At 55.9% G+C, this 57,245-nt stretch carries 55 protein-coding genes, 2 tRNA genes and 1 pseudogene (1 of these 58 only partly in view); 27 read left to right on the forward strand and 31 right to left on the reverse strand.

What is annotated here, in order from left to right:
• A pseudogene (locus IM290_RS21590) lies at window positions 1-87 on the reverse strand (esterase); the annotation flags it as partial.
• Between the two features lie 137 nt (window positions 88-224).
• Between IM290_RS21590 and bsmA the strand changes: the two are divergent.
• The 3 genes from bsmA to IM290_RS07100 all read left to right on the forward strand — a co-directional run bounded on the left by bsmA (window position 225) and on the right by IM290_RS07100 (window position 3,080).
• Window positions 225-554: a biofilm peroxide resistance protein BsmA gene (gene bsmA, locus IM290_RS07090; RefSeq protein WP_193042253.1), complete on the forward strand. Its 330-nt coding sequence runs from the start codon at window positions 225-227 to the stop codon at window positions 552-554.
• 148 nt (window positions 555-702) lie between these two features.
• A complete protein-coding gene (gene yjfN / locus IM290_RS07095; protein WP_003856009.1) occupies window positions 703-978 on the forward strand; it encodes a DUF1471 family protease activator YjfN in 276 nt (91 codons plus the stop codon).
• A 170-nt stretch (window positions 979-1,148) separates the two neighbouring features.
• The gene (locus IM290_RS07100) at window positions 1,149-3,080 is read left to right on the forward strand and encodes a methyl-accepting chemotaxis protein (protein WP_193042252.1); all 1,932 of its coding nucleotides are present in this window, start codon (window positions 1,149-1,151) and stop codon (window positions 3,078-3,080) included.
• On the opposite strand, the gene IM290_RS07105 is transcribed toward IM290_RS07100, so the two are convergent.
• Complete coding sequence (locus IM290_RS07105) at window positions 3,077-4,699, reverse strand: isovaleryl-CoA dehydrogenase (protein WP_040117115.1); 1,623 nt, start codon at window positions 4,697-4,699, stop codon at window positions 3,077-3,079. The genes IM290_RS07100 and IM290_RS07105 overlap by 4 nt on opposite strands.
• A gap of 195 nt (window positions 4,700-4,894) precedes the next feature.
• Here IM290_RS07105 and IM290_RS07110 point away from each other — a divergent pair, with 195 nt between their 5' ends.
• Window positions 4,895-6,169: an MFS transporter gene (locus IM290_RS07110; protein WP_015572471.1), complete on the forward strand. Its 1,275-nt coding sequence runs from the start codon at window positions 4,895-4,897 to the stop codon at window positions 6,167-6,169.
• A 91-nt stretch (window positions 6,170-6,260) separates the two neighbouring features.
• Here IM290_RS07110 and rlmB read toward each other — a convergent pair whose 3' ends face one another.
• From rlmB to nnr, 14 genes are all read right to left on the reverse strand, one after another.
• Window positions 6,261-6,992: a 23S rRNA (guanosine(2251)-2'-O)-methyltransferase RlmB gene (gene rlmB, locus IM290_RS07115; RefSeq protein WP_015572470.1), complete on the reverse strand. Its 732-nt coding sequence runs from the start codon at window positions 6,990-6,992 to the stop codon at window positions 6,261-6,263.
• A 63-nt stretch (window positions 6,993-7,055) separates the two neighbouring features.
• Entirely contained in the window at window positions 7,056-9,497 is a 2,442-nt protein-coding gene (rnr, locus tag IM290_RS07120) for a ribonuclease R (RefSeq protein WP_193042251.1), read from the reverse strand.
• Between the two features lie 38 nt (window positions 9,498-9,535).
• Window positions 9,536-9,961, reverse strand: a complete 426-nt coding sequence (gene nsrR / locus IM290_RS07125; protein ID WP_003855998.1) for a nitric oxide-sensing transcriptional repressor NsrR — start codon at window positions 9,959-9,961, stop codon at window positions 9,536-9,538.
• Window positions 9,962-10,153: 192 nt separating this feature from the next.
• On the reverse strand, window positions 10,154-11,452 hold the full coding sequence (locus tag IM290_RS07130) for an adenylosuccinate synthase (RefSeq protein ID WP_003855997.1): 1,299 nt from the start codon (window positions 11,450-11,452) through the stop codon (window positions 10,154-10,156).
• Window positions 11,453-11,555: 103 nt separating this feature from the next.
• Complete coding sequence (locus tag IM290_RS07135; protein WP_003855996.1) at window positions 11,556-11,753, reverse strand: DUF2065 domain-containing protein; 198 nt, start codon at window positions 11,751-11,753, stop codon at window positions 11,556-11,558.
• Window positions 11,754-11,824: 71 nt separating this feature from the next.
• Entirely contained in the window at window positions 11,825-12,829 is a 1,005-nt protein-coding gene (gene hflC, locus IM290_RS07140; protein ID WP_003855994.1) for a protease modulator HflC, read from the reverse strand.
• A gap of 2 nt (window positions 12,830-12,831) precedes the next feature.
• Entirely contained in the window at window positions 12,832-14,091 is a 1,260-nt protein-coding gene (gene hflK / locus IM290_RS07145) for an FtsH protease activity modulator HflK (protein WP_003855992.1), read from the reverse strand.
• Window positions 14,092-14,147: 56 nt separating this feature from the next.
• Window positions 14,148-15,428 carry a ribosome rescue GTPase HflX gene (gene hflX / locus IM290_RS07150; RefSeq protein ID WP_003855991.1) on the reverse strand — a complete coding sequence of 427 codons (1,281 nt, stop codon included), beginning with the start codon at window positions 15,426-15,428 and terminating at the stop codon, window positions 14,148-14,150.
• 74 nt (window positions 15,429-15,502) lie between these two features.
• Window positions 15,503-15,814, reverse strand: coding sequence for an RNA chaperone Hfq (hfq, locus tag IM290_RS07155; protein WP_003855990.1), 312 nt, complete (start codon window positions 15,812-15,814; stop codon window positions 15,503-15,505).
• An 85-nt stretch (window positions 15,815-15,899) separates the two neighbouring features.
• On the reverse strand, window positions 15,900-16,850 hold the full coding sequence (gene miaA / locus IM290_RS07160; RefSeq protein ID WP_017383956.1) for a tRNA (adenosine(37)-N6)-dimethylallyltransferase MiaA: 951 nt from the start codon (window positions 16,848-16,850) through the stop codon (window positions 15,900-15,902).
• Window positions 16,843-18,687 (reverse strand): DNA mismatch repair endonuclease MutL, encoded by a 1,845-nt coding sequence (gene mutL, locus IM290_RS07165; protein WP_193042250.1) that lies wholly within the window; start codon window positions 18,685-18,687, stop codon window positions 16,843-16,845. Before mutL ends, miaA begins: the two co-directional genes overlap by 8 nt.
• Before the next feature lie 9 nt (window positions 18,688-18,696).
• Window positions 18,697-20,037, reverse strand: coding sequence for an N-acetylmuramoyl-L-alanine amidase AmiB (gene amiB, locus IM290_RS07170; protein ID WP_023295800.1), 1,341 nt, complete (start codon window positions 20,035-20,037; stop codon window positions 18,697-18,699).
• 16 nt (window positions 20,038-20,053) lie between these two features.
• The gene (gene tsaE / locus IM290_RS07175) at window positions 20,054-20,515 is read right to left on the reverse strand and encodes a tRNA (adenosine(37)-N6)-threonylcarbamoyltransferase complex ATPase subunit type 1 TsaE (protein WP_003855970.1); all 462 of its coding nucleotides are present in this window, start codon (window positions 20,513-20,515) and stop codon (window positions 20,054-20,056) included.
• Window positions 20,508-22,031, reverse strand: a complete 1,524-nt coding sequence (gene nnr, locus IM290_RS07180; protein ID WP_059295262.1) for a bifunctional ADP-dependent NAD(P)H-hydrate dehydratase/NAD(P)H-hydrate epimerase — start codon at window positions 22,029-22,031, stop codon at window positions 20,508-20,510. Before nnr ends, tsaE begins: the two co-directional genes overlap by 8 nt.
• On the opposite strand from nnr, the gene queG reads away from it, so the two are divergent.
• A complete protein-coding gene (gene queG, locus IM290_RS07185) occupies window positions 22,030-23,169 on the forward strand; it encodes a tRNA epoxyqueuosine(34) reductase QueG (RefSeq protein WP_015572463.1) in 1,140 nt (379 codons plus the stop codon). The two genes, nnr and queG, sit on opposite strands and share 2 nt — an antisense overlap.
• A gap of 270 nt (window positions 23,170-23,439) precedes the next feature.
• Here queG and IM290_RS07190 read toward each other — a convergent pair.
• A tRNA-Gly gene (locus IM290_RS07190) sits at window positions 23,440-23,515 on the reverse strand.
• 196 nt (window positions 23,516-23,711) lie between these two features.
• The gene (gene orn / locus IM290_RS07195; protein ID WP_003855965.1) at window positions 23,712-24,257 is read right to left on the reverse strand and encodes an oligoribonuclease; all 546 of its coding nucleotides are present in this window, start codon (window positions 24,255-24,257) and stop codon (window positions 23,712-23,714) included.
• A gap of 107 nt (window positions 24,258-24,364) precedes the next feature.
• Here orn and rsgA point away from each other — a divergent pair, with 107 nt between their 5' ends.
• The 3 genes from rsgA (at window position 24,365) to mscM (ending at window position 29,826) form a co-directional block, all read left to right on the forward strand.
• Entirely contained in the window at window positions 24,365-25,417 is a 1,053-nt protein-coding gene (gene rsgA, locus IM290_RS07200) for a small ribosomal subunit biogenesis GTPase RsgA (protein ID WP_003855964.1), read from the forward strand.
• Window positions 25,418-25,514: 97 nt separating this feature from the next.
• Complete coding sequence (asd, locus tag IM290_RS07205; protein WP_026080660.1) at window positions 25,515-26,483, forward strand: archaetidylserine decarboxylase; 969 nt, start codon at window positions 25,515-25,517, stop codon at window positions 26,481-26,483.
• A 19-nt stretch (window positions 26,484-26,502) separates the two neighbouring features.
• On the forward strand, window positions 26,503-29,826 hold the full coding sequence (gene mscM / locus IM290_RS07210; RefSeq protein ID WP_017694680.1) for a miniconductance mechanosensitive channel MscM: 3,324 nt from the start codon (window positions 26,503-26,505) through the stop codon (window positions 29,824-29,826).
• 36 nt (window positions 29,827-29,862) lie between these two features.
• Here the strand turns inward: mscM and yjeM are convergent, their stop codons facing one another.
• Both yjeM and epmA read right to left on the reverse strand, forming a co-directional pair.
• Window positions 29,863-31,362, reverse strand: coding sequence for a glutamate/gamma-aminobutyrate family transporter YjeM (gene yjeM, locus IM290_RS07215; RefSeq protein WP_032646974.1), 1,500 nt, complete (start codon window positions 31,360-31,362; stop codon window positions 29,863-29,865).
• A 177-nt stretch (window positions 31,363-31,539) separates the two neighbouring features.
• The gene (gene epmA, locus IM290_RS07220) at window positions 31,540-32,517 is read right to left on the reverse strand and encodes an elongation factor P--(R)-beta-lysine ligase (RefSeq protein ID WP_015572459.1); all 978 of its coding nucleotides are present in this window, start codon (window positions 32,515-32,517) and stop codon (window positions 31,540-31,542) included.
• Window positions 32,518-32,827: 310 nt separating this feature from the next.
• Here epmA and frdA point away from each other — a divergent pair, with 310 nt between their 5' ends.
• The 4 genes from frdA to frdD are packed head-to-tail and all read left to right on the forward strand — an operon-like array spanning window position 32,828 to window position 36,121.
• Entirely contained in the window at window positions 32,828-34,618 is a 1,791-nt protein-coding gene (gene frdA / locus IM290_RS07225) for a fumarate reductase (quinol) flavoprotein subunit (protein ID WP_193042249.1), read from the forward strand.
• A complete protein-coding gene (gene frdB, locus IM290_RS07230) occupies window positions 34,611-35,345 on the forward strand; it encodes a fumarate reductase iron-sulfur protein (RefSeq protein ID WP_006810403.1) in 735 nt (244 codons plus the stop codon). The genes frdA and frdB overlap by 8 nt, the downstream gene beginning before the upstream one ends.
• A gap of 10 nt (window positions 35,346-35,355) precedes the next feature.
• Window positions 35,356-35,751 carry a fumarate reductase subunit FrdC gene (gene frdC / locus IM290_RS07235; protein ID WP_017383964.1) on the forward strand — a complete coding sequence of 132 codons (396 nt, stop codon included), beginning with the start codon at window positions 35,356-35,358 and terminating at the stop codon, window positions 35,749-35,751.
• 10 nt (window positions 35,752-35,761) lie between these two features.
• Window positions 35,762-36,121 carry a fumarate reductase subunit FrdD gene (gene frdD, locus IM290_RS07240; RefSeq protein WP_000609653.1) on the forward strand — a complete coding sequence of 120 codons (360 nt, stop codon included), beginning with the start codon at window positions 35,762-35,764 and terminating at the stop codon, window positions 36,119-36,121.
• 29 nt (window positions 36,122-36,150) lie between these two features.
• Here frdD and ampR read toward each other — a convergent pair whose 3' ends face one another.
• Window positions 36,151-37,026 (reverse strand): LysR family transcriptional regulator AmpR, encoded by an 876-nt coding sequence (gene ampR, locus IM290_RS07245; RefSeq protein ID WP_193042248.1) that lies wholly within the window; start codon window positions 37,024-37,026, stop codon window positions 36,151-36,153.
• Between the two features lie 132 nt (window positions 37,027-37,158).
• Between ampR and IM290_RS07250 the strand changes: the two genes are divergently transcribed.
• Together IM290_RS07250 and IM290_RS07255 are read left to right on the forward strand one after the other, a co-directional pair.
• Complete coding sequence (locus IM290_RS07250) at window positions 37,159-38,304, forward strand: cephalosporin-hydrolyzing class C beta-lactamase ACT-17 (RefSeq protein ID WP_017694683.1); 1,146 nt, start codon at window positions 37,159-37,161, stop codon at window positions 38,302-38,304.
• A gap of 158 nt (window positions 38,305-38,462) precedes the next feature.
• Entirely contained in the window at window positions 38,463-38,993 is a 531-nt protein-coding gene (locus IM290_RS07255) for a lipocalin family protein (RefSeq protein ID WP_023295791.1), read from the forward strand.
• Here the strand turns inward: IM290_RS07255 and sugE are convergent.
• A complete protein-coding gene (sugE, locus tag IM290_RS07260; protein WP_015572453.1) occupies window positions 38,990-39,307 on the reverse strand; it encodes a quaternary ammonium compound efflux SMR transporter SugE in 318 nt (105 codons plus the stop codon). The genes IM290_RS07255 and sugE overlap by 4 nt on opposite strands.
• 262 nt (window positions 39,308-39,569) lie before the next feature.
• On the opposite strand from sugE, the gene IM290_RS07265 reads away from it, so the two are divergent.
• Complete coding sequence (locus IM290_RS07265) at window positions 39,570-40,169, forward strand: LuxR C-terminal-related transcriptional regulator (protein WP_015572452.1); 600 nt, start codon at window positions 39,570-39,572, stop codon at window positions 40,167-40,169.
• A gap of 37 nt (window positions 40,170-40,206) precedes the next feature.
• Here IM290_RS07265 and ecnB read toward each other — a convergent pair whose 3' ends face one another.
• From ecnB to efp, 3 genes are all read right to left on the reverse strand, one after another.
• A complete protein-coding gene (gene ecnB / locus IM290_RS07270; RefSeq protein WP_003855942.1) occupies window positions 40,207-40,353 on the reverse strand; it encodes a lipoprotein toxin entericidin B in 147 nt (48 codons plus the stop codon).
• A 108-nt stretch (window positions 40,354-40,461) separates the two neighbouring features.
• Window positions 40,462-40,593, reverse strand: a complete 132-nt coding sequence (locus tag IM290_RS07275; protein ID WP_015572451.1) for an entericidin A/B family lipoprotein — start codon at window positions 40,591-40,593, stop codon at window positions 40,462-40,464.
• Between the two features lie 57 nt (window positions 40,594-40,650).
• Entirely contained in the window at window positions 40,651-41,217 is a 567-nt protein-coding gene (gene efp, locus IM290_RS07280; RefSeq protein WP_003855940.1) for an elongation factor P, read from the reverse strand.
• Window positions 41,218-41,257: 40 nt separating this feature from the next.
• Between efp and epmB the strand changes: the two genes are divergently transcribed.
• Window positions 41,258-42,286: an EF-P beta-lysylation protein EpmB gene (gene epmB / locus IM290_RS07285; protein ID WP_032652269.1), complete on the forward strand. Its 1,029-nt coding sequence runs from the start codon at window positions 41,258-41,260 to the stop codon at window positions 42,284-42,286.
• Between the two features lie 65 nt (window positions 42,287-42,351).
• On the opposite strand, the gene IM290_RS07290 is transcribed toward epmB, so the two are convergent.
• On the reverse strand, window positions 42,352-42,705 hold the full coding sequence (locus IM290_RS07290) for a DUF4156 domain-containing protein (protein WP_003855938.1): 354 nt from the start codon (window positions 42,703-42,705) through the stop codon (window positions 42,352-42,354).
• A gap of 233 nt (window positions 42,706-42,938) precedes the next feature.
• Here IM290_RS07290 and IM290_RS07295 point away from each other — a divergent pair, with 233 nt between their 5' ends.
• Genes IM290_RS07295 through iadA form a run of 3 tightly spaced genes read left to right on the forward strand, consistent with a single transcriptional unit; the run spans window position 42,939 to window position 45,218 of the window.
• Window positions 42,939-43,586, forward strand: coding sequence for a nucleoside recognition domain-containing protein (locus tag IM290_RS07295; protein WP_193042247.1), 648 nt, complete (start codon window positions 42,939-42,941; stop codon window positions 43,584-43,586).
• Window positions 43,583-44,044 (forward strand): YjiG family protein, encoded by a 462-nt coding sequence (locus tag IM290_RS07300; RefSeq protein WP_015572448.1) that lies wholly within the window; start codon window positions 43,583-43,585, stop codon window positions 44,042-44,044. Before IM290_RS07295 ends, IM290_RS07300 begins: the two co-directional genes overlap by 4 nt.
• Before the next feature lie 10 nt (window positions 44,045-44,054).
• A complete protein-coding gene (gene iadA, locus IM290_RS07305; protein ID WP_032652267.1) occupies window positions 44,055-45,218 on the forward strand; it encodes a beta-aspartyl-peptidase in 1,164 nt (387 codons plus the stop codon).
• Window positions 45,219-45,283: 65 nt separating this feature from the next.
• Here iadA and groL read toward each other — a convergent pair whose 3' ends face one another.
• The gene (groL, locus tag IM290_RS07310) at window positions 45,284-46,930 is read right to left on the reverse strand and encodes a chaperonin GroEL (RefSeq protein WP_015572446.1); all 1,647 of its coding nucleotides are present in this window, start codon (window positions 46,928-46,930) and stop codon (window positions 45,284-45,286) included.
• 39 nt (window positions 46,931-46,969) lie between these two features.
• Entirely contained in the window at window positions 46,970-47,263 is a 294-nt protein-coding gene (locus IM290_RS07315; protein WP_003855929.1) for a co-chaperone GroES, read from the reverse strand.
• A gap of 178 nt (window positions 47,264-47,441) precedes the next feature.
• Here IM290_RS07315 and yjeH point away from each other — a divergent pair, with 178 nt between their 5' ends.
• The gene (gene yjeH / locus IM290_RS07320) at window positions 47,442-48,689 is read left to right on the forward strand and encodes an L-methionine/branched-chain amino acid transporter (protein ID WP_193042246.1); all 1,248 of its coding nucleotides are present in this window, start codon (window positions 47,442-47,444) and stop codon (window positions 48,687-48,689) included.
• A gap of 23 nt (window positions 48,690-48,712) precedes the next feature.
• On the opposite strand, the gene IM290_RS07325 is transcribed toward yjeH, so the two are convergent.
• Window positions 48,713-49,177: an FxsA family protein gene (locus IM290_RS07325; protein WP_003855925.1), complete on the reverse strand. Its 465-nt coding sequence runs from the start codon at window positions 49,175-49,177 to the stop codon at window positions 48,713-48,715.
• A gap of 335 nt (window positions 49,178-49,512) precedes the next feature.
• Between IM290_RS07325 and aspA the strand changes: the two genes are divergently transcribed.
• The 5 genes from aspA to IM290_RS07350 all read left to right on the forward strand — a co-directional run bounded on the left by aspA (window position 49,513) and on the right by IM290_RS07350 (window position 55,108).
• Window positions 49,513-50,949: an aspartate ammonia-lyase gene (aspA, locus tag IM290_RS07330; RefSeq protein ID WP_003855923.1), complete on the forward strand. Its 1,437-nt coding sequence runs from the start codon at window positions 49,513-49,515 to the stop codon at window positions 50,947-50,949.
• 116 nt (window positions 50,950-51,065) lie between these two features.
• Window positions 51,066-52,367: an anaerobic C4-dicarboxylate transporter gene (locus IM290_RS07335; protein ID WP_193042245.1), complete on the forward strand. Its 1,302-nt coding sequence runs from the start codon at window positions 51,066-51,068 to the stop codon at window positions 52,365-52,367.
• A gap of 113 nt (window positions 52,368-52,480) precedes the next feature.
• Complete coding sequence (cutA, locus tag IM290_RS07340; protein WP_193042244.1) at window positions 52,481-52,804, forward strand: divalent cation tolerance protein CutA; 324 nt, start codon at window positions 52,481-52,483, stop codon at window positions 52,802-52,804.
• The gene (locus tag IM290_RS07345; RefSeq protein WP_193042243.1) at window positions 52,780-54,483 is read left to right on the forward strand and encodes a protein-disulfide reductase DsbD; all 1,704 of its coding nucleotides are present in this window, start codon (window positions 52,780-52,782) and stop codon (window positions 54,481-54,483) included. The genes cutA and IM290_RS07345 overlap by 25 nt, the downstream gene beginning before the upstream one ends.
• Before the next feature lie 49 nt (window positions 54,484-54,532).
• Window positions 54,533-55,108, forward strand: a complete 576-nt coding sequence (locus tag IM290_RS07350) for a transcriptional regulator (protein ID WP_017383972.1) — start codon at window positions 54,533-54,535, stop codon at window positions 55,106-55,108.
• Here the strand turns inward: IM290_RS07350 and IM290_RS07355 are convergent.
• Both IM290_RS07355 and IM290_RS07360 read right to left on the reverse strand, forming a co-directional pair.
• Entirely contained in the window at window positions 55,105-55,695 is a 591-nt protein-coding gene (locus IM290_RS07355) for a LysE family translocator (RefSeq protein ID WP_193042242.1), read from the reverse strand. The genes IM290_RS07350 and IM290_RS07355 overlap by 4 nt on opposite strands.
• A gap of 37 nt (window positions 55,696-55,732) precedes the next feature.
• On the reverse strand, window positions 55,733-56,578 hold the full coding sequence (locus tag IM290_RS07360) for an AraC family transcriptional regulator (protein ID WP_023302948.1): 846 nt from the start codon (window positions 56,576-56,578) through the stop codon (window positions 55,733-55,735).
• 169 nt (window positions 56,579-56,747) lie between these two features.
• Between IM290_RS07360 and IM290_RS07365 the strand changes: the two genes are divergently transcribed.
• Window positions 56,748-56,823: transfer RNA gene (locus IM290_RS07365), tRNA-Phe, on the forward strand.
• 113 nt (window positions 56,824-56,936) lie between these two features.
• A protein-coding gene (locus IM290_RS07370) for a DUF2238 domain-containing protein (RefSeq protein WP_032652257.1) crosses the window boundary here: on the forward strand, window positions 56,937-57,245 show its 5' end (the start). Its footprint extends 309 nt past the window's final position; the window shows 309 of its 618 coding nt (coding positions 1-309); it begins with the start codon at window positions 56,937-56,939; the stop codon falls past the right edge of the window.

Genomic DNA, 57,245 nt, shown 5'->3' on the forward strand with positions numbered 1-57,245 from the left:
CGTCGGCAGCGGCTGTTCACCTTTACCAGCCGGAAAAGCATGGATGATTTCATGCTCACTCAGCTGGCGAGTTTCAATTTCAATCATTGTCGATCCTGTGCTGATGAATGATTCATAATGTTGAGAGCTGGATTACGGTTTCACGATATTTTCATTCGAAATCTACGTCCCAGATAACACTTCGGGAACATTCCCCCAAAACTAAATTCGCAGACAACTACACTATGGCTATCAGGAAAAGAGACAGGTTTATGCGCAGGCTTACGGCTTTATTGCTGGTCTCACTGCTCAGCGGATGTTCCATATTGCAGGGTACGCCAGAACCGGCGCCGCCGGTTACCAATCATCCTCAGGAAATTCGTCGTAATCAGACGGAAGGATTACAACGCCTGGGTACCGTATCCGCGATGGTTCGTGGTTCCCCGGATGATGCAGAAGACGCAATTGAAGCACAGGCCGTTGCCGCAAAAGCAGATTATTACGTCATCACGATGATTGATGAAACCATTATTACGGGACAGTGGTACGCGCAGGGAATTTTGTACCGTAAGTAAGCATCATCATTTGAACGACCTTTACACTGCTTTGCGTCCGTAGACATTTTCCTGTCCACAATAAACTCCATGCCAGCAACAATGGAAATGAGTTTATTCGCGAAGGATTGCCCGGCGGATACCGGAGACACGTGAAAAGGAGCTGACGATGAAACGAACCCTTGCTTTAACGACGCTATTGCTTTCAGCGGGCCTGCTGAGCACCACGGCGCAGTCGGCCGAATTTGCCAGCGCGGATTGCGTCACGGGCCTGAATGAGATTGGTCAGATCTCCGTCAATAATATCACGGGGAGTCCGCAAGACGTTGAACGTGTCGTCGCCCTGAAGGCCGATGAACAGGGCGCATCCTGGTATCGCATCGTCCAGATGCAGGAAGATCACCATGTTAATCACTGGCGCGTGCAGGCCATTCTTTATGCCTAATCCCTTCCGATAAAAGCCACTTAATTTTAGTGGCTTTTCACTTTTGCAAATTTTTTATCTCTCGCTAAACCCAATAAAAACAAATATGTAACATTCAGTTACATTAAACAGATAAACGTTCTCTCCGCTCTGCCGTTGAACAGCCATCACTTTTCAATAATGAGCAATTTATGATCACCTTTTTCCGCCGGGCAGGACTGGGCACGAAGCTATCGCTGCTTACAGGTGCAAGTGTCGCCACGCTTTTTTTGCTGTTCACTTTCCTGTTGAGCCACAACGCCAGCCAGCAGCTTGAAGATCTTGCGGTTGAAGACCTGCATAACCAGTCCACCGGCATGGTGGATATGGTAGAGATGTTCAACACCAGCCTGAGCGAAGAGGTTGAAAGCTATACCCGTCTGTTCACCACCTTTTTACCACAGCCGCTGAACAGCGACAGCAGCCAGAGCCGGACCATAAACGGGCTTACCGTTCCTCTGCTGAAAGGCGGCGAAACGGAGTTGCATGAAAACAATACGCTTTCTGATGACTTCCTGAGCCGAACGGGCGCCATCTCGACGCTGTTTGTCCGCAGCGGTAACGATTTTATCCGCGTGGCCACGTCGCTGCGCAAAGAGAATGGCGACCGCGCCATCGGAACCGTTCTTGATACCACCAGCCCGGCATTTGCGGCTGTCACCAAAGGGGAGGTCTATCGTGGCCTCGCGCTGCTGTTCGGCAAGCGCTATATCACGCAGTACCAGCCTGTTAAAAATGCGGAAGGCCAGGTTATCGGGATTATCTTTGTCGGCGTGGACATCACCCATTCGTGGAACGTCATGCGCGAGAAAATCCTTAACCGTCGTCTGGGCGAGAGCGGCCACTTCTTTGTACTGGATCGCAGCAGCGGCAAAACGCGCGGACAGTATCTGTTCCATGCCAGCGAAGAGGGCAAACTGCCCAACTGGGACACGGCGACACAGCAGCAGCTTCTGAGTGATAAAGCCGGCACGCTGGAGCGCGTGAGCGCAGATGGCCGTACGCTCAAAGTTGCCTACACGCCGCTGCCGGGCTGGAACTGGACCATCGTGGGTGAAGTGGATAAAGCCGTACTGCTTTCAAGCGTCACCACGCTGCGCGATCGCTTCCTGATGGCGGGCGTGGTGCTATCCGCGCTCTTCGCGGGCCTGTTCGTTATCCTCATTCGCCGGATGCTAACCCGCCCACTGCGCGCAGTGATCGCGCTTGCCCGGCAGTATGCCGCAGGCGATCTGCGCGCCAGCCTGCCGGTAACCCGCCAGGATGAGGTCGGCCAGCTGATTGATGCCATCAACGGGATCGGGGGCGGCCTGCAAAAAATTGTGTTGCAGGTCCGCGAGGCCGCAAGCGAAATCCATCTGGGGACTAACGCGCTGGCTTCAGACACCGGCGAGATCTCTGAACAGATCAACAAACAGGCCAGCAGCGTTGAGGAGACCTCCGCCAGCATGGAGCAATTAGCCGCCACCGTGCAGCAAAATGCCGCCAACATGGAGCAAACTCAGCAGCTGGTGGGGGAAACCTCACGCGCAGTGCATCAGGGTGGAGAGACGGTGACCCACGCAGTCTCCACCATGGATGATATTCGTGATGCATCGAAACGCATTGAAGACATCACCCGCGTGATTGAGTCCATCGCTTTCCAGACCAATATTCTGGCGCTCAATGCGGCGGTTGAAGCGGCGCGGGCGGGCGAGCACGGGAAAGGTTTCGCAGTGGTGGCGCAAGAGGTGCGCGCCCTGGCCGCACGCAGCGCCAACGCGGTAAAAGAGATTGAACAGCTAATTGGCGACACGCTGAACAAGGTGAGCGAAGGCCATGCGCTATCTGAGCAGACGCGTCTGGCGATGGATGCCATCATTATTCATATCGATAACATCAGCCAGCTTGTCACCGAGATCAACCACGCCTCCCGCGAGCAGTCTGCGGGGATTGGTCAGGTGAATCTGGCGATGACGCACATCGGTGAGGCATCGCACATCAATGCCGATCGCATCTCGCGCAGCGAGCAGACGGCACAGACGCTGCGCGAGAAGGGTTCACACCTCACCCGGCTGGTGAGCCTGTTCCAGCTGAAGGCTTAACCGACCCGGCCGGTGGCGCGCAGCAGCAGGTCGGTTTGCACCTGTTCGCTCATCAGCGTGCCGCCCCGGGTATCCAGCATCATGCGGCACCACGCCTGCGCCACGGGCGGCGATGCGTGCCGCAGCATCTGGCTTCCGGCCCCGAGTAAAAAGAGCTGCCGCGCGATCTCCCTGCCCTGCGCTTCCTGCGGTTTACGCAGCTTCTGCTGTAGCTGCCGCCAGCTGCGATCGAAGTGCCTGTCCTGACCTTTGACCTGCGCGAAATCATCGGCGAGCAGGTCGAGAATGCCCGACTGCTTCGCCAGCACGCGCAGTACATCCAGGCACATAATATTGCCAGAGCCTTCCCAGATGCTGTTGACGGGCATTTCACGGTACAACCGCGGAAGTTCACTCTCTTCGCAATAGCCTGCACCGCCCAGCACCTCCATTGCCTCTGCCACAAACGGTATGCCCGCTTTGCAGACGCTGTATTTTGCCGCCGGAGTGAAAAGCCGCGCCCATGCGGCCTCCTGCGGGTCGGTGCGGTTGTCCCACGCCCGGGCGAGTCGGAACAGCAGTGCCGTGTGTCCCTCCAGCACCAGCGCCATACGGCTTAGCACGTCGCGCATTAACGGCTGGTCGATCAGATTTTTGCCGAAGGTCTGCCGCTGATGGGCATGATAAAGCGCCACCGAGAGCGCACGGCGCATCAGTCCGTGGCTGCCAAGCGCGCAGTCAAAGCGCGTCAGCCCGCCCATCTTCAGAATTTGCCGGACACCTTCACCCTCTTCGCCCAGCAGCCAGCCGTAAGCATCCAGGAACTCAGCCTCACTGCTGGCATTTGAACGGTTACCGAGCTTGTCCTTCAGACGCTCAAGGCGCACAGCATTACGTTGCCCGTCGGGTAAAAAACGCGGAACAAAAAAGCAGGAAAGCCCGCCCTTCGCCTGCGCCAGCACCAGATGCGCATCGCTCTGCGGCACGGAGAAAAACCATTTGTGCCCCACCAGCCGGTAACTGCCATCACTGCATTTCTCTGCTTTGGTGGTATTACTGAGTACGTCCGAACCGCCCTGCTTTTCCGTCATCCCCATGCCGATCAGCAGGCCGCGCTTTTGCGCCCCCGGTGCGAGATGGGGATCGTAGCGATCGCTCATCAGCGGCGTTAACCAGTTGTCAAACGGTTTGGGTAGCGACTGTAGCAACAGCGGCGTGGCCGCAAAGGTCATGGTCACCGGGCATAGCGTTCCCGCCTCCACCTGAGCATGCAGCACAAAACGCGCGGCTCTGGCGACGAACGATCCTTTCCGCGCCTCCTCCTCCCACGCCAGGTTGTGCACCCGGTTGGCGCAAAGCCCCTGCATCAGAAGATGCCATGCCGGATGAAAGCGGACGTCATCCAGCCTCGCTCCCGTGGCGTCATAACGCAGCAGCTCCGGCGGATTAACGTTCGCCAGCCTGCCCAGCTCCAGCGACTCCGCCGTACCCAACTGCTGTCCGATGCTGGCAAGAAGATCCACATCCCACTCAGCCCCTTCGCGCGCTACCGCATCGCGCAGGGCGCAATCAGAGAGAAAAAGGTTGCTGTTCGATAGCGGTGCAGGTTGATTAAAAACGGTATGTGTCTGCCAGTGCATGCTGTCTCCCTCCTTTCATTGGCAATAAAGGTAAGTATGGACAGAGGGCATGCACGCTGCATGGGAGGGGGGTCACACGATGACGATCGTGTTGATATCATTCGTGAAATAGCTCACAGAACATAAGAATAAACTATTTCATTACTTCACTAATGCTGAATAATTTATTCTTACCCCGTTTTTGTGAGGATCGTTATGCAACAGGATGCGCACAAGCGTGCATTAATTGCAGGCTCCATCGGTAATTTCATCGAGTGGTATGAATTTGCGGTCTACGGTTTTCTGGCAACGGTGATTGCCAGAAACTTCTTCCAGCTTGAGGGGGAAGCGGAGCTCACCAGCCTGATCCTCACCTGGGCCTCGTTCGCCATCGCTTTCTTCTTCCGTCCGCTGGGTGCGGTGGTCTTTGGCCGCATTGGCGACAGGATTGGCCGCAAACCGACGCTGATTATAGTGCTGGTATTGATGACGCTCGCTACCGCTGCCATCGGTATTGTGCCGGTCTACGCCAGTATCGGGATTGCCGCGCCGCTGATCGTTACGCTCCTGCGTATTCTGCAAGGACTGTTCGCGGGCGGTGAGTATGGCGGTGCGGTCTCATTGATGACGGAGTTCGCCCCGCGCGGCAAGCGCGGTCTTTACGGGGCATGGCAGTCCTTTACCGTGGCGCTCGGGCTGTTAGCGGGCGCAGGCATTGTCGCGTTGCTCTCTGCCCTTCTCTCCCCTGAAGCCTTGCACGACTGGGGCTGGCGCATTCCGTTCTTCCTGGCGTTGCCGATGGGTGCGGTCGCGCTATGGCTGCGGGTGAGCATGGAAGAGACGCCGAGCTTTGTACAGCAACGGGAAAAACCGGTTGTTACTCAGGCCAGCACCGCCGCCACGTTCAAAACCATCCTGATGGGCATTGGCCGCGTGATGGTCTGGTCTGCGGCGGGTTATACCTATCTGGTGATTATGCCGACCTATCTGCAATCTGCGCTGCACACCGGTTTTAACCAGGCGTTACTGATTGCGGTGATTTCTAACATTGGGTTTGCGCTCACGATCATTCCGTCGGGCATGCTGAGCGACAGGATCGGGCGGCGCACGGTGATGATTATCGCCACCGTGCTCCTGCTGATCCTCGCCCTGCCGCTGCTGAAAATTTTGCAGGCGGAATCCAGTACGCTGGCAGTCAAAGCGATTGTGGTGCTGATTGCGGGGGGTCTGGTTGGGATGCTGGCAGGGCCGGGGCCGGCAATGCTGTCTGAGATGTTCCCGACGCGCGTGCGTTATACCGGGCTGGGGCTGGCCTATTCTCTGTCGAATGCGATCTTCTCGGGCTGTGCGGGGCTGATCATTACCGGGCTGATTAAAGAGACGGGCAATCTGGATATTCCGGCGTACTACGTGATGGCAACGGCGGTGGTGAGTATTTTCGCGCTGATGACGCTGAGAAAGGATGACCATTTACGGTCGTTAGAGGAGTGAGATTGTTGCCCGGTGGCGCTACGCTTACCGGGCCTACGGTACCATGCTTTTGTAGGCCGGGTAAGGCGAAGCCGCCACCCGGCACAACAGGCTACCCGCGCTGACGCACCGCTTCAAACAGGCAGATACCCGTCGCAACAGAAACGTTCAGGGACGATACGCTGCCCGCCATCGGGATGCTGATCAGCTCATCGCAGTGCTCGCGCGTCAGACGACGCATACCTTCGCCTTCCGCTCCCATCACCAGCGCCATACGGCCGGTCATTTTGCTCTGGTACAGGGTGTGATCCGCTTCACCGGCTGTTCCTACGATCCAGATATTTTCTTCCTGCAACAGACGCATGGTGCGCGCCAGGTTAGTCACGCGGATTAACGGGACGTTTTCCGCCGCGCCGCAGGCGACTTTTTTAGCGGTAGCGTTAAGCTGCGCGGAGCGATCTTTTGGCACAATCACCGCATGCACGCCTGCTGCATCGGCGCTACGCAGGCACGCGCCCAGGTTATGTGGGTCGGTTACGCCATCGAGGATCAGGAAGAACGGGTTCTCCAGCCCGGCGATCAGATCCGGCAGATCGTTCTCCTGATACTGACGGCCTGGCTTCACGCGCGCGATAATGCCCTGGTGTACAGCACCTTCGCTTTTTTCATCCAGATACTGGCGGTTCGCCAGCTGGATCACTACGCCCTGCGCTTCCAGCGCGTGGATCAGCGGCATCAGACGTTTGTCTTCACGCCCTTTCAGAATAAAAACTTCCTGAAAACGCTCCGGCGCGCGCTCCAGCAGGGCCTGCACCGCGTGGATGCCGTAAATCATTTCACTCATTGATGGTTCTCGTAATAAATATTTTCCCTCTCCCGTTGGGGAGAGGGTCAGGGTGAGGGGAAATTACTCCGCCTGCTGTTTCTTCGCCGCGCGCTTCGCTTTGGTCGCGGCCGCTATTTTTTGGGTCTTGGTCGACGGTTTTTTCGCTTTACGAGCGTCTTTTTTCGCCGCCTTGGGCTTCTGTTTCTTCTCGCCACGAAAAGCGCTGTCTGGCTCAAAGTTTACTCTTTTACCTGCCTGACGTCGCTTACCGCCCGCTTTACCGTTGCCGCCTTTTTTCGCTTTCTCACGCTCGGTTTTCCCGACGTTACGCGGAGCACGCTCGCTGGAGATGAGGCTAAAGTCGATTTTACGGTCGTCCATATTCACGGCTTCAACCTTCACTTCCACCCGATCGCCCAGACGGTAGGTCTGACCGCCGGATTCGCCGATCAGACGTTGTCCGACCTGGTCGAAGCGGTAGTAATCGTTATCGAGGCTGGAAACGTGCACCAGACCGTCGATAAACAGCTCATCCAGACGCACGAAGAAGCCAAAGCCAGTGACGCTGGCAATCACGCCTTTAAAGACATTACCCACCTGATCCAGCATAAAGTCACACTTCAGCCAGTCCGCCACGTCGCGCGTCGCTTCATCCGCACGACGCTCGGTCATGGAACAGTGCTGGCCCAGTTGCAGCATCTCTTCCATGGAGTAGTGATACCCTCCGGTTTCGGTCGTGTTGCCTTTATGACCCTGCTCGTGCGCCAGCAGATACTTGATCGCACGGTGCAGGGACAGATCCGGATAACGGCGGATCGGCGAGGTAAAGTGCGCGTACGACTGTAACGCCAGACCAAAGTGGCCCCGGTTTTCCGGATCGTAAATCGCCTGCTTCATGGAGCGCAGCAGCATGGTTTGCAGCATTTCCGCGTCAGGACGATCGCTGATGGATTCCAGCAGCTCGGCGTAATCGCGTGGCTCAGGCTTATTACCGCCAGGCAGCTCCAGGCCGAGTTCAGCCAGCACGGAGCGGAACGAGGTTACGGCTTCCGTGGTTGGCTTGTCGTGAATACGGAACAGCGCAGGCTCTTTGGCTTTCTCAACGAAACGTGCCGCCGAGATGTTCGCCAGGATCATACACTCTTCAATCAGCTTGTGCGCATCGTTACGCTGAGTCTGTTCGATACGCTCGATACGACGCTCAGCGTTAAAGATAAACTTCGCCTCTTCACTCTCAAACGAGATCCCACCGCGCTCTTCGCGCGCCTGATCCAGCGTTTTGTAGAGGTTGTGCAGCTCTTCGATGTGTTTGACCAGCGGCGCGTACTGTTCGCGAAGATCCTGATCGCCCTGCAACATATGCCAGACCTTGGTATAGGTCAGGCGCGCATGAGAACTCATCACCGCTTCGTAGAACTTATAGCCCGTCAGACGTCCCTTGCTGGAGATGGTCATTTCGCAGACCATACACAGGCGGTCCACCTGCGGGTTGAGGGAACACAGGCCGTTGGAGAGCACTTCTGGCAGCATCGGTACAACCTGCGACGGGAAGTAGACCGACGTACCGCGGCTGCGCGCTTCGTTATCCAGCGGCGTGTGCGGACGCACGTAATAGCTCACATCCGCGATAGCCACCCACAGACGCCAGCCGCCACCGCGTTTTTTCTCGCAATATACGGCATCATCGAAGTCACGGGCGTCTTCACCATCAATGGTGACCAGCGGCAGATCGCGCAGATCCACGCGGCCTGCTTTGGACTCTTCCGGCACTTCTTCACGCAGGTTTTCAATCTGATCTTCAACCGCTTTCGGCCAGACAGACGGAATTTCATGGGTACGCAGCGCCATATCGACGGCCATGCCGGTGCCCATGTTATCGCCCAGCACTTCGACGATTTTACCCACCGCTTTGGTGCGACGGGTTGGGCGCTGGGTGAGTTCCACCACCACCACAAAGCCCATGCGTGCGCCCATCACCTCTTCAGGCGGGATGAGAATGTCGAAGCTCAGACGGCTGTCATCCGGCACCACAAAGCCTACGCCCGCATCGGTAAAGTAACGGCCTACAATCTGGCTGGTTTTCGGCACCAGCACGCGGACCACGCGCGCTTCGCGGCGGCCTTTACGGTCTGCACCCAGCGGCTGCGCCAGGATCTGGTCGCCGTGAATACACATCTTCATCTGTTCGGATGAGAGGTACAGGTCGTCTTTACGGCCTTCCACGCGCAGGAAGCCGAAGCCATCGCGATGACCAATAACGGTGCCTTTCAGCAGGTCGAGGCGTTCTGGCAGCGCGTAGCACTGGCGACGAGTAAAGACAAGTTGCCCGTCACGTTCCATGGCGCGCAGGCGGCGGCGAAGGGCTTCAATTTGCTCTTCACCTTCAATGTTCAGTTCAACGGCAAGTTCTTCACGATTGGCGGGTTTTTCGCGTTTTGTTAAGTGTTCAATGATGAACTCGCGGCTGGGGATAGGATTCGCGTATTTTTCGGCTTCGCGTTCCTGGAAAGGATCTTGTGACATGTCGGTTCCTCCGTTGTCAGCTCCGGTGGAAATTTTCTTCATTCCACCAGCAATAATTTATAAAGCGGTTGATTCTCTTCAACCAAATCGGCCAGCGTGTAGTTATCCAGTTCCTTGAGAAAACTTTGCACGGCCTTTGAAAGCGCCTGTTTCAGGCGGCAAGCGGGCGTAATGTGGCAGAACGCGCTGCTACAGTTCACCAGAGAGAGCGGCTCCAGTTCACGTACCACATCGCCAATACGGATACTCTGCGCCGGTTTACCGAGACGGATCCCTCCATTCTTCCCGCGGACGGCAGCAACGTATCCGGCACGACTAAGTTGATTGATTATTTTGACCATATGATTACGGGACACACCGTACACCTCTGTGACTTCAGAGATGCTGGTCATCTTCCCATCGGGTAACGACGCCATGTAAATCAGCGCGCGTAAGCCGTAATCGGTGAAACTTGTTAACTGCACATCAACCTCAGGAAAAAGGGAAAACGCGGTCAAACCGCAGAGATATTCATTAATGATGATAAACCAGCCAGATAGTTAGCGGCTAATTTATTTGACAGACGGGGCGAAAAAGCGGAGATCCAGGAGCGGTCGCCGGATGGCGCTGCGCTTATCCGGCCTACGGGTTTCCCCGCAGGCCAGCAGTCACGAAGATTATGCGTCGAACGGGTCGCGCAGGATCATCGTTTCAGTACGATCCGGGCCGGTAGAAATAATATCGATCGGCACTTCGGTCAGTTCTTCAATGCGCTTGATGTAGTCCAGCGCGGCTTTTGGCAGGCCACTACGCTCTTTCACACCAAATGTGGTCTCAGACCAGCCCGGCATAGTTTCGTAGATTGGCTCAATGCCTTCCCAGTCGTCAGCAGCCAGCGGAGTGGTGGTCACCTCGCGGCCATCAGGCATACGGTAGCCTACGCAGATTTTTACTTCTTTCAGGCCGTCCAGTACGTCCAGCTTGGTCAGGCAGAAGCCAGACAGGGAGTTGATCTGCACTGCGCGACGTACGGCAACGGCGTCCAGCCAGCCGGTACGACGACGACGACCGGTGGTCGCGCCAAACTCGTTACCCTGCTTGCAGAGGAACTCGCCGGTCTCATCAAACAGTTCGGTCGGGAATGGACCTGCACCCACGCGAGTGGAGTACGCTTTGATGATGCCCAGAACGTAATCGACATAACGCGGGCCCAGACCGGAGCCGGTTGCCACGCCACCCGCGGTGGTGTTAGAGGACGTTACGTACGGATAGGTACCGTGGTCGATGTCCAGCAGCGTACCCTGCGCACCTTCAAACATGACGAAATCGCCACGCTTGCGCGCCTGGTCCAGCAGATCGGACACATCAACAACCATACCGGTCAGAATATCAGCAATCGCCATGACGTCATCCAGCACTTTCTGGTAGTCAACGGCTTCGGCTTTGTAGAAGTTCACCAGCTGGAAGTTGTGATATTCCATCACTTCTTTCAGTTTTTCAGCGAAGGTCGCTTTGTCGAAGAGGTCACCCACGCGCAGACCGCGACGAGCCACTTTATCTTCGTAAGCGGGGCCGATACCACGACCGGTGGTGCCGATCGCTTTCGCGCCACGCGCTTTTTCACGCGCCACGTCCAGCGCCACATGATAATCCAGGATCAGCGGGCAGGCTTCGGAGAGCAGCAGACGCTCACGAACAGGGATACCACGGTCTTCCAGACCTTTCATCTCTTTCATCAGCGCAGCGGGAGACAGCACAACGCCGTTACCGATGATGCTGGTGACGTTTTCGCGAAGAATGCCTGATGGAATAAGATGGAGGACGGTTTTTTCACCGTTGATTACGAGAGTATGGCCCGCGTTGTGACCGCCCTGGTAGCGTACAACATATTTGGCCCGTTCAGTCAGAAGATCAACAATCTTCCCTTTACCTTCGTCACCCCATTGGGTGCCCAGTACGACGACGTTGTTACCCATTTTTTCAAAATCACCGTTTGCTTAAAAATGGATTCTACCATCGCTTTTTCAGATATACAGCACTTTTTGACCCTAAAATATGCCAATTGCGGTTAGTTTTTGATCAGCCAATCGTTTTCCTCAACATGTAGTAGATAACGATACCGGCAACCACAAGACCACCGCCAAAACGACGTAAAATATTGTCCGGGAGTTGGCTCATTGTCGCGATCATCCGGCGCCATGCGCGCGGATAGAGCATCGGGCCGAGGCCTTCCAGCACCAAAACCAGGGCCAGTGCGAGCCAGATCGTGGAGTTCATTTTTCATCCTTATAAAAGAAAACCACCGCTCCGTGAAGAGCGGTGGTTTGAATACTCAAACGAGCCTGAGTTTATCGCGTTGCGTTGGTCGGCGTCTTCATATAACGGAAGAAATCGCTGTCCGGGCTGAGCACCATCACATCCTGGTTGCTCTTGAAGCTATTCTCGTAAGCACGAAGGCTACGGATGAAGGCGTAGAAGTCTGGATCCTGGCTGAATGCATCAGCAAACAGTTTAGCCGCTTCGGCATCACCTTCACCGCGCAGGATACGACCCTGGCGCTCAGATTCCGCCAGCGTCTTGGTGACTTCATAGTCCGCTGCCGCGCGCAGTTTTTCCGCTTCTTCCTGACCCTGTGAACGGTGACGACGGGCTACCGCTTCACGCTCGGCGCGCATACGGTTGTAGATCGCCTCGGACACTTCCGCTGGCAGGTTGATCTGTTTGATGCGCACATCAACCACTTCGATGCCCAGCGCCGCCATACTGTTCGGGTTGATCACCGGCACTTTACCGTTGGTTTCAGCCTGAACACGTTCAGCCGCTTTGGCAATCGCATCGTCTGCCGCCGGGGTTTCAACTTCATCCTCGGTGCCCGCAGAGCCGGAGTTCAGCGCATCACGCACTTCCAGCGTCAGACGACCACGGGAGTCGGTCACAATGTCTTTCACATCCAGACGACCAATTTCAGAACGCAGACGGTCAGAGAACTTACGTTTCAGCAGCACTTCTGCCTGAGAAACGTCGCCACCCCCGGTTGCCAGGAAGTAGCGGCTGAAATCGCTGATGCGCCATTTGATATAGGAATCAACGATCAGGTCTTTCTTCTCTTTAGTCACGAAACGATCGGCCTGGTTATCCATGGTCTGGATACGCGCATCGAGCGTTTTCACTGACTGAATGAACGGGATCTTGAAGTGCAGACCCGGCTCATAAATCACCGGACGCTTGTCGCCGTCACGCACGACGCTGCTGAACTGGAACTTGATCCCACGCTCGCCCTCTTTCACCACAAAGATGGAGGTGTAGAGCACGACCAGTACGATGATGATGATCGCAATAACTGACTTACGCATCCTTATTCCCCCTGACGCTGGTAGTCGTTACGCTGCGCGTTAGCACGGCGTTGGTCCATAATGTCACCATCGTTCGAAGAAGGCGTTGTGTTCGCGCTGGCGCTGCCAGACGAGGCCGGTGGCAGACGCAGCAGGTTGTTCGCACCGCTGTTGTCTTTTGCTGCCGGTGCAGAACCGCCTTTCAGCATCTGATCCAGCGGCAGGACCATCAGGTTTCCGCCTTTGTTGTCGTTAACCAGCACTTTACGCGTATGGCTCAGCACTTTTTCCATGGTCTCGATATAGAGACGCTCACGGGTAATTTCCGGCGCGGCTTTATATTCCGGCAGGATCTTCGCAAAGCGAGCCACTTCACCCTGTGCTTCCAGGATGGTCTGGGTCTTATACGCACGCGCTTCTTCCAGAATACGCTGCGCCTGACCGTTTGCACGCGGCTGAACTTCGTTGGTGTACGCTTCCGCTTCACGGATGTACTGCTGTTCGTTTTCACGCGCGGCAATCGCATCGTCAAACGCGGCTTTCACCTCTTCCGGCGGACGTGCAGCCTGGAAGTTGACGTCCAGCAGGGTGATACCCATGTTGTACGGACGAATGGTCTCTTCCAGCTCACGCTGGGTATCGCTACGAATAACGGTACGACCTTCGGTCAGGATACGGTCCATGGTGTATTTGCCGATCACGCCACGCAGGGCACTGTCGGTCGCCTGACGCAGGCTGTCATCGGCGCTGGTCACGCTAAACAGATAACGTTCCGGATCGGTCACGCGGTACTGTACGTTCATCTCAACGCGCACCACGTTCTCGTCAGAGGTCAACATCACGCCAGAGGCGGCCAGTTCACGGACGGACTCCACGTTAACCGCGGTCACGTCATCAATGAAGGTCGGCTTCCAGTTCAGGCCCGGTTCAACCAGATGGCTGAACTTACCGAAACGGGTGACCACGCCGCGTTCTGCTTCTTTAATGGTGTAGAACCCGCTGGCTGCCCAGATGATTACCACCGCAGCGGCGACAATGCCCACCACGCGGCCACCCATTGGCGGGCGCGGACTCTGAGTGGAATTGCCACCCGAGCCAGAACCTTTTCCTCCGCCAAGGCCACCAAGCTTTTTGCTCAGTTTGCGGAAGATATCATCCAGATCCGGCGGCCCCTGCTCGCGACCACCTTTGTTGCCATTTCCCCCAGAGTTGCCGCCTTGATTATTGCTGCTTCCCCACGGGTCGCGGTCTTGTCCGTTATTACCGGGCTGATTCCACGCCATGTATATGCTCCATATTTGTTATGCAAGGGCGAATTTTTCAGGCTTCCCCTTTCTGATCAGACGATATAGTCCGCCAGCGCAGGTTCTTGTTTACAGAGGCGACGCCAGTCAACGATCGGCATACGCACCTGCATCCCCACGCTGCCGTCATCCTCCATCCACTCTTTTTCTATCGCCTGAAGCTGATAAAACCGGCTGCGCAGCCTGCCTTCCTGTGGCGGCAGTCGCAGCGTGTGCTGAGCTACCTCACCGGAAAGACGTTCTGTCAAAGCCTGGAAAAGCAGTGGCACACCAATCCCGGCCTGAGCAGACAGCCAGACCCGAATCGGTTTGTTCTCTTCGTCTCGGTCAATACGCGGTTCGAAATCGTCCAGCATATCGATCTTGTTCATCACCAACAGGGTTGGAATTTCGTGGGCGTCGATCTCTTCGAGCACCACGTTCACCGCGTCGATGTTCTCCTGCACGCGTACGTCAGCCGCATCAATCACATGCAGCAGCAGGGTCGCCTGACGCGTCTCCTGCAACGTCGCTTTAAACGCCGCGACCAGATCGTGCGGCAGATGGCGGATAAACCCTACGGTATCCGCCAGCACCGTTTCACCCACGTCTGCGACGTCAATACGGCGCAGGGTTGGGTCCAGGGTCGCAAACAGCTGGTCTGCGGCATACACCTGGGCCTCGGTTATCTGGTTAAACAGGGTGGATTTACCGGCGTTGGTATAACCCACCAGCGACACCGTTGGGATATCGGCTTTCGTTCGCGCCCGACGCCCCTGTTCGCGCTGTTTCTCTACACGTTCCAGACGTGAAAGGATCTGGGTTATACGCCCACGCAGCAAACGGCGGTCGGTTTCGAGCTGGGTTTCACCCGGGCCACGCAAACCAATCCCGCCTTTTTGTCTTTCAAGGTGTGTCCAGCCACGCACCAGACGCGTCGCCAGATGGCGCAACTGCGCCAGCTCAACCTGCAACTTACCCTCGTGGGTACGCGCACGCTGAGCAAAAATATCTAAGATCAACCCCGTGCGATCGATTACACGGCATTCGCAGAGAGCTTCCAGGTTACGTTCCTGAGCCGGAGACAGCGCATGATCAAACAGCACAACGGATGCGCCGGTTGCTTTTACGGCATCCGCAATTTCAACTGCTTTACCTTCACCAACAAAGTACTTCGGGTGCGGCGCTTTACGGCTACCGGTAATCACCTGCATTGCTTCGACACCGGCGGAAGAGACCAGAGATTCAAACTCCTGGAGGTCTTCCATATCTTTGTCTTGCGAAAAATAGATGTGTACCAGCACCGCCTGCTCACCGGCGTCATAACGGTCAAACAAGCGTAAACCTCTCTAAAAAGATCAGCGGGGAACGCAGGATCCCTGGCTCCCCGTGTGGATAACAGCCCAAAACCTTATTCGGTTTCTTCGCTGTCCTGCGCTGGTGTTGAAGAACCCTGCGCGTTGCTGCCGTGATGGTAGTTACTGCCAGTGCCGCCGCCAGCGTTATTGCTGTGATGAGATACCGGACGGGACGGAACAACAGTAGAAATCGCGTGCTTATAGACCATCTGGCTGACCGTGTTTTTCAACAGGATCACGAACTGATCGAAAGACTCAATCTGACCTTGCAGCTTAATACCATTCACCAAATAAATAGAAACTGGAACACGCTCCCGACGCAATGCGTTCAGGAACGGATCTTGTAAAGATTGCCCCTTAGCCATTCTATCTTTTCCTTATATGCTTGTTTTGTACTTAGAACCTTGCGATTCTGAAAAATTGCGCACGATACGGCTTAATTGTACACATTCAGTCAGCGATATCACCAATAACCTCAATCACTTCGTTTAACGCCTGTTGTGGTTTTTCACTGTCTAACCAGTGAACACCCTCCCAACCGCGTAACCAGGTGATCTGGCGCTTCGCTAACTGTCTCGTGGCGCAAACACCTCGATAAACCATTTCATCGTATGAAATCTCACCTTCAAGATACGACCACATCTGGCGGTATCCCACACAACGAATGGAAGGCATGTCCGTATGCAAATCTCCACGGGCAAAAAGCGCCCGCACTTCTGCTTCAAAATCTGAAGCCAACATCTGATGAAAACGCTGCTCAATTCGTTGATGGAGCAGTTCACGGCTCGCCGGGGCGATGGCGAACTGATGCACCTGATACGGCAGAGCGTCTCCTGACGTTTGCGTCAGTTCCGTTAAAGTTTTACCCGAAATGAAAAAAACTTCCAGTGCCCGGGAAAGCCTTTGCGGATCGTTTGGGTGGATCCGCGCTGCGGCAACCGGGTCAATCTCTTCCAGTTGCCTGTGCAAAGCGTCCCACCCCTGCTCTGCCGCCTGCCGCTCAATCTTCGCTCTCACTTCCGGATCGGCCGATGGCAGAGGCGATAACCCCTCCAGCAGCGCCTTAAAGTAGAGCATCGTGCCGCCAACTAACAGCGGTATGCGTCCCGCGGCGGTAATCTCGGCCATCTCGGCTAAGGCGTCGCGGCGAAAATCTGCCGCGGAGTAAGCCTGTGCCGGGTCGAGAATATCCAGTAAACGGTGCGGTGCCGCACGCAGTTCGTCTGCGTTGGGCTTCGCCGTGCCGATGTCCATCCCTCGGTAGATGAGGGCTGAATCAACGCTAATCAACTCTACTGGCAAAACTTTACGTAACTCAATGGCTAACGCCGTTTTACCGGAGGCCGTTGGCCCCATTAAAAAAATCGCCTTTGGCAGGCTCGCCTTACTTACATCAGTCATGTTTCAGGGCGGTCATCGCCGTTTGTAAATCAACAGGTTGTAACAAGCCACCTGGAGGCGCTTTCACCAGCTGTGGACAGAGGCGCTCCACCTCCGCCAGAACGGTAATCGCCTGCGCCATACTCCACGGTGCATGTTCGCTGGCCAGATGGCGGGCGATCCACTGCGCGGTATCGACGGCATCAAACGTCGTTTGCTGCGCCAGGTAGCCTATCAGTTCAGGAATCAAGTTTTGTAAATTTTGTTGGCGTAAGGGTAAAGGCACTGCGCGAATTGTCACATGCTGCGCGTCCAGTACGATTTCAATCCCCATTTCGGCCAGTTGCGTCTGCACGCGCCGCAAAACCCCTGTTTCTTCAGGGGATATTTTCAGGCGAACGGGGATCAACAGCGGCTGCGCGCAGGCGGCATTCACCCCCGGGGTTAACTGCGCCTGTTTGAGCCAGCGCTCCGCCACGGAAAGCGCCAGCAACAGCAGTTTACCTTCGCGTTCAAGCAACGCCATGTCGGGAGCAATAATGGTCAATACCCGACCAAAACTCTGGCTATGCCCATCCAGAGAGGGGGTTGAAACCGTGATGTGCTCTTTATGCTCCACCGCCGGCGTATCCAGCAGTTTGCGGTACAGCGCCCCCTGCTGTTTGTGGTAGCCCGGCTGAGCGTTGGGATAGTTGGCACCGGTTGGTCGCGGCGCGTTGCCCGCCGGGGATAAACGTGGAGCAGCCGGCTCGCGCGCGACCGCCGGTTCGGCAAAATGGTTACGCCCGGCCGCCACGCGGTTTTCCGGCAGTGGGCGCGGCGCGGGCTCTTCTTTTGCCAGCGGCAACTCTGGCTCTGCCTGCTGCTGCAATACAGCGGCAACGCCCTGGTAGATGAAATCATGCACCAGGCGCGACTGGTGGAAACGCACCTCGTGCTTGGCGGGGTGCACGTTAACGTCAACCTGGTGCGGGTCGATCTCCAGATAAAGCACAAAGGCGGGCTGTTGATCGGCGCCGAGCTTATCTTCGCAGGCCTGTCGAATAGCGTGGTTAATCAGGCGGTCGCGCATCATGCGGCCGTTGACGTAGCAATACTGGATTTCTGCGAACGCGGCGCTGCTGGCGTTCGGATCGGCAACCCAGCCGCGCAGGGCCAGATCGCCATGCTGCCACTCAATGGCCAGCGCTTTTTCCAGAAACGGTGTGCCGCAGATGGCGCCCAACCGACGCTCCTTTTGTCCACCCTCCGCCACCGCGCGGTACTGGCGCATCACCTTACCGTTATGGCTGAGGTTGAGGGTGACATCAAAGCGCGCCAGCGCGATGCGGCGGATGATCTCGTCGATATGTCCGAATTCGGTCTTCTCGGTTCGCATAAACTTGCGCCGGGCGGGCGTGTTATAGAAGAGATCCAGCACTTCAAGCGTGGTGCCTACCGGGTGCGCCGCAGGTTTAACCGTGACGTCCATATCACGCCCTTCGGCGTAGGCCTGCCAGGCTTCCTGCTGGTCGGCCGTGCGGGAGGTCAACGTTAAGCGGGAAACGGAGCTGATACTGGCCAGCGCTTCGCCGCGAAAACCCAGGCTGATAATCGCTTCCAGATCGTCAAGTGAGGCAATTTTACTGGTGGCATGACGCGCTAGCGCCAGCGCCAGCTCGTCCTTTTTGATGCCACAGCCGTTATCACGAATGCGGATAAGCTTTGCGCCCCCGCGTTCGATATCAATATCAATGCGGGTCGCCCCTGCATCGAGGCTGTTTTCCACCAGTTCCTTCACCACCGACGCAGGGCGTTCCACCACCTCACCGGCGGCGATTTGGTTCGCGAGCTGCGGCGGTAGAACCTGAATCGGCATGAACTCTCCTTAATTAGTCGCGGTCATCTCACCCGGCAGCGCGGCGCTTGCCGTCTGGGCGGCCCCGCCCTGCGGCGCAGACTGAAGCGGATGCGCGTCAAAGTATTTACGCAGACCGTTATAAATCGCTTCGGCAATTTGCTGCTGATAGCTGTCGCTGCCCAACAGGCGCTCTTCGCCGTTGTTACTGATAAAGCCCGTCTCTACCAGAATCGACGGAATATCCGGCGAACGCAGGACACCGAGGCTTGCATGCTCAGGGCGACGCTTATGCAGCGATCCAATGCTTTGCAGCTGGCTCAGTACGTTAGTGGCGACATCATACCCGACGCGCTGAGAATGACCGAACTGTAAATCCAACACCGCCTGGCTGAGATACGGATCGGCCTGGCTGTTTGCCAGCACATCGCCTGCCCCGCCTAACAGTTCAGACTGCTTCTCGTGCTCTTCAAGCCAGTTCGCCATTTCACTGTTGGCGCGACGGTTCGACAGCACCCATACCGACGCGCCGGTGGCGTTACGGTTCGGCGCAGCATCCGCGTGAATCGACACCAGGAAGTTGGCGTTTTGCTTACGCGCCACATCCGAGCGTCCCATCACTGAAATAAAGTAATCTCCGTCGCGGGTCATGACCCCTTTAAACATCGGATCGTCATTCAGAAGCGCACGCAGCTTACGGGCAATGGCGATAGTGACGTTTTTCTCCCGCGTGCCGCCCGGGCCAATCGCGCCAGGATCTTGCCCGCCGTGTCCGGCGTCGATGGCGATAATCACTTTGTCGCCACTGACCGGCGTACGCCGCGCGCTGACCGCCGGACGCGTCACCGTGTTGCTGCTGGTCACGGCGGTAAGTCGGTCATTTTGTGATTTAAACGGATTACGGGCTGGCTCAGACGGCCTTGGGGTATAAACCGGTGCCTCCACGCGTTTTGCTACAACAGGTGCAGGCGGTGGCGGCGGCGGAACATCAGCATTAATGGTAAAGACCACCGTATAATTGGCGCCGTTTTGCTGCTTAACCGCCTTCGTCTTGCCCTTTTCGGTGAGATCGACCACCAGACGCAGAGACTGCGCATCCTTCGGCGTCCCCGAACGGATGCTTTTCACCAGATTGTTGCCGCTGAACTGGAGCGGCAGCCCCTGGATCACCCCGGTCTGTTTAATATCGAGCGCCACGCTGCGGCTGTCGATTTGTGAGAAAGCATATTCAGGATCGCCCATAAAGCTGAACGTAATACGGGCCTGGCTATCGCCATTAGACACCTGAATATCCGAGAGGCTGGCCGCCCCGGCCTGCGCGCACAGCAGGACCGTGGCAGCCAGCACCCAACCTTTAACGCGATTAATCATCCCGTTATCCCTACGCTCAACCGGCTAAACGCGCCAGTAAGGAACAGCCTGATGAGGAAACCGCACTGATGCGCGCCTCACGCCCTTGTGCCTGGTAATCTAAGTGAATTTCGACATCCGGGTCAGGCAGCACACCCGCACCTTGTTGCGGCCACTCCACCAGGCAGATGGCGTCGTTGGCAAAGTAATCGCGGATCCCCATAAATTCCAGCTCCTCAGGATCCGCAAGACGATATAAATCAAAGTGGTACACCATGATATTTTCAAGCGTGTACGGTTCTACCAGCGTGTAGGTCGGGCTTTTTACGTTCCCGTTATGGCCTAACGCCTGCAAAAAGCCACGGCTGAAGGTTGTTTTACCCGCGCCTAAATCACCATACAGATAAATGACGGTCGCCCCCTGACAGGCCTGCGCCACGCGCTTGCCGAGATCTAAAGTGGCTTGTTCATCAGGTAAAGGAATCGCTCGATTAGTCATTTTCTACGTCAATCACATCCGGGTTAACAACACGCCGCAGCGTGCAAAAAAGATCGGTGGCCAGCATACCGCGCGTTCCGTAACAAGCAGCCAGCCTGTCAGCCGCCGCACCGTGGGCCACGCAGCCGGCACAGGCTGCATCATAAAGGGGAAGTTTCTGTCCGAGCAATGCGCCAATGATGCCAGAGAGCACATCGCCCATGCCGCCGCTCGCCATGCCTGCATTACCGGCATCAACGATGCCCATCGCACCATCGCTGGCGATAACGGTCCCCGCCCCTTTCAAAACGGCAACACCTCCGTAACGTTTTACCAGACGTTGGGCTGAAAGTAAGCGATCGCTTTCAATTTCTGCCACGCTACAGTTAAGCAGCCGTGCGGCTTCGCCGGGGTGCGGCGTCAGAATGCGATTGTGACGCTTATCCGGGTTTATTGCCAGAAGGTTAAGCGCGTCGGCATCCCAGAGCATCGGTTTACGAAAATTCTCGGCCTTTTGCAGGGCCTGTTTACCCCACTCCTGCTGACCCAGGCCCGGACCAATGACCACCACGTCCGCCCACTCAAGACCCTCTTCAATCGCCTGCGGGGTAAGCTCGTGGACCATCAGCTCCGGCCGCGCGGTAATAATGGGCGGGATGTTTTCGCTGCGGGTCAGCACGCGTATTAATCCGGCGCCGCTGCGCAACGCGGCCTCTCCGGTCATACGAATCGCACCTGCCGTGCCGCGATCGCCGCCGATAATCAGCAGTCGGCCATGGTCGCCCTTATGGGACGTGGGACGGCGCGGCGGCAGCCACTGTGCAAGCAGGGAGGCATCAAAGCGGGTGATGTGGGTATCCTGTCCGGCCAGCCAGTTTTCCAGCCCCAGGGCGTTGTGGTGTAACGTGCCCACGACATCCCGCGCTTTACCGGTCAGTAAACCCGGCTTCAGGGCGATAAAGGTCACGGTGCGCGCCGCCTCAATCGACACGCCCGGCGTCACGCCGGTTTGCGCCATCAGGCCGGAGGGAATATCCAGCGCTACCACCGGGGCGGGGTGCGCATTAGCGCGCGTAATCAGCGCGGCGACGTCATCGCGAGGCGCGCTCATCAGTCCCGTCCCCAGCAGACCGTCAACAATCACGTCGACATCCTCGGGCCAGACGATATCAGGCGCATGAATAATGCCCCCCGCATTCAGCCAGGCCTCTCTCGCCATGCCCGCTTCTTCCGGTAACGGCTTGTCGCTCTCCAGCGCCAGCAGGGTGACGCGCAGCCCCGCCGCCACCGCAAGACGAGCCACCACATAACCATCGCCACCGTTATTGCCGTGCCCGCACAGGATCAGATAGTGCGAAGCCTCCGGATAAGCCGTACGCGCCACGTTAAACGCCGCCTCGCCCGCGCGCTGCATCAGTTCGTAAAGGGTAATGCCCAGGCTATCTGCGGCCTCTTTCTCGGCCCGACGGAGGTCATCCGCATGCCAGATGGAATGTGGTATACTTGCGGGGTTTTTCTTCACAGTATGGTCCGTCATGTCACAGCCCCTCGATCTCAATGAATTAGCGCAAAAAATAAAACAGTGGGGTGCTGAACTGGGCTTCCAGAAGGTCGGTATTACTGACACCGACCTCTCTGCCAGCGAGCCTAAGCTCCAGGCATGGCTGGATAAACAATACCACGGCGAAATGGAGTGGATGGCGCGTCACGGTATGATGCGTGCCCGCCCCCACGAGCTGTTGCCGGGTACGCTGCGCGTTATTAGCGTACGCATGAACTATCTGCCTGCTAACGCGGCCTTTGCGCGCACGCTAAAAAATCCTTCGCTGGGTTACGTCAGCCGATACGCTCTGGGACGTGACTACCATAAACTTCTGCGCAACCGTCTAAAAAAGCTCGGGGAAACCATTCAGCAGCACTGTGTTTCGCTGAATTTTAGACCCTTTGTCGATTCTGCGCCTATTCTTGAGCGCCCGATCGCCGAAAAAGCCGGGCTCGGCTGGACAGGTAAGCACTCACTTATCTTAAGCCGCGACGCGGGCTCATTCTTTTTCCTGGGTGAACTGCTGATTGATTTACCCCTGCCGGTAGACGGTCCGGTGGAAGAAGGCTGTGGTCGCTGTGTGGCCTGTATGACCATCTGCCCAACGGGCGCTATTGTCGAACCGTATACCGTTGATGCGCGCCGCTGTATCTCTTATCTCACTATCGAGCTGGAAGGCGCCATTCCAGAGGAATTTCGTCCGCTTATCGGCAACCGCATCTACGGCTGTGATGACTGTCAGCTGATTTGTCCGTGGAACCGTTATTCACAGTTGACGGACGAAGAAGACTTCAGTCCGCGCAAGGCGTTACATGCCCCGCAGTTGATCGAACTGTTCGCCTGGAGCGAAGCCTGGTTCCTGAAGGTGACGGAGGGTTCCGCCATACGTCGTATCGGCCACCTGCGCTGGCTGCGTAATGTGGCCGTTGCGCTGGGGAATGCCCCGTGGGATGAAGCAAATCTTCAAGCGCTCGAAAGCCGTAGAGGTGAGCACCCACTTCTTGATGAGCACATAGAATGGGCGATTGCGCAGCAAATTGAGAAGCGAAATGCGGGTGTGGTTGAAGTGCAGTTACCGAAGAAACAGCGCCTGGTCAGGGTGATTGAAAAAGGGCTGCCGCGGGATGTGTGATATATTCACAGGCTGTGAATAAAAATAAGAATTCAGGCGCCATCAGCTCTGGCAAACAGGTCAAGTGATCTCAATAACATTTTGAAATCAAATTTTCTTCATAAATTACAGGGAATTACGAAGATATTATTCACCCTGCTAACATTTCGTACAGACTGGTTTTAACACGGTTTCTGTGGATAACTCTGTTCACAAGAGTATTTCAGACATAATAGAAAACGTCCCCAACGAAGCACTTCGCTGTGGATAATCTGGAGATGAAGAAGAATTTGGAGCGGGAAACGAGACTCGAACTCGCGACCCCGACCTTGGCAAGGTCGTGCTCTACCAACTGAGCTATTCCCGCAAATCTGTACTGCTTTTGTTGCTGTCGTAACGTGTAATTCTCTGTCGTTACGGGAGGCGCATTATACGAGAAATCCGTTTAGCTGCAACCCCCCTCAAAGCGATTTTTTTGAAATTCAGTTCAAGTGCTTATTTAATCGGCAAGCTGAACAATTTAGCGACAAAAACCCGGCCACGCAAGGCGCCGGATCGCAAAATCAGAGCTTAATAAAGTTTTCGCGATAGTACGCCAGCTCCGCAACAGACTCACGGATGTCGTCCATCGCCTGGTGCGTCCCCTGCTTTGTGAAGCCGTCGAGAATTTCCGGTTTCCATCGGCGGGCCAGCTCTTTCAGGGTGCTCACATCCAGATAGCGGTAGTGGAAGTAGGACTCCAGCTCCGGCATGTACTTAAACAGGAAACGACGATCCTGACCAATGCTGTTGCCACAGATAGGCGATTTCCCTGCCGGCACCCACTGCTTCAGAAATTCAAGCGTCGCCAGCTCCGCTTCGCGGTCGCCCAGGGTGCTGGCCTTCACGCGTTCCACCAGCCCGCTGCCGGTATGGGTACGCACGTTCCACTCATCCATCAGCGCAAGCTGGTCATCGGACTGGTGAACGGCAATCGTTGGGCCTTCCGCCAGAATATTGAGATTGGCATCGGTGACCAGTGTGGCGATCTCAATAATGCGATCGCGCTCGGGATCCAGGCCGGTCATCTCCAGATCGATCCAAATCAGGTTGTTTTCGTCCGCGCTCATGTTATTTTCCACCCTTCTCGCATAACCGGCAGTAGCAGGTTAACTAGTATTAATTAGAGTGTATCATAGAGGTTTTGCCCGCTACGGGCGACCAGGAGCCAGCGCGATTGAGTAAAAATAAACTCTCCAAAGGGCAGCAGCGCCGCGTGAATGCAAATCACCAGCGCCGTCTTAAAACCACTACGGAGAAGCCCGATTACGACGACAACCTGTTTGGCGAAGCGACAGAAGGCGTTGTGATTAGCCGCTTCGGCATGCACGCCGATGTCGAATCCGCCGACGGGGATATCCACCGTTGCAATATCCGTCGCACCATCCGTTCCCTGGTGACCGGTGACCGCGTGGTCTGGCGTCCAGGCAAAGAGGCGGCGGAAGGGGTAACGGTTAAAGGTATCGTTGAAGCCGTGCACGAACGCACGTCGGTTCTGACCCGTCCAGATTTCTACGACGGCGTGAAGCCCATTGCCGCCAACATCAACCAGATAGTGATCGTTTCAGCGATTTTGCCTGAGCTTTCGCTCAATATTATTGACCGTTATCTGGTGGCCTGCGAAACGCTACAGGTTGAGCCGCTCATCGTGCTGAATAAAATCGATCTGCTGGATGACGAGGCCATGGCCTTTGTAAATGAGCAGATGGATATTTACCGCAACATTGGCTATCGCGTGTTGATGGTTTCCAGCCGCACCAAAGATGGCCTGAAGCCGTTAGAAGATGCGCTGACCGACCGCATCAGCATCTTTGCGGGGCAGTCCGGCGTAGGTAAATCGAGCCTGCTTAACAACCTGCTCGGCCTTCAGCAGGAGATCCTGACCAACGATGTGTCTGACGTCTCGGGCCTGGGCCAGCACACCACCACTGCCTCACGTCTCTATCACTTCCCGCACGGTGGCGATGTGATTGACTCCCCGGGCGTGCGTGAGTTTGGTCTCTGGCACCTCGAGCCGGAACAAATCTTTAACGGATTTGTCGAATTCCATGACTATTTAGGCGCTTGCAAATACCGCGACTGTAAACATGACAACGATCCGGGCTGCGCTATCCGCGAAGCGGTAGAGAACGGAGAAATTGCGGAAACCCGTTTCGAAAATTACCACCGTATTCTCGAAAGCATGGACCAGGTAAAAACGCGTAAAAACTTTTCTGATTCTGATAACTGACAACTAAGCTAAGCGTCGCTAAAATCGTCCCCTTTTTTCAGGTTCCGGCAGCGTAATGCCGGATCAGGAACGACAAAACAATGGCCTGGAGGCTACCTTGTTAAACTCATTTAAACTTTCGCTTCAATACATTCTGCCGAAACTGTGGCTCACTCGCCTGGCGGGCTGGGGCGCGAGCAAACGAGCGGGCTGGCTGACCAAACTGGTCATCGACCTGTTCGTGAAATACTACAAGGTCGACATGAAAGAAGCGCAGAAGCCGGATACGGCAAGCTACCGCACCTTCAACGAATTTTTTGTGCGTCCGCTGCGCGACGAAGTGCGCCCGCTGAATACCGACCCGAACGTGCTGGTGATGCCAGCGGACGGCGTGATCAGCCAGCTGGGTAAAATTGAAGACGACAAGATTTTGCAGGCGAAAGGCCATAACTACAGCCTGGAAGCGCTGCTGGCCGGTAACTACATAATGGCCGATCTGTTCCGTAACGGGACTTTCGCGACCACCTATCTCTCCCCACGCGACTACCACCGCGTGCATATGCCGTGTAATGGTATTCTGCGCGAGATGATCTACGTGCCGGGGGATCTGTTCTCTGTAAACCACCTGACGGCGCAAAACGTTCCTAACCTGTTTGCCCGTAACGAGCGCGTCATCTGCCTGTTTGATACTGAATTTGGCCCAATGGCGCAGATTCTGGTGGGTGCTACCATTGTAGGCAGCATCGAAACCGTCTGGGCGGGCACCATTACGCCGCCGCGCGAAGGCGTGATCAAGCGCTGGACCTGGCCTGCCGGCGAAGAAGAAGGTTCTGTGGCCCTGCTGAAAGGTCAGGAAATGGGCCGCTTCAAGCTGGGCTCAACGGTCATCAACCTGTTCGCACCGGGCAAAGTTAACCTGGTCGACGAGCTGGAAAGCCTGTCCGTGACCAAACTCGGCCAGCCTCTGGCAGTATCGACGGAGGTCTTTGTGACGCCAGAGGTTGCGCCTGCCCCGTTGCCGGAAGAAGAGATCAAAGCCGAGCACGACGCCAGCCCGCTGGTTGACGACAAAAAAGACGAAGGCTAACAACAGAAGGATTGCTGACGTGCGCCCGATTATCGTATTACTGATGGCCTGGTGCCTCAGCATGGGGGCGTACGCAGCGACGGCCCCCGACGCCAAACAGATAACCCAGGAGCTGGAGCAGGCAAAAGCGGCGAAACCCGCTCAGCCGGAGACCGTTGAGTCACTCCAGTCTGCACTGAACGCGCTTGAGGAACGAAAGGGTTCCCTTGAGCGCGCGCAGCAGTATCAGCAGGTTATCGACAACTTCCCCAAACTCTCTCAGACCCTGCGCTCGCAGCTAAACAACCTGCGCGATGAACCACGCCAGGTCCCCGCGGGGATGACGTCCGAGGCGCTGAATCAGGAGATCCTGCAAGTCAGCAGCCAGCTGCTGGAAAAAAGCCGTCTGGCGCAGCAGGAGCAGGAACGGGCGCGTGAAATTGCCGATTCCCTCAGTCAGCTTCCACAGCAGCAAACCGATGCCCGCCGTCAGTTAAATGAGGTGGAACGTCGCATCGGGACGCAGACAGGCAGCACACCGCAGAATCAGGCGCAAAATCTTGGGTTGCAGGCGGAATCCGCCAGACTAAAAGCGCTGGTTGATGAACTGGAGCTGGCGCAGCTTTCCGCTAACAACCGCCAGGAGCTGTCGCGGATGCGTTCCGAGCTGGCGCAGAAGCAGAGCCAGCAGCTGGATGCGTATCTCCAGGCGCTGAGAAATCAACTCAACAGCCAGCGTCAGCGTGAAGCTGAACGTGCGCTGGAAAGCACCGAGTTACTGGCCGAAAACAGCGCTAACCTGCCCGACAGCATCGTCGCCCAGTTTAAGGTTAACCGCGAGCTTTCTGCCGCGCTGAATCAGCAGGCGCAGCGCATGGATTTGGTGGCCTCGCAGCAGCGTCAGGCCACCAATCAAACCCTCCAGGTTCGTCAGGCGCTCAACACGCTGCGTGAACAGTCCCAGTGGCTTGGCTCGTCTAACCTGTTGGGCGAAGCGTTACGCGCGCAGGTGGCTCGTCTGCCAGAGATGCCAAAACCGCAGCAGCTTGATACGGAGATGGCGCAGTTGCGCGTTCAGCGTCTTCATTATGAAGATCTCCTCAACAAGCAGCCGCAAATCCGCCAGATCCGTCAGGCTGACGGACAGCCGCTCACCGGCGAGCAAAGTCGTATTCTGGAAGCGCAGCTGCGCACCCAACGCGAACTGCTCAATTCCCTGTTGCAGGGAGGCGATACGCTGATCCTTGAGCTGACCAAGCTGAAAGTCTCGAATAGCCAGCTGGAGGATGCGCTGAAAGAGGTCAACGAAGCCACGCACCGCTACCTTTTCTGGACGTCCGACGTGCGGCCGATGACCTTCGCCTGGCCGATTGAGATTGTGCAGGATCTGCGCCGCCTCATTTCATTGGACACCTTCAGCCAGCTGGGCCTCGCCAGCGTAATGATGATAACCAGCAAGGAGACCATCTTCCCGCTGCTGGGGGCGCTGATTCTGGTGGGCTTCAGTATTTATTCCCGTCGTCACTTCACCCGTTTCCTTGAACGCTCCAGCGCCCGAGTGGGAAAAGTAACCCAGGATCACTTCTGGCTGACGTTGCGTACGGTGTTCTGGTCAATTCTGGTCGCGTCTCCGCTGCCGGTGCTGTGGATGACGCTCGGATACGGCCTGCGTGAAGCCTGGCCCTACCCGCTTGCCGTCGCGATTGGCGATGGCGTGACCGCCACCGTTCCGCTGCTGTGGGTGGTGATGATTTGCGCCACGTTTGCGCGGCCAAATGGTCTGTTCATCGCTCACTTTGGCTGGCCGCGTAATCGCGTTGCGCGGGCGATGCGTTACTACCTGATGAGTATCGGGCTGATTGTGCCGCTGATTATGGCGTTGATCATGTTCGATAATCTCAATGACCGGGAGTTCTCCGGCTCGCTGGGACGGCTGTGCTTTATGCTGATCTGCGGGGCGTTAGCGGTAGTGACGCTCAGCCTGAAACGCGCCGGGATCCCGCTCTATCTCGACAAGACCGGCAGTGGCGATAACATGTTTAACCGTCTGCTGTGGAACCTGCTGCTCAGCGCGCCGCTGGCGGCGATGCTGGCGGCAGCGGTCGGTTATCTCGCCACGGCGCAGGCGCTGCTCGCCCGACTGGAAACGTCGGTGGCTATCTGGTTCCTGCTGCTGGTGGTCTACCATGTTATTCGCCGCGGCATGCTGATCCAGCGTCGTCGTCTGGCGTTTGACCGTGCCAAACACCGTCGCGCAGAAATTCTGGCCCAGCGCGCGCGGGGTGAAGAAGAGCCGAACCACGTCAACAGCACCGAAGGGACCACAGACGCCGATGACGTTGAACTGGATCTGGATGCGATCAGTACCCAGTCCCTGCGGCTGGTACGCTCAATTCTGATGCTGGTTGCCCTGCTGTCGGTGATCTTCCTGTGGTCGGAAATCCACTCCGCGTTTGGCTTCCTGGAGAACATCTCTTTATGGGATGTGACGTCCACGGTGCAGGGGGTCGAAAGCCTGGAGCCCATCACCTTAGGGGCCGTGCTGATTGCGATTCTGGTGCTGATCATCACCACGCAGCTGATCCGTAACTTCCCTGCCCTGCTGGAGCTGGCGCTGTTGCAGCATCTGGATTTAACCCCCGGCACGGGCTATGCGATCACCACCATCACCAAGTATTTAATCATGCTGTTTGGTGGGCTGGTTGGCTTCTCGATGATTGGTATCGAATGGTCAAAACTGCAATGGCTGGTTGCCGCCCTGACCGTAGGCCTGGGCTTTGGTTTACAGGAGATTTTTGCCAACTTCGTTTCTGGTCTGATCATTCTGTTTGAAAAGCCGATTCGAATTGGCGATACGGTGACCATCCGCGATCTCACCGGCAGCGTCACCAGGATCAACACCCGCGCCACCACCATCAGCGACTGGGACCGTAAAGAGATCATCGTCCCGAACAAGGCGTTTATTACCGAGCAGTTTATCAACTGGTCGCTGTCCGACTCCGTCACGCGTGTGGTGCTGACCGTACCCGCTCCGTCGGATGCCAACAGCGAAGAGGTGACGCAGATCCTCTATACGGCTGCTGAACGCTGTTCGCTGGTAATCGACAACCCGCCGCCGGAAGTGTTCCTGGTTGATTTGCAGCAGGGGATCCAGATTTTCGAGCTGCGTATCTACGCCGCCGAGATGGGACACCGTATGCCGCTGCGCCATGAGATCCACCAGCTGATCCTGGCTGGCTTCCGCGAGCACGGAATTGATATGCCGTTCCCGCCGTTCCAGATGCGTCTGGAAACGCTGGACGGACGTAAGACGGGAAGAACGTTGACGTCAGCGGCGCGTACGCGCCCGGCGGGAAGTTTGTAATCCTTTCCCCCTCCCCGTCGGGAGGGGGTCAATCCTTTACGCCACTTCTGCTACACAGGCCGTCGAGCGACGACGGTAATGCTCATAAATCCCCATTGCCAGCAGCGAGAAGAAGATCGGTCCGCCAACCATCCACAGCGTGCTGTTCCAGTCATTTGCCTCAACCACGGGCTGAATGACGGTAAAGATGTTGGCGAACGCGACGACCAGCACCACAACAGTGGTCGCCAGCAGCGTCGCCGCGCGGGTTTTGAAGATCACAAACGGCCGCTCCAGATCCCGCTTCGCCTTAAAGAACGGGAACGCCAGGGTCAGGAACAGATACGGAAGCGTCATCGATACGTTCGCCATCAGGGTCAGCTTGTTATAGAACGCCGACGCGGTATCACCGCCGAAGGACACCAGCAGAATGAACACGCACACCAGCAGGCACTGCATCCACATCGCGTTGGCAGGCATACCGGCAGCGTTCAGCTGCGTCATACGTGCGGGCCACAGCGCCTTTGGCGTCCCCTGAATAATCGCTTTCAGCGGCGAGTAGATCAGCGTGAAGAATGCGCCAGTATAGGCGAGGAACATCGACAAACCGGTAATCCGCGCAAACCAGATCCCCAGGGTGGCCGACGTTTCCGGCGCGAGATCCATGGCGTTGCCCAGCGTCACCCCCAGGCTTTTCATCAGCACGTAGGTAATGTTGCCGAGGTTGGTGGTGTTATTGCTCAACACCTGCTGCCAGTTGGTGCTGACACCCCAGAGGAAAATCGCCAGTGAGTAGCCAATGGAAATGACGATGGCGGCAAAGATAATACCTTTGGCGAAGTTCTTTTCCGGATTTTCGGTTTTGTCGACCAGCCCGCCCACGGCTTCAATTCCACCGTAAGCAAAGATGGCAAACACCACGAAGGAGAGCATGGCCAGCCCGGACTGGTAACCCGGATTAGGCGATGAAACGAAGTTGACTTCCTGTGCGAAATGCCCGCCGTTCAGGCACAGAATAGCGATGCTGACCAGCAGCAGCACCAGGTTCAGGCACATCACGGAAATGCCGCCAACGGCAGTGATACGGGCAATTTTGTTGATGCCTTTCGAGGCCACCAGGGTGACCACCACCATCCAGCACACTGCCAGAATACCGACCACCTGCGTGGAGCTCAGCCCCGCCAGAGACCAGACTTGCGTTTTATCCGCACCGAAGAGAAACGTTGAGAACGGCACCCAAACCTTGGCCGCCGTGCTGACCATCCAGACGACGTAGGATGAAAACCACATGAACGTACCGATAAACGCGTAACGGGGGCCGACGCTGTTGTTCATCCACGAATAGATGCCGCCTTCTTCTTTCCGGTACGCCGAGCCCATCTCCGCCATCATCAGCGCAAACGGGATAAAGAAGAACAGAGCGGAAACGATATAAAACGGCGTCGCGCTGTAGCCCATCAGATAAAACGCGGACGGGCTATTGGCAAAGCCAAAGACTGACGTAAAAATCATCAGAATGAGCCCGGTAAGGGTCATTTTTTTGAGTGAGTGAGACATATAACCATCCGAAACGGAATTAAACTGCGCGGATGGTAGCAGATGACCAGACAAACAATGTGGCTATCCGAGTCAAATTAAGAAAAAGACCCGTATAGAGAGAAATGAGCAGTTTTTAATGTGGCAGAGTTAAATGACCGAGTAGGCCGGGTAAGCGCAGCGCCACCCGGCATTTTTTCAGGCGCGATCGACCGTAAAGGCAATCACATCGCCCAGGTGCTCGGCACCCAGCGCCAGCATGACCAGGCGATCCACACCCAGCGCCACGCCGGAGCAGTCCGGCAGACCGGCTTTAAGCGCTTCCAGCAGATGAGTATCAATCGGCTGCTGCGGCAGACCGCGCGCGTTGCGCTTGCGGTTATCCTGCTCGAAACGCTGCTGCTGTTCGCGCGCGTCGGTCAGCTCGTGGAAACCGTTCGCCAGCTCGATGCCTTTGAAATACACCTCAAAACGCTCCGCCACGCGGTGATCTTCGGTGCTGATCTGCGCCAGTGAGGCCTGGCTGGCCGGGAAGTGATAGACAAACGTCGGACGATCTTTGCCAATCTGCGGTTCAACACCAAAGGTGAACAGCAGTTGCAGCAGCGTGTCGCGATCCTCTTCGTTATCCGCCACGTTGCTCAGATCCAGTTTTGCCGCCACTTCACGCAGCTGTGTTTTATCAGCCGACAGTGGATCGATTTCCAGATGGCGCTGGAAGGCCTGCTGATAGGAGAGCGTTTCAGCTTCCGCGCAATCCAGCACCTGTTGCAGCAGATCGTCAACTTCGTTCATCAGACGATACATGTCGTAGTGCGGGCGGTACCACTCCAGCATGGTGAATTCCGGATTATGGTGTCGGCCCATCTCTTCATTACGGAAGCTACGGCACAGCTGATAGACCGGACCACACCCGGCCGCCAGCAGACGCTTCATATGGTATTCCGGGCTGGTCATCAGATACAGATTCATGCCCTGAGAGTGGCCTGGGCCAACAAAACGGGTTTCAAACGGGACCAGATGAATATCCGTGACCGTCGCCTGACTCATGCACGGCGTTTCCACCTCCAGGACGCCGCGATCGGCAAAGAAACGGCGGATCTCCGCCATAATTGCTGCGCGCTTTAGCAGGTTTGGAATGGATGCGCTCGGCTGCCAGGTGGCCGTTTCGCTCATGAGTTATTTCTCCGTTTTCAGACAAGGGCACGAAGTCTACTCGTAAGCCGGGGCAGAGACAAATTTTGCACAGTAAAAGTCCTTTTTCATTGCACAGAGAAATACTGTGACGCCATTCATTAATCACGATGATAAATCACCGCACAGAACAGCAAAAAAATCGAACACGTCAAATTTCCCTCACTTCTACGCGGTTATACTGTTTTACCCATAAAGGAGCAGTGGAATCGCTTCCGCAATCGCCCGTTCGGGTAGGTGAACGTCCTTTAGTTCATCCCGTTGCGGGAAAACAAAAATCTGGAGGAATGTCGTGCAAACTTTTCAAGCCGATCTTGCCGTAATAGGCGCTGGCGGGGCTGGATTACGCGCTGCAATTGCTGCGGCACAAGCCAATCCGAACGCTAAAATCGCATTGATTTCAAAAGTCTATCCGATGCGCAGCCACACGGTAGCCGCAGAAGGAGGATCCGCCGCCGTCGCGCAGGATCATGACAGCTTCGAATACCATTTCCACGACACGGTTGCAGGGGGCGACTGGCTTTGCGAACAGGATGTCGTTGATTACTTCGTGCACCATTGCCCAACGGAAATGACCCAGCTGGAACAGTGGGGATGCCCGTGGAGCCGCCGTCCGGACGGGAGCGTCAACGTCCGCCGCTTCGGTGGCATGAAGATCGAACGCACCTGGTTTGCCGCCGATAAGACCGGCTTCCACATGCTGCACACCCTGTTCCAGACCTCCCTCCAGTTCCCACAAATCCAGCGCTTTGACGAACATTTCGTTCTCGACATTCTGGTCGACGACGGTCATGCGCGCGGACTGGTGGCGATGAACATGATGGAAGGCACGCTTGTCCAGATCCGCGCTAAGGCGGTGGTGATGGCAACGGGCGGTGCGGGTCGCGTATACCGCTACAACACCAACGGCGGCATCGTCACCGGTGACGGTATGGGCATGGCGCTCAGCCACGGCGTCCCGCTGCGTGATATGGAGTTCGTCCAGTATCACCCAACCGGCCTGCCGGGCTCCGGCATACTGATGACGGAAGGCTGCCGCGGTGAAGGCGGTATTCTGGTCAACAAAAACGGCTATCGCTATTTGCAGGATTACGGCATGGGTCCGGAAACCCCGCTTGGCGAGCCGAAAAACAAATACATGGAACTCGGCCCACGCGACAAAGTTTCTCAGGCTTTCTGGCACGAGTGGCGCAAAGGCAACACCATCTCAACGCCGCGGGGCGACGTGGTGCATCTCGACCTGCGTCATCTCGGCGAGAAGAAACTGCTGGAGCGTCTGCCGTTTATCTGCGAGCTGGCGAAAGCCTATGTGGGCGTCGATCCGGTGAAAGAGCCGATCCCGGTGCGTCCAACCGCGCACTACACCATGGGCGGTATCGAAACCGACCAGCAGTGCGAAACCCGCATCAAAGGGCTGTTTGCGGTGGGCGAGTGTTCCTCCGTCGGTCTGCACGGCGCAAACCGACTGGGCTCGAACTCGCTGGCTGAGCTGGTGGTCTTTGGTCGCATGGCGGGCGAACGTGCGATGGAGCGTGCCGCAACGACAGGTGAAGCTAACAGCGCGGCGCTGGATGCGCAGGTTGCAGACGTCGAAAAACGCCTGAAAGACCTGGTGAACCAGGAAGGTAACGAAAACTGGTCGAAGATCCGCGACGAAATGGGGCTGTCGATGGAAGAAGGCTGCGGGATCTACCGTACGCCAGAGCTGATGCAGAAAACCGTCGACAAGCTGGCCGAGTTGCAGGAGCGCTTCAAACGCGTGCGCATCACCGACACCTCCAGCGTCTTCAATACCGATCTGCTTTATACCATTGAACTGGGCCACGGCCTGAACGTCGCAGAATGTATGGCCCATTCCGCCCTGGCGCGTAAAGAGTCCCGCGGCGCGCACCAGCGCCTGGATGAGGGCTGCACCGAACGTGACGACGTCAATTTCCTTAAACACACTCTCGCCTGGCGCGATGCGGATGGCACTACGCGACTGGACTACAGCGACGTGAAAATCACCACGCTGCCACCGGCGAAACGCGTGTACGGTGCAGAAGCAGAAGCCGCCGATAAGAAGGAGAAGGCGAATGGCTGAGATGCAAAAACTGAAAATTGAAGTGGTGCGCTACAATCCGGAAGTGGACGCCGCGCCGCACAGCGCTTTCTATGAAGTCCCTTACGACGAGCAAACCTCCCTGCTGGATGCGCTCGGCTATATCAAAGATAACCTGGCCCCAGACCTGAGCTACCGCTGGTCCTGCCGCATGGCAATTTGCGGCTCCTGCGGCATGATGGTCAACAAGGTGCCAAAGCTGGCGTGTAAAACCTTCCTGCGTGATTACACCAAAGGTATCAAGGTTGAAGCGCTGGGCAACTTCCCGATTGAGCGCGATCTGGTGGTCGACATGACCCACTTTATCGAAAGCCTCGAAGCGATTAAGCCGTACATCATCGGCAACCCGCGCACGCCGGATCAGGGGCCAAACACCCAGACGCCCGCGCAGATGGCGAAATACCATCAGTTCTCCGGCTGCATCAACTGCGGCCTGTGCTACGCCGCCTGTCCGCAGTTTGGCCTGAACCCTGAGTTTATCGGCCCGGCCGCCATTACCCTGGCGCACCGCTATAACGAAGACAGCCGCGACCACGGCAAAAAAGAACGTATGGCCCAGCTGAACAGCCAGAACGGGGTCTGGACCTGCACGTTTGTCGGTTACTGCTCCGAAGTCTGTCCGAAGCATGTCGACCCGGCCGCCGCCATTCAGCAGGGAAAGGTGGAAAGCTCGAAAGACTTTCTTATCGCTACCCTGAAACCACGCTAAGGAGTGCATGATGACGACTAAACGCAAAGCCTACGTGCGACCAATGCCGTCCACCTGGTGGAAAAAACTGCCGTTTTATCGCTTCTATATGCTGCGTGAAGGCACGGCTGTTCCCGCGGTCTGGTTCAGCCTCGAACTGCTGTACGGGGTTTATGCCCTCAAGCACGGCCCGGAAGCCTGGGCCAGTTTTGTGGGCTTCCTGCAAAACCCAATCATCGTTGTGCTGAACCTGATTGTGCTCGCCGCCGCGCTGCTTCATACCAAAACCTGGTTTGAACTGGCGCCAAAAGCAGCGAACATCATTGTAAAAGGCGAAAAAATGGGGCCAGAGCCGGTCATTAAAGGGCTCTGGGCAGTGACGGCAGTTGTCTCTGTGGTCATTCTGTTTGTCGCACTGTTCTGGTAAGGAGACTACTGTGATCAATCCAAATCCAAAACGTTCAGACGAGCCGGTCTTCTGGGGGCTGTTTGGCGCAGGCGGCATGTGGAGCGCCATTATTGCCCCGGTCATTATCCTGCTGGTCGGGATCATGCTGCCGCTGGGGCTGTTCCCGGGCGATGCGCTGAGCTATGAGCGCGTACTGGCCTTTGCGAGCAGCTTTATTGGCCGCGTGTTCATCTTCCTGATGATCGTCCTGCCGCTGTGGTGTGGTCTGCACCGTATCCACCATGCGATGCACGATCTGAAAATCCATGTGCCAAGCGGTAAATGGGTCTTCTACGGTCTGGCGACCATTCTGACGGTCGTCACGTTGATTGCCGTGGTCACCATCTGACTGAACAGGCCCGCCATCCGGCGGGCTTTTTACTTTTTCATCTTCTCCACCAGCCACCGGGAAAATTCGCGCATGGCTGGCGTTTCTGCCCGGGACTGCAATCGGGTCAGCCAGTAGCTGCCGAGCTCAATCTGCGTCGCAAAGGGCTGCACAATGCGCTCGCTGGCTAACAGATGGGTAAACATATCGACAGGCGCAATAGCAATACCCACCCCTGCCTGAGCGGCCTCCAGCATGGTCACGGACGAATCAAATACCATCACGCGGTGCGTTGGCGAAGGGGGATGCTCGCCGGCCGCCTGCATCCACGCGGTCCACTCGTCGCGTCGGTAGGAGCGCAGCAGCGTAAACCTGAGGATGTCGGCCGGACTGTGCAGACTGGCGGCAATATCAGGCGTACACAGCGGCGCGAGCGGCGCATGATAAAGAAATTCAGCCTCGGTACCGTGCCACGCCCCGCCACCGTAGCGGATCGTATAGTCAAGCCCTTCGGCAGCCGGATCAACGCGGTTGTTATGGGTGGAAAGCTGAAGATCGATGTGTGGATAGCCACGGCGAAAATCCTCCAGCTGCGAGAATAAGACCCCGGTGGCAAACGTACCCACCACGCCGATTTTCAGCTTCTCCTGCGCACGATGGTTAGCGAAGCGATCCAGCATTCCGGCTATACGATCGAACGAATCATTCAGCACCGGCAGTAAATTTTCGCCCTCGGTAGTCAACATCAGCCCGCGCGACACGCGAACGAACAGCTGACAGTTCAGGTGCTGCTCCAGCGTTTTCACATGCTGGCTAATAGCCGAATGCGTCACGTTCAGTTCAATGGCCGCATGCGTAAAGCTGAGATGTCTTGCGGCGGCCTCAAAAGCCCGAAGCGAATTGAGGGGGAGATAGCTTCGCGTCATGGTCGCTTCCGTTAGAAAAATTAACAGCTAATGCTAAATTTAACCGTTTGTCAGGCACAGTCAAATCCAACAGACTACGCCTGTCTGACGGGCCCGGATATCCCCTTGACTCGCTATTACGGAAGATTACTGATGATGAAAAAATCCCTTTGCTGCGCCCTGCTGCTCGGCATCTCTTGCTCTGCTCTCGCCACGCCAGTGTCAGAAAAACAGCTGGCGGAGGTGGTCGCGAATACGGTTACCCCGCTGATGAAAGCCCAGTCTGTTCCAGGCATGGCGGTGGCCGTTATTTATCAGGGAAAACCGCACTATTACACGTTTGGCAAGGCCGATATCGCGGCGAATAAACCCGTTACGCCTCAGACCCTGTTCGAGCTGGGTTCTATAAGTAAAACCTTCACCGGCGTTTTAGGTGGAGATGCCATTGCTCGCGGTGAAATTTCGCTGGACGATCCGGTGACCAGATACTGGCCACAGCTGACGGGCAAGCAGTGGCAGGGTATTCGTATGCTGGATCTCGCCACCTACACCGCTGGCGGCCTGCCGCTACAGGTACCGGATGAGGTCACGGATAACGCCTCCCTGCTGCGCTTTTATCAAAACTGGCAGCCGCAGTGGAAGCCTGGCACAACGCGTCTTTACGCCAACGCCAGCATCGGTCTTTTTGGTGCGCTGGCGGTCAAACCTTCTGGCATGCCCTATGAGCAGGCCATGACGACGCGGGTCCTTAAGCCGCTCAAGCTGGACCATACCTGGATTAACGTGCCGAAAGCGGAAGAGGCGCATTACGCCTGGGGCTATCGTGACGGTAAAGCGGTGCGCGTTTCGCCGGGTATGCTGGATGCACAAGCCTATGGCGTGAAAACCAACGTGCAGGATATGGCGAACTGGGTCATGGCAAACATGGCGCCGGAGAACGTTGCTGATGCCTCACTTAAGCAGGGCATCGCGCTGGCGCAGTCGCGCTACTGGCGTATCGGGTCAATGTATCAGGGTCTGGGCTGGGAGATGCTCAACTGGCCCGTGGAGGCCAACACGGTGGTCGAGGGCAGCGACAGTAAGGTAGCGCTGGCGCCGTTGCCCGTGGCAGAAGTGAATCCACCGGCTCCCCCGGTCAAAGCGTCCTGGGTCCATAAAACGGGCTCTACTGGCGGGTTTGGCAGCTACGTGGCCTTTATTCCTGAAAAGCAGATCGGTATTGTGATGCTCGCGAATACAAGCTATCCGAACCCGGCACGCGTTGAGGCGGCATACCATATCCTCGAGGCGCTACAGTAAAACATTGCCGGGTGGCGCTGCGCTTACCCGGCCTACACAACGCATGAACTTTGTAGGCCGGGTAAGGCGAAGCCGTCACCCGGCAAAACACCCTGCACAATCTCCCGCATTTTCCTTGCTGTCATCTACACTTAACAAAAAACAGTAAGGAAACTCCTATGCGCATTCTGCCTGTTATTGCCGCAGTAACAGCCGCGTTTTTAGTGGTTGCTTGCAGTTCCCCTACTCCTCCGCCTGGCGTCACGGTAGTCAGTAATTTCGACGCACAGCGCTTCCTCGGCACCTGGTATGAAATCGCCCGAATGGACCATCAGTTCGAACGGGGCTTAGAAAAAGTCACGGTCAGCTACAGCGCGATGGATGACGGCGGGATCCGGGTCATTAACCGCGGCTATAACCCGGATCGCCAGATGTGGCAGCAGTCAGTTGGTCAGGCCTATTTCACCGGCGCGTCTAACCGCGCGGCCATGAAAGTCTCTTTCATCGGCCCATTCTATGGCGGGTATAACGTCATTGCGCTGGACAGAGAGTACCGCCATGCGCTGGTGTGTGGGCCGGATCGCAACTATCTATGGCTCCTCTCCCGCACGCCAACGATCTCGACGGAAATGAAACAGCAGATGCTGGACATAGCGACCCGGCAAGGGTTTGACGTGACGAAATTAATCTGGGTAAAACAGCTGCATTAGTGCGTACTGAGTTTTAACCCGATGATACCCGCGACGATTAACGCGAGGCTGGCGATGCGCGCCAGACTCGCAGACTCCCCCAGCAGCAGAATGCCGGTAATGGCAGCCCCTACCGCGCCAATTCCAGTCCAGACAGCGTAAGCCGTTCCGACTGGCAAGGTTCGCATCGCCCATGACAGCATGACGATACTGACAATCATTGCGGCGATAGTGATGACGCTGGGCGTCAGGCGGGTAAAACCGTGGGTATATTTCAGGCCAATTGCCCATACCACTTCGAGCAAACCGGCAATAACAAGAACGATCCAGGACATATCAGGCTCCTTAACTTAACGACAAGTTGGGGCCGTCCCCGATGAATGAAGCGCTTACGGGTCGTCCCGCAAGGCTGAGGTTGCGCCTTATATTTTGGTTAGCATGGAATTTTTTTTCAAACTTTTTCTGCTGAACACGTTAAGGCAAGAAATAGCCTCAGTAAGGCACGGAGTTCAGGCATTTATGACTCATCCGACTTCTCTATGATGATAGGCTTTCTGATGGCAGGAAGCCAAACCACTAGCCGACTGCGAAAATTATATGTTCAAAATTCTTTTGATTGACCGTTGTCACTTCACCCGCACGGGATTTGAAGCCTGGCTCAATCATTCAGACCTGTTTTCGGGTCATTTCGTCGTAACCGGGGTAAATAATCTTTTCCTCGCCAGAGAGCATATCCTGCAATGGAAACCTGCGCTGGTCATCGCTGATTTATCGGGCTTCCGGCAGGATTTACACCATTTTCAGCAGCTATCTTCCCTGCTTATTGCCAGCGAAACATTGCCTTTTATTATGCTGCAATCGGGGCAGGAGCAGGAGATGACAGATTATCTTGCGCAGTTCCCGATATGGTCTTCACTTTCCAAAAATACCGATCTGGAAAAACTGGCGGCGGTGATAAACGACGCGCTAACGACATGCGCAAGCGCGGAGCTTCCGGAAATGGCGGCACCGTTACTGACGCGTCAGGAAGAGAGAGTACTGACCCTGTGGATGGATGGTGCGAGCAACCAGAAAATTGCCAGCAATCTGCGCATTAACGGAAAAACGGTGTATACGTACAAACGCAATATCCGCATGAAGCTTCATATGGATACGCGTTACTCCCCGTTTTTATCGCTACAGGAAGTGGAGAATTGACGGTACGGTGAAGTTAGCTGCCGTACCGTCGCTTTCATTAGTTCTGAGCTTTAGTTGCTGCGCCAGAAATCGCGTTACCACCGTCGGAGATATCTTCCCCTACGCCACGGGTGGTGTTACATGCAGTCAGTACCGAAGAAAGCACCAGAACAGAAAAGATCGCTGCAATTGTTTTCTTAACCATAATATCTTCCTTTTATAGCCAAAGTTATTTTGTGTATAGCAACTTAAGAATAGACAAGATCTTGTCGTTTGACGGAAAAGGAAGAATTTTTAGGAAAATTAGACGGAATTAGCTGGCCGCATGGGAAATGATATGGCCGAGATCCTGAATATCTTCGCCCACGCCACGCGCGGTGTTGCAACCGGAGAGAATTGCGCTGGAGAACGCTAACAGAAGCAGAATTTTAACGGTACGTTTCATCTTCCCTGCCTGCAAAATCAGGCGCAGCGGGCGCTGCGCCTTTAATCATGACGTAAATTACTTCACGCGGGATACGTATTCGCCGGAGCGGGTATCCACTTTGATCACTTCACCGATCTGTACGAACAGTGGCACTTTAACCACCGCGCCGGTAGACAGGGTGGCAGGCTTGCCGCCAGTACCTGCGGTATCACCTTTCAGACCTGGATCGGTTTCAACGATTTCCAGCTCAACGAAGTTCGGAGGCGTAACCGCGATAGGCTGACCGTTCCACAGGGTAACGATGCACTCAGCCTGATCCAGCAGCCACTTGGCGTTGTCGCCAATCGCTTTCGCGTCCGCAGACAGCTGCTCGAAGGTTTCGTTGTTCATGAAGTGCCAGAACTCACCGTCGTTGTACAGGTAAGTCAGGTTCATATCGACAACATCAGCGCCTTCAGCGGAGTCAGTAGATTTGAAGGTTTTCTCAACACGGGTACCGGTCAGCAGGCGGCGCAGCTTAACGCGTGCGAATGCCTGGCCTTTACCTGGTTTAACGAATTCGCTGGCTTCAACCGCGTACGGTTCGCCGTCCATCATGATTTTAAGACCAGCACGAAAATCGTTGCTATAGTACGTTGCCATAAGGCCCTCTAAATTTGTTAACTGGTAGCTAAGCCACAAAATGGCGCATATTGTAACCCTAAACACCCCGTCCAGAGAAGATTGGTTATCGCAACTTGCCGATGTAATCACCAGTCCTGATGAATTGCTGCGTCTTTTAGACCTCGAACAGCACGAAGCGTTGCGTGCAGGTCGTGAGGCGAAGCGCCTTTTCGCCCTGCGCGTTCCCCGCGCGTTTGTTGCCCGAATGGAAAAGGGTAACCCTGATGATCCATTATTAAAACAGACGCTTACCTCTCAGGATGAGTTTATTACCGCCCCCGGATACAGCACCGATCCGCTGGAAGAGCAAAACAGTGTCGTACCGGGTTTGCTGCATAAATACCGTAATCGCGCCCTGCTGCTGGTTAAGGGTGGTTGCGCGGTAAATTGCCGCTATTGCTTCCGTCGCCACTTCCCGTACGCCGAAAATCAGGGCAATAAACGCAACTGGCAGGTGGCACTGGACTACATCGCGGCGCACCCGGAGCTGGATGAAATCATCTTTTCCGGCGGCGACCCGCTGATGGCAAAAGATCATGAGCTGGACTGGCTGCTGACTCAGCTTGAGACCATCCCGCACATTAAGCGTCTGCGCATTCACAGCCGTTTACCGATCGTCATCCCGGCGCGTATCACCGACGCCCTGGTCACGCGCCTGGATCAGTCCCGTTTGCAGGTGCTGCTGGTGAACCATATCAACCACGCGAATGAAATTGACGCGGACTTTCGTGCGGCGATGGCGCGTATGCGAAAGGCAGGCGTGACGCTGCTCAACCAGAGCGTATTACTGCGCGGCGTGAACGACAGCGCCCGCGTGCTGGCCGATCTCAGCAATGCCTTATTTGATGCGGGCGTAATGCCCTATTACCTGCATGTTCTGGATCGCGTCCAGGGCGCGGCGCACTTCATGGTGACAGATGAAGAGGCCCGGAAGATTATGCGCGAGCTGTTAACGCTGGTTTCGGGTTATATGGTGCCGAAGCTGGCACGTGAGATTGGCGGAGAGCCGAGTAAGACGCCGCTGGATTTGCAGCTGCGGCAGCAGTAAAAAGGCAGGTGGCGCTACGCTTACCTGCCCTGGAGATAAAGCGGCAGCGCCATCAAAAAGTTATATCAGTTCGGGCACTTATAGACCTGGCCGTTCATCTGGCTGGCGGTTGGCACAAAGCTGGACAGCATCCCCTGCGTCGGGCTGCTCACCCCGTAAATGACGTTGCCGCCCATTGCCGCAGCCTGATTACGCAGGGCATTGGCCGCACCGCGCATAGAGCCGCCCTCTTCGCCGTGCTGCCCCGACATCCAGTTGCTTTGCTCGCCAGTGGCGGTGCCTAACAGCTGGCATTCGCTGCCCGGCTTATCTTCCACAAAGCGAACGCTCTGACCCGCTGCCGTCAGCTCATTGCTGGTGCTACAACCCGCCAGCAGCAATGCTGCACCTACAATCCCTGCACAGACTTTTATGCGCATGTTATTCCTCGTTTTCAATAAGCTGGACAGTAGTTGTCCGCGTGTAAACCTTATACTAAAAAGATGACCAAAAGAAAAATGCTGAGCATTTCTGCGAGCCAGATTCCGCTCGCACTCCTCCGACATCTTAAATGAATTCTGATAATAACCTTTGGGATATCGTGTTTTAGCCCCCGATCGTTTTTAGTGATGCGACGTACAACTTTTGTACGCGACTCAAAAAAGGGGGTTTCATGAGTGCATCATCCTCAGGAGAGGAAAAAGTAACCTGGGTGGGCTATCTGGCGTTCGTGCTCACCATCGTATTTTTCTCAGGTTTTTTCGCCAAAAGTACCGAATGGTGGCGCGTGCTGGATTTTACCGTCCTGAACGGCAGCTTTGGACCGGTGAACGGCGCGCTGACGTTTCGCGGTGAGGGCGGCACAGGAGCGAAAGACGGTTTTTTATTTGCCCTTGAACTGGCGCCCTCGGTCATTTTATCGCTCGGGATCATTGCCGTTACCGAGGGGCTGGGCGGGCTGCGCGCCGCACAACAGCTCATGACGCCCATTCTGCGCCCGCTGCTCGGCGTGCCGGGCATCTGCTCTCTGGCGCTTATCGCCAACCAGCAAAATACCGATGCAGCCGCAGGGATGACCAAAGAGTTGACTGACGAAGGGGCGATTACTGACCATGAACGCGCCATTTTCGCCACCTTCCAGACCAGCGGTAGCGCCATTATTACCAACTATTTTTCTTCCGGTGCCGCACTCTTTACCTTTATTACCGTCCCGGTGATCACGCCGCTTGCCGTCATTCTGGTGTTCAAATTTGTTGGCGCGAACTTCCTGCGACTGTGGATCGCCCACATGGAAGTTCGCCGCGTTCAGGAGGAAAGATGATCGCCCAGCCGCGTAAAAATATCATGGACCTGTTTATCGATGGCGCCCGCCGCGGCTTTACCATCGCCACCACCAGCCTGCTGCCGAACGTGGTCATGGCGTTTGTCATCATTCAGGCGCTCAAGGTAACCGGCCTGCTGGATATTGTCGGCAGGGTATGCGAGCCCATCATGGCCCTGTGGGGGCTTCCGGGTGCGGCGGCAACGGTTCTTCTGGCCTCGGTAATGAGCATGGGCGGCGGTGTGGGGGTCTGCGCCAGTCTGGTCGCTGCCGGCACGCTCAACGGTCACGATGCCACCATCCTGCTGCCCGCCATCTATCTGATGGGTAATCCGGTGCAAAACACGGGCCGTTGCCTTGGCACCGCAGGCGTCAACCCGAAGTATTATCCGCACATCATCACTATCTGCGTCATTAACGCCCTGCTCTCAATGTGGGTGATGCAGCTACTCTTCTGAGGAGATAAAAATGGATTTTTCAGTGCTGGAACCGCACCTTTTCCGCAATGCGCAGCTTTACGCTCCCGAGGATCTTGGGCATTGCGATCTGCTGATTGCCGGAGGAAAAATCGTCGCAGTCGAAAAAGCGGGCCACGCCACAACGAGGCCAGACTGTCCTGAAAGCGATCTCGCCGGAGCGGTGGTTTGTCCGGGGTTTATCGATCAGCATGTACACCTGATTGGCGGCGGCGGTGAAGCCGGTCCCCACACCCGGACGCCAGAGGTGCGATTGTCTGCGCTGGTGGCGGCTGGCATCACCTCCGTTGTTGGCCTGCTGGGCACCGACGGCGTGACCCGCCATCCCGAGTCGCTGCTGGCGAAAACGCGGGCGCTTGAGCATGAAGGGATCAGCGCGTGGATGCTGACAGGCGCGTATGGCCTGCCTTCTCCGACGATTACCGACAGTATCGAAAAGGATGTGGCGCTGATTGATAAAATCATTGGCGTGAAATGCGCGATTTCCGACCATCGCTCTTCCGCTCCGGCAGATGACCAGCTCGCGAATATAGCCGCCCAGTCACGCGTCGGCGGGCTGCTGGGTGCCAAAGCGGGGATATCCGTGTTTCACCTCGGCAACAGCCCGAAACTGCTGGAGCCGCTGCTTAACATCCTGAATAACGCCGACGTGCCCCGCACGAAGCTGCTGCCAACTCACGTCAACCGCGCCCAGGCACTGTTCCACGCCGCACTGGACTATGCCCGCGAAGGGGGGTACATCGACATCACCACCAGCATCAGCGAACCTGTTGATGCCGCCACCGCTATCGCGACGGCCCGTGAAGCACAGGTGCCGTTTAACCGGCTCACGCTCAGCTCGGATGGCAACGGCAGCCAGCCGAATTTTGACGCAAATGGTAATCTTGTTGGCATTGGCGTGGCGGGATTTGAATCCCTGCTTGAGACGCTACAGCAGCTGGTCGGCCGGTATCACCTGCCGCTGGAGGAGGCGCTTCTGCCGTTTACGCGTAACGTGGCGGAATTTCTCGGCCTGGAGCATAAAGGGCGGATCGCGCCCGGATGCGATGCCGACGTCCTGGTGCTGACCGATGATCTGAAGATCCGCGAGGTCTGGGCGAAAGGCCGCCAGATGGTGAGTGGAGGCGTTGTGTGCGTGAAAGGCACGTTTGAGTAGAAGACAATAAAAAACCCCGGGCATTGCTGCCCGGGGTTCGTTCTGAGAGGTTCAGAACAACATGATTACATCATGCCGCCCATGCCACCCATGCCGCCCATACCACCAGCAGCACCTAAGTCAGGCGCGTCGCCTTTAGGCAGGTCGGTCACCATGCACTCGGTCGTGATCATCAGACCAGCTACAGATGCCGCGTATTGCAGTGCAGAACGGGTCACTTTAGTTGGATCCAGGATACCGAAGTCGATCATGTTGCCGTATTCTTCAGTTGCCGCGTTGTAACCGTAGTTACCTTCACCCGCTTTCACGTTGTTCGCAACCACAGACGGCTCTTCACCGGCGTTGGACACGATCTGACGCAGAGGAGCTTCCATCGCGCGCAGCGCAACTTTGATACCCACGTTCTGGTCTTCGTTCTGAGCAGTCAGGCCAGCCAGTTTAGCGGCTACACGCACCAGCGCGACACCACCACCAGCAACCACGCCTTCTTCTACCGCAGCACGGGTCGCGTGCAGGGCATCGTCAACGCGTGCTTTCTTCTCTTTCATTTCAACTTCGGTAGCCGCACCGACTTTGATTACCGCTACGCCGCCTGCCAGTTTCGCTACGCGCTCCTGGAGTTTTTCACGGTCGTAATCGGAAGTTGCTTCTTCGATCTGCTTACGGATCTGACCAACACGGCCCTGAATAGCAGCTTCTTCACCCACACCGTCGATGATGGTGGTGGTGTCTTTGTTGATCACAACGCGTTTCGCCTGGCCCAGGTCTTCCAGGGTCGCTTTTTCCAGCTCCATACCGATCTCTTCGGAGATCACGGTACCGCCAGTCAGGGTAGCGATATCCTGAAGCATCGCTTTACGACGATCGCCGAAGCCAGGTGCTTTAACCGCTGCCACTTTCACGATGCCACGCATGGTGTTAACCACCAGAGTCGCCAGCGCTTCGCCTTCAACGTCTTCAGCAATGATTACCAGCGGCTTGCCTGCTTTCGCAACGGCTTCCAGCACTGGCAGCATTTCGCGGATGTTGGAGATTTTCTTGTCAGCCAGCAGGATGAACGGGCTTTCCAGCTCAACAGCGCCAGTTTCTGGCTTGTTGATGAAGTATGGAGACAGGTAACCGCGATCGAACTGCATACCTTCAACCACGTCCAGTTCGTCTTCCAGACCAGTACCGTCTTCAACGGTGATCACGCCTTCTTTACCGACTTTATCCATCGCTTCAGCGATCAGTTTACCTACGGTTTCGTCGGAGTTAGCGGAGATAGTACCAACCTGAGCAATGGCTTTAGAGTCAGAGCACGGTACGGACAGCGCTTTCAGTTCTTCAACAGCAGAGGCGACAGCTTTGTCGATACCACGTTTCAGATCCATTGGGTTCATGCCCGCAGCAACGGCTTTCAGGCCTTCGGTGATGATCGCCTGCGCCAGTACGGTCGCGGTGGTGGTGCCGTCACCGGCAGCGTCGTTCGCTTTAGAGGCAACTTCTTTCACCATCTGTGCGCCCATGTTTTCGAACTTGTCTTCCAGCTCGATTTCACGTGCAACAGAAACACCATCTTTGGTGATGGTTGGCGCGCCGAAGGATTTGTCCAGCACTACGTTACGGCCTTTCGGGCCCAGAGTGACTTTCACTGCGTCTGCCAGTACGTTTACGCCGCGGAGCATTTTTACACGAGCGTCGTTACCGAATTTTACGTCTTTAGCTGCCATGTTCTTATTTCCTCAAATTCGTACAGTTTCGTGCGTTAATTACGCTTCAACAATTGCCAGAATGTCGCTCTCGGACATGATCAACACTTCTTCATTGTCGATCTTCTCGGATTTCACGCCGTAGCCATCGTTGAAAATGACGATGTCACCAACTTTAACGTCCAGTGGCTGCACAGTTCCGTTTTCCAGGATGCGGCCCTTACCGACAGCGATGATTTCGCCACGCGTTGATTTTGCTGCTGCTGAACCGGTCAGAACGATGCCGCCAGCAGACTTGGTTTCAACTTCTTTACGTTTGACGATCACACGATCATGTAACGGACGAATACTCATTGATAGCTCTCCTTTGAGAAAGTCATTATCAGTTATGGATGACGCCGGTCCGCATGCGGTTTTCCGGCTAGTGCCCTGAGAGATGGGGATAGCTTTTTACCCCTTCAAGGGGTAATCGAAAAAAAATTTGCGAAAGTGTTACCATCCACTCTCTTTTGATGGTGGCGGGACGAGGTAAATGAGTGGACTCAGGCAGGAGTTGGGGCTGGCGCAGGGCATTGGCTTACTCTCAACGTCTTTATTAGGCACGGGGGTATTTGCGGTTCCCGCGCTGGCGGCATTGGTTGCCGGCAATAACAGTCTTTGGGCATGGCCGGTGCTGATCGTGCTGGTGTTTCCGGTGGCGATTGTTTTTGCCATACTCGGGCGGCACTTCCCGAGCGCAGGCGGCGTAGCGCATTTTGTCGGCATGGCGTTTGGGCCGCGAATGGAGCGCGTCACCGGCTGGCTATTTTTGTCGGTGATACCCGTTGGCCTTCCGGCAGCCCTGCATATCGCAACCGGCTTCGGACAGGCGCTGTTTGGCTGGCACGATGAACAGCTGCTGCTGGCTGAACTCGGTACGCTGGCGATTGTCTGGTGGGTAGGCTCACGCGGGGCCAGTTCCAGCGCCAATCTGCAAACGCTGGTCGCCGTGTTAATTGTCGCGCTGATCGTCGCCATCTGGTTTGCGGGTGACATTACCGTGGCGGATATTCCTTTCCCCGCGATTAACGACATCGACCACGCACAGCTTTTCGCTGCACTATCCGTCATGTTCTGGTGTTTCGTCGGTCTGGAGGCGTTCGCTCATCTGGCATCCGAGTTTAAACAGCCCGAGCGTGATTTCCCCCGCGCCCTGATGATTGGCCTGCTGCTGGCGGGTACCGTGTACTGGGCCTGTACCGTACTGGTGCTGCACTTCAACGCGTTCGGTGAAGAGAAAGCCGCCGCCGCGTCGCTGCCGGACATCGTGGTGCAGCTGTTTGGCGTTAAGGCCCTGTGGGTAGCCTGCGTGATTGGCTATCTCGCCTGCTTTGCCAGCCTCAACATCTATATTCAGAGCTTCGCCCGGCTGGTGTGGTCTCAGGCACTTTATAAACCGGATAGCCCCCTCTCACGCCTGTCAAAGCGTCAGCTTCCGGTGAATGCGCTGAATACCGTACTGGGCTGCTGCGTGGTGAGTTCCCTGGCCATTTATCTCCTCGACATCAACCTTGACGCGCTGATTGTCTACGCCAACGGTATTTTCATCATGATCTACCTGCTGTGCATGCTGGCGGGCTGTCGGCTACTGAAAGGACGCTTTAAGGCGCTGGCGGCTGTCGGGTGTGTCCTGTGCCTGATGCTGCTGGCGATGGTGGGATGGAAGAGTGTGTACGCCATCGTCATGCTGGCGGGGCTGTGGGTGTTTTTACCGAAGCGGCAAAAGCCGCAGGCCCGGTGAGCGAGCGCCACCGGGCCACAAACTCACCGATCGTCTTTATGATCTAACCGGTCGCGCTGCTCATCCTTACGCTGATATTCCCCTTCAAAGGTATCCCCCGGGCCGGTGCTGAAACCACCGCCTGGCATACGGCTGAAACGCAGGTGCGGCAGCAGCTTCATGGTCAGATGCTTCTGCACCGGCGGCAACAGCAACAGCAGGCCGAGGAAGTCGGTGAAGAAACCAGGCAGGATCAGCAGCAGGCCAGCAATAATCAGCGACACGCTTTTGATCATCTCGGCTGCCGGGCTTTCGCCTGCGGCCATCTTCTGCTGCATTAACAGGAAATTTTTGAAACCCTGATTGCGCACCAGCGACATGCCGATGACGGAGGTGAAGATCACCAGAATCAGCGTCAGCAGGACGCCCAGCACATGGGCAACCTGAATGAAAATCGAAATCTCAATGTAAACATAAAGAAAGAAAGCAATAAATGGTATCCAGCGCACTGGCATCTCCTGTGTGGCAGGTGCCTTCAGGCCCCTGACTGAATGTGTTCGCGAAGCGCGTAGATAAGAAATGGTGACGATTAGCCAAAATTCAATCGGTTTGCACGGATATTTTTTCTGGAAATATTAAAGCGGTGACATATTTCACAGATTAATAATTATCATGAAATCGGGTCGATAATAAGTGATCCAGCTTACGGCAATTCGCTATCATCAGCATATGATCTCGAACATCTGGCCGAATGAGGGAATAATCGTCGGTCATAAAATATTCAAAACCACATATATACTGTGTGTTTAGTACAATCCATCGGCAGCTTGAAAAGAAGGTTCACATGTTAAACAACATTCGTATCGAAGAAGATTTGTTGGGTACCAGGGAAGTTCCAGCGGATGCCTACTATGGTGTTCACACTCTGAGAGCGATTGAAAACTTCTACATCAGCAACAGCAAAATCAGCGACATCCCTGAATTTGTGCGTGGCATGGTGATGGTAAAAAAAGCCGCGGCTCTGGCGAACAAAGAGCTGCAAACCATTCCTAAAAGCGCTGCAAATGCGATTATCGCCGCGTGCGATGAGGTGCTGAACAACGGTAAATGCATGGATCAGTTCCCGGTTGACGTCTATCAGGGCGGCGCGGGCACCTCCGTCAACATGAACACCAACGAAGTGCTGGCAAACATCGGCCTGGAGCTGATGGGTCATCAGAAAGGTGAATACCAGTACCTGAACCCGAACGACCACGTTAACAAATGTCAGTCCACCAACGACGCCTACCCAACCGGCTTCCGCATCGCGGTGTATGCCTCTGTCGTTAAACTGGTCGACGCGATTAATCAGCTGGGCGATGGCTTCCAGCGTAAAGCCGTAGAGTTCCAGGACATCCTGAAAATGGGCCGTACCCAGTTGCAGGACGCGGTGCCAATGACCCTCGGACAGGAATTCCACGCGTTTAACGTGCTGCTGAACGAAGAGACGAAAAACCTGCTGCGCACGTCCGAACTGCTGCTGGAAGTGAACCTGGGCGCAACCGCCATCGGTACACGCCTGAACACGCCAGATGGCTATCAGCAGCTGGCGGTACAGAAGCTGGCTGAAGTGTCCAACCTGCCGGTTGTGCCTGCGGAAGACCTGATTGAAGCTACCTCAGACTGCGGCGCCTACGTGATGGTGCACAGCGCACTGAAACGTCTGGCGGTGAAACTGTCCAAAATCTGTAACGACCTGCGCCTGCTCTCCTCCGGTCCGCGCGCTGGCCTGAATGAAATCAACCTGCCAGAGTTGCAGGCGGGTTCATCCATCATGCCAGCTAAAGTGAACCCGGTGGTGCCAGAAGTAGTGAACCAGGTTTGCTTCAAGGTTATTGGTAACGATACGACCGTCACCATGGCCTCCGAAGCCGGTCAGCTCCAGCTGAACGTTATGGAGCCGGTGATTGGCCAGGCAATGTTTGAATCTATCCATATTCTGACCAACGCCTGCTACAACCTGCTGGAAAAATGCATCAACGGCATCACCGCGAATAAAGAAGTGTGTGAAGGCTACGTCTATAACTCCATCGGCATCGTCACCTACCTCAACCCGTTCATCGGCCACCACAACGGCGATATCGTCGGGAAGATTTGTGCCGAAACCGGTAAGAGCGTGCGTGAGGTGGTTCTCGAGCGAGGATTGTTGACCGAAGCCGAACTGGACGATATCTTCTCCGCCCAGAACCTGATGCACCCGGCATATAAAGCGAAACGATATACCGATGAAAGCGAACAGTAACCGTTCAGGCTAAGCTTCCGAAAGGCACGTCACTTGTGACGTGCCTTTTTTCTTTATGGGCGTTACCAAAACACAACAATTCAATATCAACTTGTTAATGAGCAAGGCAGGTCTTTATGTTTGGAGCAGAACTCGTCATCGTCCTGTTGGCGATTTATTTGGGCGCACGACTCGGGGGTATCGGCATCGGTTTTGCCGGCGGTCTCGGGGTGCTTGTACTTACCCTGATCTTTCAGATTAAACCCGGCGCAATCCCTTTTGACGTTATCGAAATCATCATGGCGGTTATTGCTGCTATCGCGGCTATGCAGGTCGCAGGCGGTATGGACTACCTGGTGAGCCTGGCGGAGCGAATGCTGCGTCGCCATCCGAAATACATCACCTTCCTTGCCCCACTGGTGACCTGGTTTATGACCATTCTCGCCGGTACCGGCCACACCGCTTTCTCCACGCTGCCGGTAATCACCGAAGTGGCGAAAGAACAGGGTATTCGCCCGTCTCGCCCTCTTTCTATTGCCGTGGTCGCCTCCCAGATTGCGATTACCGCCTCGCCCATTTCCGCGGCGGTGGTCTTCTTCGCGGGTATCCTTGAGCCGATGGGCGTAAGTTACCTGACGCTGCTGGCAATCTGTATTCCGGTCACGCTGATTGCGGTAATGATCACTGCCGTGCTGTGTAACTTCCTCGGCGCCGAGCTGAAAGACGATCCGGTTTACCAGGAGCGTCTGGCAAAAGGTGAAGTGAGCCTGCGCGGTAGTCAGGTCTTCGAGCTGAAGCCGCATGCAAAACGCTCCGTGCTGCTGTTCCTGATTGGTATCGTCACCGTGATGTTCTACGCGACAGCCATCAGCGATACGGTAGGTCTGATCCAGAACCCGGTTCTGCCGCGTAACGAAGCCATTGTGGTATTTATGCTGACCATCGCGACGCTGATCAGCATCACCTGTAAAATCGACACCAGCGAAGTGCTGAACGCCAGCACCTTCAAATCCGGTATGAGCGCCTGCGTGTGCGTGCTGGGTGTGGCGTGGCTCGGTGATACCTTTGTGAAAGCGCACATTAGCGATATCCAGACCGTTGCAGGCGACCTGCTGCACAACTATCCGTGGCTGCTGGCGGTAGTGCTGTTCTTTGCCGCGACGTTGCTGTACTCCCAGGCTGCGACCACCAAAGCGCTGATGCCTGCGGCACTGATGCTGGGCGTGACGCCGCTGACGGCGATTGCCTCTTTTGCAGCGGTTTCCGCCCTGTTCGTTCTGCCCACCTACCCAACCCTGCTGGCCGCGGTTGAGATGGATGACACCGGCTCAACCCGTATTGGTAAATACGTGTTTAACCACGCGTTCCTGATCCCGGGCGTGGTGGCGATTACGCTCTGCGTGATCCTCGGCTTTATCATCGGCGGCATTGTGCTGTAAACGGTTAGCCGTTGTAAAAATAGTTAAAATCGGGCCGCTCTGCGGCCCGTTTCATTAATGACCAACCGCCTTGCGTGATATAGTGAAGACTTTCGTGATGAGGAGGTCGACTTGTGAACACGCCTGATGCTGTTGTTGTACTGTGCACCGCCCCTGATGAAGCTTCTGCCCAGGATCTGGCCGCCAAAGTTCTGGCCGAAAAACTGGCTGCCTGTGTCACACTTCTTCCCAGCGCCACCTCCCTTTATTACTGGGAAGGCAAGCTGGAGCAAGAGTACGAAGTCCAGATGTTGCTCAAAACCAACCTGACAAACCAGCAGGCGCTCCTCGACTGCCTCAAGTCTCATCATCCATACCAAACCCCGGAGCTGCTGGTTCTGCCAGTGGTTCATGGCGATAACGACTATCTCTCATGGCTCAACGCTTCCTTACGCTGATCCTGCTGCTGTGCAGCACATCAGTATTTGCCGGGTTGTTTGACGCGCCCGGCCGTTCGAACTTTATTCCTGCCGACCAGGCGTTTGTTTTCGATTTTCAGCAAAACCAGCACGACCTTTCCCTCACCTGGCAGGTGAAAGAGGGCTACTACCTCTATCGCAAGCAGGTCAGCATCACGCCGGCAAAGGCGAACGTCGGCGCATTGCAGATGCCCGCTGGCGCGTGGCACGAGGACGAGTTCTACGGTAAGAGTGAAATTTATCGCCAGCGCTTAAGCGTGCCCGTCACGGTGAACCATGCCGATAAAGGTGCCACATTAACGGTCACCTATCAGGGCTGCGCCGACGCCGGATTCTGTTACCCACCTGAAACAAAGATCGTTCCGCTTAGCGAAGTGAAAGCGGCGGTCTCCCCTCTCCCCTCAGGGGAGAGGGCCAGGGTGAGGGGTGAAGGCGAAGCCGCTTCAGACCTTCCGTTCTCAGCGTTTTGGGCGTTATTGATTGGTATCGGCATCGCCTTTACGCCCTGCGTGCTGCCCATGTACCCGCTTATCTCTGGCATCGTGCTGGGCGGTAAACAACGCCTTTCCACCGCCCGCGCGCTGTTGCTGGCCTTTATCTATGTACAGGGCATGGCGTTAACCTATACGGCGCTCGGCCTCGTGGTCGCCGCTGCCGGGTTGCAGTTCCAGGCCGCCCTTCAGCACCCTTATGTGCTTATCGGACTGTCAGCAGTGTTTATTCTGCTGGCGCTCTCGATGTTTGGCCTGTTCACCCTGCAACTGCCCTCTTCCCTGCAAACCCGTCTGACGCTAATGAGCAACCGTCAGCAGGGTGGCTCTGCGGGCGGCGTGTTCGCCATGGGTGCCATCGCCGGGCTGATTTGCTCCCCCTGCACCACCGCGCCGTTGAGCGCCATCCTGTTATACATTGCTCAGAGCGGCAACCTGTGGCTCGGCGGCGGCACGCTGTACCTCTACGCGCTCGGCATGGGCCTGCCGCTGATCCTGGTGACGGTGTTTGGCAATCGTCTGCTGCCGAAGAGCGGACCGTGGATGGAGACGGTGAAAACCGCGTTTGGTTTTGTCATTCTGGCGCTACCGGTATTCCTGCTTGAGCGCATCACTGGTGATGTGTGGGGTACACGTCTGTGGGCGATGCTCGGCGTGGCCTTCTTCAGTTGGGCGTTTATCGTGAGTCTGGGGGCGAAGAAACCGTGGATGCGCCTGCTACAGATCCTTCTGCTGGCGGCCGCACTGGTGAGCGTCCGTCCACTACAGGACTGGGCGTTTGGCACCCCGGCAGGTCAAACGCAGGCTCATCTGAATTTTATACAGATTAAGAACGTGGATGACCTTAACCGCGCCCTGGCGCAGGCGAAAGGCAAACCGGTCATGCTCGAGCTCTACGCCGACTGGTGCGTGGCCTGCAAAGAGTTTGAAAAATACACCTTCAGCGATCCGCAGATACAACATGCGCTGAGCGATACCGTTCTGCTCCAGGCGAACGTTACCGCCAACAGCGCGCAGGATAAGGCTCTGCTGAAGCAACTTAATGTGCTCGGGCTGCCTACCATCCTGTTCTTCAATGAACAGGGGGAAGAACAGCCGACGCAGCGTGTAACCGGGTTTATGGACGCGACGACATTCAACACGCATTTGCGCAATCGCCAACCGTAAACAACACTTTAGACGGGACAAACCGTTGGGAATAGCGGAGGAGATAACCGTGCAACGCGAAGACGTACTGGGACAAGCCCTGCAATTGCTTGAGATTCAAGGGATCGCCAGCACCACGCTTGAGATGGTCGCCGACCGTATCGATTACCCTCTGGATGAACTTAAGCGCTTCTGGCCGGATAAAGAGGCGCTGCTGTACGATGCCCTGCGCTATCTCAGCCAGCAGGTGGATATCTGGCGCAGGCAGCTGATGCTGAATGAAGAGCTGACCACCGAGCAAAAGCTGCTGGCGCGCTACACCGCACTGACGGAGTGTGTAACCAACAACCGTTACCCAGGCTGTCTGTTTATTGCCGCCTGCACCTACTATCCGGATCCCGGGCACCCCATCCATCAACTGGCAGATCAGCAAAAACGTGCCGCGCACGAGTTCACACACGAGCTGCTGACCACGCTTGAAGTGGATGACCCGGCAATGGTCGCGAAGCAGATGGAGCTGGTGCTGGAAGGTTGCCTGAGCCGCATGCTGGTGAACCGTAGCCAGGCGGATGTGGATACAGCGCACCGTCTGGCGGAAGATATTTTGCGGTTTGCGCAGTGTCGTATGGGTGGTGCTCTGACCTAAGCCAGCATTCCCGTCCAGACGGAAATAAACAAGCACAGCGCCATCGCGCGCTGAAATCGCACCATCGCCACGGTGGTGCGGAAAATCCGGTTCACCGCCTTCCCCAGCCACGCCCAGCACAACAAACAAGCCACGGAGATCGCCAGAAACCATAGCGCCATCAGCGCAACATCCCGAAATGCATGGTCGCTTGCCGGAGCAAACAGGCTGACAACTGCCAGGGCCATCATCCACGTTTTTGGGTTTACAACCTGTAATAACGCCGCCGCCCGCGCGGTAAACCGGACATGGCGTCTGGAGGAGAGATTCGCGGCCGGGGCGCTAAACAGCTGCCAGCTCATCCAGGAAAGCCACAGCACGCCCGCCCAGCTCATTACCTGACGTATCAGCGGATACTGGCGTAACACTTCTCCTGCCCCTGCGCCTGAAACCAGAACAATAGCGCTGGCGGCAATACACCCGCCCAGGATCGCAGGAAACGTATTTTTTACGCCAAAGTGCTGACTGTTAGCCAGTACCAGAATATTGGTTGGCCCCGGTGTAATCGAGGCGACAAATGCAAACAGCAGGAAGGGTAATAAATTCACAGGTGACTCCTTTTTTATTAGAGCCACGAATGTGCCGTTATTTTCTGGAAACGTCTGGAAGGTTTGTGCACAACCGACGGTAGTGTGCCGGAGAAATACGGTATGCCCGCTGGAACCAGCGACCAAGATGGCTTTGATCGGCAAAACCCACAGCCGTTGCAACATCGACAGGCAGTTCCCCACACGCCAGCATCTGTCGGGCCTTTGCCAGGCGCAGCTGGATAAGCCAGGCGTGCGGTGCCAGGTGAAATTCGCGCTTAAAACAGCGGGTGAGCGTAAAGCGATCCGTACCCGTCTCACGGGCAAGGTCTGACAGCCCCACGTTCTCGCCGATATGCGCATAGAGATAGTCGCGGGCACGATGCGCCACGGCGGAGCTTTGTAGCTGAGACGGGAGTTTCTTACGCCAGTGGCAGTGGGCCGTTATCTGAGAGAGCAGGTTATCCATTGTGCTCTGTTGTACGATCTTCATCTCATCGTTATGCAACGAGGCAAATGTATCACCGATAGCGCGCACCAACTGAGGCTCTCGCGTCAGCGTTTGGGCAAAGTGGAGGGTGTAGCTCCCGGGAGTAGAGTCGTACAGCCCTTGAAGCGTACGGGTGAGCCAGTGTTCATCCAGATAAAAGGTCAGATAAGTAAAGCCCCCCTCTATCGGCGCATCACCGTCATGGATCTCCCCGGGCTCAAGTAAAAAAGCATCGCCCGGCTGGCTACGGTGGCGTTCACGGCGACAGTGGAACTGCTGGGTGCCGGAAAGGGTTATTCCGACCAGATAGCTATCATGCCAGTGGGGATCAAAGGCATGTCCTTCGAAATGCGCCTTAATTGTCTCAATACCTGTTTCTGCATGCTGACGCAGCTCAAGCCAGTCGTTTGCCATACTGCCCTCCTCTTACCGTCAGCATTGTCACATCTTGCCTGAACTGTCTGGAAGATTTGTGCAATTCCAGGGCACAAACGGACAGATTGCCGCAAACTTAAGCAGTTGAACAGCTTTTCCCGAAATAATGTTGACGATCGCGCGCGATTGCGGTTTAATGCGCTCCGTTGCCCGGATAGCTCAGTCGGTAGAGCAGGGGATTGAAAATCCCCGTGTCCTTGGTTCGATTCCGAGTCCGGGCACCACTATTTAAAGAACCCAGCCTATGGCTGGGTTTTTGCTTTTCTGTATCCACTACGCATTGAATTTTCCCTTCTGTCAGGTAATAGTGATTTTTTCCCCTGACAATGAAAATGATATGACCTTATCTGCTTTAAAAGTCGGGTCACTGCTCCTGCTGTTGATCCTGTTTTATACCGGCCTGTTCACGAGCGATCGCATCACCTGGCTGATGGAGGTGACGCCCGTCATTATCATCATCCCACTTCTGCTTGCCACGCACCGGCGATACCCCCTGACTCCCCTTCTCTATACCCTGGTTTTCTTCCACGCCATCATTCTGATGGTTGGTGGTATGTACACTTATGCAAAGGTTCCGGTTGGTTTTGAGGTTCAGGAGATGCTCGGGCTTAGCCGAAATCCGTATGACAAGCTCGGTCACTTCTTC

This window comes from Enterobacter cloacae complex sp. S1, assembly GCF_014930525.1.
GTDB classification, from domain to species: Bacteria; Pseudomonadota; Gammaproteobacteria; order Enterobacterales; family Enterobacteriaceae; genus Enterobacter; species Enterobacter hormaechei_C.

Excerpts from the sequence above, each read along its gene's own strand:
- bsmA (WP_193042253.1), top strand. The coding sequence starts at position 225 with ATGGCTATCAGGAAAAGAGACAGGTTTATGCGCAGGCTTACGGCTTTA.
- yjfN (WP_003856009.1), top strand. The coding sequence starts at position 703 with ATGAAACGAACCCTTGCTTTAACGACGCTATTGCTTTCAGCGGGCCTG.
- IM290_RS07100 (WP_193042252.1), top strand. The coding sequence starts at position 1,149 with ATGATCACCTTTTTCCGCCGGGCAGGACTGGGCACGAAGCTATCGCTG.
- IM290_RS07105 (WP_040117115.1), bottom strand. The coding sequence starts at position 4,699 with ATGCACTGGCAGACACATACCGTTTTTAATCAACCTGCACCGCTATCG.
- IM290_RS07110 (WP_015572471.1), top strand. The coding sequence starts at position 4,895 with ATGCAACAGGATGCGCACAAGCGTGCATTAATTGCAGGCTCCATCGGT.
- rlmB (WP_015572470.1), bottom strand. The coding sequence starts at position 6,992 with ATGAGTGAAATGATTTACGGCATCCACGCGGTGCAGGCCCTGCTGGAG.
- rnr (WP_193042251.1), bottom strand. The coding sequence starts at position 9,497 with ATGTCACAAGATCCTTTCCAGGAACGCGAAGCCGAAAAATACGCGAAT.
- IM290_RS07130 (WP_003855997.1), bottom strand. The coding sequence starts at position 11,452 with ATGGGTAACAACGTCGTCGTACTGGGCACCCAATGGGGTGACGAAGGT.
- IM290_RS07135 (WP_003855996.1), bottom strand. The coding sequence starts at position 11,753 with ATGAACTCCACGATCTGGCTCGCACTGGCCCTGGTTTTGGTGCTGGAA.
- hflC (WP_003855994.1), bottom strand. The coding sequence starts at position 12,829 with ATGCGTAAGTCAGTTATTGCGATCATCATCATCGTACTGGTCGTGCTC.
- hflK (WP_003855992.1), bottom strand. The coding sequence starts at position 14,091 with ATGGCGTGGAATCAGCCCGGTAATAACGGACAAGACCGCGACCCGTGG.
- hfq (WP_003855990.1), bottom strand. The coding sequence starts at position 15,814 with ATGGCTAAGGGGCAATCTTTACAAGATCCGTTCCTGAACGCATTGCGT.
- miaA (WP_017383956.1), bottom strand. The coding sequence starts at position 16,850 with ATGACTGATGTAAGTAAGGCGAGCCTGCCAAAGGCGATTTTTTTAATG.
- mutL (WP_193042250.1), bottom strand. The coding sequence starts at position 18,687 with ATGCCGATTCAGGTTCTACCGCCGCAGCTCGCGAACCAAATCGCCGCC.
- amiB (WP_023295800.1), bottom strand. The coding sequence starts at position 20,037 with ATGATTAATCGCGTTAAAGGTTGGGTGCTGGCTGCCACGGTCCTGCTG.
- tsaE (WP_003855970.1), bottom strand. The coding sequence starts at position 20,515 with ATGACTAATCGAGCGATTCCTTTACCTGATGAACAAGCCACTTTAGAT.
- queG (WP_015572463.1), top strand. The coding sequence starts at position 22,030 with ATGTCACAGCCCCTCGATCTCAATGAATTAGCGCAAAAAATAAAACAG.
- nnr (WP_059295262.1), bottom strand. The coding sequence starts at position 22,031 with ATGACGGACCATACTGTGAAGAAAAACCCCGCAAGTATACCACATTCC.
- orn (WP_003855965.1), bottom strand. The coding sequence starts at position 24,257 with ATGAGCGCGGACGAAAACAACCTGATTTGGATCGATCTGGAGATGACC.
- yjeM (WP_032646974.1), bottom strand. The coding sequence starts at position 31,362 with ATGTCTCACTCACTCAAAAAAATGACCCTTACCGGGCTCATTCTGATG.
- epmA (WP_015572459.1), bottom strand. The coding sequence starts at position 32,517 with ATGAGCGAAACGGCCACCTGGCAGCCGAGCGCATCCATTCCAAACCTG.
- frdB (WP_006810403.1), top strand. The coding sequence starts at position 34,611 with ATGGCTGAGATGCAAAAACTGAAAATTGAAGTGGTGCGCTACAATCCG.
- frdC (WP_017383964.1), top strand. The coding sequence starts at position 35,356 with ATGACGACTAAACGCAAAGCCTACGTGCGACCAATGCCGTCCACCTGG.
- ampR (WP_193042248.1), bottom strand. The coding sequence starts at position 37,026 with ATGACGCGAAGCTATCTCCCCCTCAATTCGCTTCGGGCTTTTGAGGCC.
- IM290_RS07250 (WP_017694683.1), top strand. The coding sequence starts at position 37,159 with ATGATGAAAAAATCCCTTTGCTGCGCCCTGCTGCTCGGCATCTCTTGC.
- IM290_RS07255 (WP_023295791.1), top strand. The coding sequence starts at position 38,463 with ATGCGCATTCTGCCTGTTATTGCCGCAGTAACAGCCGCGTTTTTAGTG.
- sugE (WP_015572453.1), bottom strand. The coding sequence starts at position 39,307 with ATGTCCTGGATCGTTCTTGTTATTGCCGGTTTGCTCGAAGTGGTATGG.
- IM290_RS07265 (WP_015572452.1), top strand. The coding sequence starts at position 39,570 with ATGTTCAAAATTCTTTTGATTGACCGTTGTCACTTCACCCGCACGGGA.
- ecnB (WP_003855942.1), bottom strand. The coding sequence starts at position 40,353 with ATGGTTAAGAAAACAATTGCAGCGATCTTTTCTGTTCTGGTGCTTTCT.
- IM290_RS07275 (WP_015572451.1), bottom strand. The coding sequence starts at position 40,593 with ATGAAACGTACCGTTAAAATTCTGCTTCTGTTAGCGTTCTCCAGCGCA.
- efp (WP_003855940.1), bottom strand. The coding sequence starts at position 41,217 with ATGGCAACGTACTATAGCAACGATTTTCGTGCTGGTCTTAAAATCATG.
- epmB (WP_032652269.1), top strand. The coding sequence starts at position 41,258 with ATGGCGCATATTGTAACCCTAAACACCCCGTCCAGAGAAGATTGGTTA.
- IM290_RS07290 (WP_003855938.1), bottom strand. The coding sequence starts at position 42,705 with ATGCGCATAAAAGTCTGTGCAGGGATTGTAGGTGCAGCATTGCTGCTG.
- IM290_RS07295 (WP_193042247.1), top strand. The coding sequence starts at position 42,939 with ATGAGTGCATCATCCTCAGGAGAGGAAAAAGTAACCTGGGTGGGCTAT.
- IM290_RS07300 (WP_015572448.1), top strand. The coding sequence starts at position 43,583 with ATGATCGCCCAGCCGCGTAAAAATATCATGGACCTGTTTATCGATGGC.
- iadA (WP_032652267.1), top strand. The coding sequence starts at position 44,055 with ATGGATTTTTCAGTGCTGGAACCGCACCTTTTCCGCAATGCGCAGCTT.
- groL (WP_015572446.1), bottom strand. The coding sequence starts at position 46,930 with ATGGCAGCTAAAGACGTAAAATTCGGTAACGACGCTCGTGTAAAAATG.
- IM290_RS07315 (WP_003855929.1), bottom strand. The coding sequence starts at position 47,263 with ATGAGTATTCGTCCGTTACATGATCGTGTGATCGTCAAACGTAAAGAA.
- yjeH (WP_193042246.1), top strand. The coding sequence starts at position 47,442 with ATGAGTGGACTCAGGCAGGAGTTGGGGCTGGCGCAGGGCATTGGCTTA.
- aspA (WP_003855923.1), top strand. The coding sequence starts at position 49,513 with ATGTTAAACAACATTCGTATCGAAGAAGATTTGTTGGGTACCAGGGAA.
- IM290_RS07335 (WP_193042245.1), top strand. The coding sequence starts at position 51,066 with ATGTTTGGAGCAGAACTCGTCATCGTCCTGTTGGCGATTTATTTGGGC.
- IM290_RS07345 (WP_193042243.1), top strand. The coding sequence starts at position 52,780 with ATGGCTCAACGCTTCCTTACGCTGATCCTGCTGCTGTGCAGCACATCA.
- IM290_RS07360 (WP_023302948.1), bottom strand. The coding sequence starts at position 56,578 with ATGGCAAACGACTGGCTTGAGCTGCGTCAGCATGCAGAAACAGGTATT.